At 38.3% G+C, this 47541-nt stretch carries 45 protein-coding genes; 18 read left to right on the top strand and 27 right to left on the bottom strand.

The window, feature by feature from the left end:
* Positions 1-447 precede the first annotated feature (447 nt).
* From Q1R07_RS03930 to ffh, 3 genes are all read right to left on the bottom strand, one after another.
* A complete protein-coding gene (locus Q1R07_RS03930) occupies positions 448-942 on the bottom strand; it encodes a GNAT family N-acetyltransferase (protein WP_300486205.1) in 495 nt (164 codons plus the stop codon).
* A 1-nt stretch (position 943) separates the two neighbouring features.
* The gene (locus Q1R07_RS03925) at positions 944-1831 is read right to left on the bottom strand and encodes a tetrahydrofolate dehydrogenase/cyclohydrolase catalytic domain-containing protein (RefSeq protein WP_300486204.1); all 888 of its coding nucleotides are present in this window, start codon (positions 1829-1831) and stop codon (positions 944-946) included.
* A gap of 62 nt (positions 1832-1893) precedes the next feature.
* A complete protein-coding gene (gene ffh, locus Q1R07_RS03920) occupies positions 1894-3231 on the bottom strand; it encodes a signal recognition particle protein (protein ID WP_300486202.1) in 1338 nt (445 codons plus the stop codon).
* 396 nt (positions 3232-3627) lie between these two features.
* Between ffh and Q1R07_RS03915 the strand changes: the two genes are divergently transcribed.
* The 3 genes from Q1R07_RS03915 to Q1R07_RS03905 all read left to right on the top strand — a co-directional run bounded on the left by Q1R07_RS03915 (position 3628) and on the right by Q1R07_RS03905 (position 6509).
* A complete protein-coding gene (locus Q1R07_RS03915; protein WP_300486200.1) occupies positions 3628-4899 on the top strand; it encodes an NAD(P)/FAD-dependent oxidoreductase in 1272 nt (423 codons plus the stop codon).
* 144 nt (positions 4900-5043) lie between these two features.
* Positions 5044-5997 (top strand): DUF6438 domain-containing protein, encoded by a 954-nt coding sequence (locus Q1R07_RS03910; protein WP_300486198.1) that lies wholly within the window; start codon positions 5044-5046, stop codon positions 5995-5997.
* Positions 5998-6059: 62 nt separating this feature from the next.
* On the top strand, positions 6060-6509 hold the full coding sequence (locus Q1R07_RS03905) for a GNAT family N-acetyltransferase (protein ID WP_300486196.1): 450 nt from the start codon (positions 6060-6062) through the stop codon (positions 6507-6509).
* A 104-nt stretch (positions 6510-6613) separates the two neighbouring features.
* Here Q1R07_RS03905 and Q1R07_RS03900 read toward each other — a convergent pair whose 3' ends face one another.
* On the bottom strand, positions 6614-7486 hold the full coding sequence (locus Q1R07_RS03900; RefSeq protein ID WP_300486194.1) for a Dam family site-specific DNA-(adenine-N6)-methyltransferase: 873 nt from the start codon (positions 7484-7486) through the stop codon (positions 6614-6616).
* Positions 7487-7569: 83 nt separating this feature from the next.
* Between Q1R07_RS03900 and Q1R07_RS16400 the strand changes: the two genes are divergently transcribed.
* On the top strand, positions 7570-7824 hold the full coding sequence (locus Q1R07_RS16400; RefSeq protein WP_366526332.1) for a helix-turn-helix transcriptional regulator: 255 nt from the start codon (positions 7570-7572) through the stop codon (positions 7822-7824).
* The gene (locus Q1R07_RS03895; protein WP_300486192.1) at positions 7808-8704 is read left to right on the top strand and encodes a hypothetical protein; all 897 of its coding nucleotides are present in this window, start codon (positions 7808-7810) and stop codon (positions 8702-8704) included. The genes Q1R07_RS16400 and Q1R07_RS03895 overlap by 17 nt, the downstream gene beginning before the upstream one ends.
* A 93-nt stretch (positions 8705-8797) precedes the next feature.
* Here the strand turns inward: Q1R07_RS03895 and Q1R07_RS03890 are convergent, their stop codons facing one another.
* From Q1R07_RS03890 to argS, 5 genes are all read right to left on the bottom strand, one after another.
* The gene (locus tag Q1R07_RS03890) at positions 8798-9004 is read right to left on the bottom strand and encodes a hypothetical protein (RefSeq protein ID WP_300486190.1); all 207 of its coding nucleotides are present in this window, start codon (positions 9002-9004) and stop codon (positions 8798-8800) included.
* Positions 9005-9127: 123 nt separating this feature from the next.
* The gene (locus Q1R07_RS03885; protein WP_300486207.1) at positions 9128-10813 is read right to left on the bottom strand and encodes an MBOAT family O-acyltransferase; all 1686 of its coding nucleotides are present in this window, start codon (positions 10811-10813) and stop codon (positions 9128-9130) included.
* 14 nt (positions 10814-10827) lie between these two features.
* Positions 10828-12249: a GDSL-type esterase/lipase family protein gene (locus Q1R07_RS03880; RefSeq protein WP_300486188.1), complete on the bottom strand. Its 1422-nt coding sequence runs from the start codon at positions 12247-12249 to the stop codon at positions 10828-10830.
* Positions 12239-13702 (bottom strand): hypothetical protein, encoded by a 1464-nt coding sequence (locus tag Q1R07_RS03875; protein ID WP_300486186.1) that lies wholly within the window; start codon positions 13700-13702, stop codon positions 12239-12241. Before Q1R07_RS03875 ends, Q1R07_RS03880 begins: the two co-directional genes overlap by 11 nt.
* Before the next feature lie 29 nt (positions 13703-13731).
* On the bottom strand, positions 13732-15507 hold the full coding sequence (gene argS, locus Q1R07_RS03870; protein WP_300486184.1) for an arginine--tRNA ligase: 1776 nt from the start codon (positions 15505-15507) through the stop codon (positions 13732-13734).
* Positions 15508-15807: 300 nt separating this feature from the next.
* On the opposite strand from argS, the gene Q1R07_RS03865 reads away from it, so the two are divergent.
* Positions 15808-18198: a TonB-dependent receptor gene (locus Q1R07_RS03865; protein ID WP_300486183.1), complete on the top strand. Its 2391-nt coding sequence runs from the start codon at positions 15808-15810 to the stop codon at positions 18196-18198.
* Between the two features lie 67 nt (positions 18199-18265).
* Here Q1R07_RS03865 and Q1R07_RS03860 read toward each other — a convergent pair whose 3' ends face one another.
* Positions 18266-18940, bottom strand: a complete 675-nt coding sequence (locus Q1R07_RS03860) for a sterol desaturase family protein (RefSeq protein WP_300486182.1) — start codon at positions 18938-18940, stop codon at positions 18266-18268.
* Positions 18941-19024: 84 nt separating this feature from the next.
* Positions 19025-20032, bottom strand: a complete 1008-nt coding sequence (locus tag Q1R07_RS03855) for a beta-ketoacyl-ACP synthase III (RefSeq protein WP_300486181.1) — start codon at positions 20030-20032, stop codon at positions 19025-19027.
* Between the two features lie 222 nt (positions 20033-20254).
* Between Q1R07_RS03855 and Q1R07_RS03850 the strand changes: the two genes are divergently transcribed.
* Complete coding sequence (locus tag Q1R07_RS03850; protein ID WP_300486179.1) at positions 20255-22672, top strand: prolyl oligopeptidase family serine peptidase; 2418 nt, start codon at positions 20255-20257, stop codon at positions 22670-22672.
* 55 nt (positions 22673-22727) lie between these two features.
* Here the strand turns inward: Q1R07_RS03850 and Q1R07_RS03845 are convergent, their stop codons facing one another.
* From Q1R07_RS03845 to Q1R07_RS03815, 7 genes are all read right to left on the bottom strand, one after another.
* Complete coding sequence (locus Q1R07_RS03845) at positions 22728-23210, bottom strand: hypothetical protein (protein ID WP_300486177.1); 483 nt, start codon at positions 23208-23210, stop codon at positions 22728-22730.
* Positions 23194-23415 (bottom strand): hypothetical protein, encoded by a 222-nt coding sequence (locus tag Q1R07_RS03840; RefSeq protein WP_300486175.1) that lies wholly within the window; start codon positions 23413-23415, stop codon positions 23194-23196. The genes Q1R07_RS03845 and Q1R07_RS03840 overlap by 17 nt, the downstream gene beginning before the upstream one ends.
* 154 nt (positions 23416-23569) lie before the next feature.
* Complete coding sequence (locus Q1R07_RS03835) at positions 23570-23971, bottom strand: hypothetical protein (RefSeq protein ID WP_300486173.1); 402 nt, start codon at positions 23969-23971, stop codon at positions 23570-23572.
* Positions 23972-23981: 10 nt separating this feature from the next.
* The gene (locus Q1R07_RS03830) at positions 23982-24926 is read right to left on the bottom strand and encodes an ABC transporter ATP-binding protein (protein ID WP_300486171.1); all 945 of its coding nucleotides are present in this window, start codon (positions 24924-24926) and stop codon (positions 23982-23984) included.
* Positions 24927-24995: 69 nt separating this feature from the next.
* On the bottom strand, positions 24996-26309 hold the full coding sequence (locus tag Q1R07_RS03825; protein WP_300486169.1) for an AarF/UbiB family protein: 1314 nt from the start codon (positions 26307-26309) through the stop codon (positions 24996-24998).
* Between the two features lie 26 nt (positions 26310-26335).
* Positions 26336-27007, bottom strand: coding sequence for a TetR family transcriptional regulator C-terminal domain-containing protein (locus tag Q1R07_RS03820; RefSeq protein WP_300486167.1), 672 nt, complete (start codon positions 27005-27007; stop codon positions 26336-26338).
* Between the two features lie 175 nt (positions 27008-27182).
* A complete protein-coding gene (locus tag Q1R07_RS03815; protein ID WP_300486165.1) occupies positions 27183-28061 on the bottom strand; it encodes an NAD(P)H-binding protein in 879 nt (292 codons plus the stop codon).
* Positions 28062-28141: 80 nt separating this feature from the next.
* Between Q1R07_RS03815 and Q1R07_RS03810 the strand changes: the two genes are divergently transcribed.
* Positions 28142-28519, top strand: coding sequence for a helix-turn-helix domain-containing protein (locus Q1R07_RS03810; protein ID WP_300486163.1), 378 nt, complete (start codon positions 28142-28144; stop codon positions 28517-28519).
* Here Q1R07_RS03810 and Q1R07_RS03805 read toward each other — a convergent pair.
* Positions 28508-28969 (bottom strand): Lrp/AsnC family transcriptional regulator, encoded by a 462-nt coding sequence (locus tag Q1R07_RS03805; protein WP_300486161.1) that lies wholly within the window; start codon positions 28967-28969, stop codon positions 28508-28510. The two genes, Q1R07_RS03810 and Q1R07_RS03805, sit on opposite strands and share 12 nt — an antisense overlap.
* 160 nt (positions 28970-29129) lie before the next feature.
* Between Q1R07_RS03805 and Q1R07_RS03800 the strand changes: the two genes are divergently transcribed.
* Positions 29130-30050: a DMT family transporter gene (locus Q1R07_RS03800; RefSeq protein WP_300486159.1), complete on the top strand. Its 921-nt coding sequence runs from the start codon at positions 29130-29132 to the stop codon at positions 30048-30050.
* Positions 30047-30826 (top strand): alpha/beta hydrolase, encoded by a 780-nt coding sequence (locus tag Q1R07_RS03795; RefSeq protein WP_300486157.1) that lies wholly within the window; start codon positions 30047-30049, stop codon positions 30824-30826. The genes Q1R07_RS03800 and Q1R07_RS03795 overlap by 4 nt, the downstream gene beginning before the upstream one ends.
* Positions 30827-30891: 65 nt before the next feature.
* On the opposite strand, the gene Q1R07_RS03790 is transcribed toward Q1R07_RS03795, so the two are convergent.
* Together Q1R07_RS03790 and Q1R07_RS03785 are read right to left on the bottom strand one after the other, a co-directional pair.
* Positions 30892-31587: an OmpA family protein gene (locus tag Q1R07_RS03790; protein WP_136403155.1), complete on the bottom strand. Its 696-nt coding sequence runs from the start codon at positions 31585-31587 to the stop codon at positions 30892-30894.
* A gap of 21 nt (positions 31588-31608) precedes the next feature.
* Entirely contained in the window at positions 31609-32085 is a 477-nt protein-coding gene (locus Q1R07_RS03785) for a lipocalin family protein (RefSeq protein ID WP_136403154.1), read from the bottom strand.
* Positions 32086-32262: 177 nt separating this feature from the next.
* Here Q1R07_RS03785 and htpG point away from each other — a divergent pair, with 177 nt between their 5' ends.
* Positions 32263-34143: a molecular chaperone HtpG gene (htpG, locus tag Q1R07_RS03780; protein ID WP_300486154.1), complete on the top strand. Its 1881-nt coding sequence runs from the start codon at positions 32263-32265 to the stop codon at positions 34141-34143.
* 68 nt (positions 34144-34211) lie between these two features.
* Here the strand turns inward: htpG and Q1R07_RS03775 are convergent, their stop codons facing one another.
* Complete coding sequence (locus Q1R07_RS03775; protein ID WP_300486153.1) at positions 34212-34997, bottom strand: hypothetical protein; 786 nt, start codon at positions 34995-34997, stop codon at positions 34212-34214.
* 4 nt (positions 34998-35001) lie between these two features.
* Positions 35002-35163, bottom strand: coding sequence for a hypothetical protein (locus Q1R07_RS03770; protein WP_300486152.1), 162 nt, complete (start codon positions 35161-35163; stop codon positions 35002-35004).
* A 299-nt stretch (positions 35164-35462) separates the two neighbouring features.
* On the opposite strand from Q1R07_RS03770, the gene Q1R07_RS03765 reads away from it, so the two are divergent.
* The 7 genes from Q1R07_RS03765 to Q1R07_RS03735 all read left to right on the top strand — a co-directional run bounded on the left by Q1R07_RS03765 (position 35463) and on the right by Q1R07_RS03735 (position 42886).
* A complete protein-coding gene (locus tag Q1R07_RS03765) occupies positions 35463-36251 on the top strand; it encodes a hypothetical protein (protein WP_300486149.1) in 789 nt (262 codons plus the stop codon).
* 173 nt (positions 36252-36424) lie between these two features.
* Positions 36425-37321: a DMT family transporter gene (locus Q1R07_RS03760; RefSeq protein WP_300486146.1), complete on the top strand. Its 897-nt coding sequence runs from the start codon at positions 36425-36427 to the stop codon at positions 37319-37321.
* A 381-nt stretch (positions 37322-37702) separates the two neighbouring features.
* Complete coding sequence (gene aqpZ / locus Q1R07_RS03755; RefSeq protein WP_300486144.1) at positions 37703-38383, top strand: aquaporin Z; 681 nt, start codon at positions 37703-37705, stop codon at positions 38381-38383.
* Positions 38384-38817: 434 nt separating this feature from the next.
* Entirely contained in the window at positions 38818-39099 is a 282-nt protein-coding gene (locus Q1R07_RS03750; RefSeq protein ID WP_300486143.1) for a TIGR03643 family protein, read from the top strand.
* A 58-nt stretch (positions 39100-39157) separates the two neighbouring features.
* On the top strand, positions 39158-40105 hold the full coding sequence (locus Q1R07_RS03745) for an alpha/beta hydrolase (protein ID WP_300486142.1): 948 nt from the start codon (positions 39158-39160) through the stop codon (positions 40103-40105).
* A gap of 45 nt (positions 40106-40150) precedes the next feature.
* The gene (locus Q1R07_RS03740) at positions 40151-41995 is read left to right on the top strand and encodes a peptidase M61 (RefSeq protein ID WP_300486141.1); all 1845 of its coding nucleotides are present in this window, start codon (positions 40151-40153) and stop codon (positions 41993-41995) included.
* Between the two features lie 153 nt (positions 41996-42148).
* Positions 42149-42886, top strand: a complete 738-nt coding sequence (locus Q1R07_RS03735) for a DUF4369 domain-containing protein (RefSeq protein ID WP_300486140.1) — start codon at positions 42149-42151, stop codon at positions 42884-42886.
* A gap of 119 nt (positions 42887-43005) precedes the next feature.
* Here Q1R07_RS03735 and Q1R07_RS03730 read toward each other — a convergent pair whose 3' ends face one another.
* From Q1R07_RS03730 to Q1R07_RS03715, 4 genes are all read right to left on the bottom strand, one after another.
* The gene (locus Q1R07_RS03730; RefSeq protein ID WP_300486139.1) at positions 43006-44748 is read right to left on the bottom strand and encodes a M43 family zinc metalloprotease; all 1743 of its coding nucleotides are present in this window, start codon (positions 44746-44748) and stop codon (positions 43006-43008) included.
* 67 nt (positions 44749-44815) lie between these two features.
* Positions 44816-45469, bottom strand: coding sequence for a hypothetical protein (locus Q1R07_RS03725; RefSeq protein ID WP_300486137.1), 654 nt, complete (start codon positions 45467-45469; stop codon positions 44816-44818).
* A 13-nt stretch (positions 45470-45482) separates the two neighbouring features.
* Complete coding sequence (locus Q1R07_RS03720) at positions 45483-46361, bottom strand: hypothetical protein (RefSeq protein ID WP_300486135.1); 879 nt, start codon at positions 46359-46361, stop codon at positions 45483-45485.
* A 23-nt stretch (positions 46362-46384) separates the two neighbouring features.
* Positions 46385-46768 (bottom strand): hypothetical protein, encoded by a 384-nt coding sequence (locus tag Q1R07_RS03715; protein WP_300486134.1) that lies wholly within the window; start codon positions 46766-46768, stop codon positions 46385-46387.
* Positions 46769-47541: the final 773 nt, after the last annotated feature.

Below are 47541 nucleotides of genomic sequence, written 5' to 3'. Positions count from 1 at the left end.
GCAAAACTAGAACCTTTTTCCGGTTTCGCAAACTTTATTAAACCTTTTTTTAAATCTTTTTCTTAATGCTCTCATTACAAAGACTTAACAATACCGATTTTTTTAGCTTTATTTGGTGTCTTTGCCGTCATTATGCGGTTTTACTGGCCTTTTTGCCTTTTTCATTCCTGAAATACCAGACCTGACAGGTTGCAAAAACCTGTCAGGTCATCACAAATTAGTAAAAACACTACTTATATATAGGTGCGTTTTCTGAAAATAATATCTGATCCGTTGTAAAAAATCGGTTATCTGTAAATAAAAAAGCTACTACTATATATAGGTAGTGCTAAATCCCAACCAAAAATTCTTTTGATCAAGATACTCTATATAATAAAAATACCAGACAGCTTTCGGAAACCTGTCTGGTATAAAAACAAAAAACCGCAGGAAATCCTGCGGCTTGTATTATTTTATTTTCTTCTCCATTATATAATCTTCCATCAGATAACCTTCACCGATAGCAATATCCTCTTCACCAATCACCTCGAACCCCTGTTTTTTGTAAAAATCGATCGCTTTATTAAAACGATTCACATTTAACAACAAGGAGGAATTGTTATTTTGATTAACTGCAGCTTCCACATAGTGCAAAAGAGACTTTCCAACACCCTTACCCTGTGTTTGCGGTAGTACATATATTTTATGCAATTTGGTTTTCCCTTCCTTATAATTAATCTGAAAAGAAGCAAATCCATAATATATTCCCTCTTCTTCCGCCAAAACAAATTGTTGTCCGTTTTGCTGTTGCTGTTCCAATGCCGGAATCGCATATATTTTATCGAGCATATACTCCAATTGCGTTTCCGATAAAATAGCACCGTAAGCATCCGGCCAAATGGTATAGGCCAAAGACTTTACAATTTCCAATTGATTTTGTGAAGTTACCTCGGTAATGATCATTTTATTCTGCTTTTAATCTTTTTTGTTCTCTTGCCAATAATGTGTTTTTCATCAGCATGGCGATTGTCATCGGACCAACACCTCCCGGTACCGGTGTAATAAAAGATGCTTTTTTGCTTACATTATCAAAATCCACATCTCCGGTGATCACATATCCTTTTTCTGATTTTTCATCTGCCACACGGGTAATCCCAACATCAATGATCACTACATCATCCTTAACCATTTCGGCCTTCAGATAATTTGGAACTCCCAATGCTGTGATAATAATATCCGCCTGACTGGTAATCTGGGTAATATTCTTTGTATGACTATGCGTTAAAGTAACTGTTGAATTTCCTGGAAAACCTTTTCTTCCCATCAAAATACTCATCGGACGTCCAACAATATGACTTCTTCCGATTACTACCGTGTGCTTTCCTTTTGTTTCCACATTGTAGCGTTCCAACAATTCCAGGATTCCAAATGGTGTTGCCGGAATAAACGTTGACATATCCAATGCCATTTTTCCGAAATTTTCCGGATGGAAACCATCCACATCTTTACTCGGATCGATCGCCATTAATACTTTTTGCGTGTCAATCTGATCCGGTAACGGCAATTGCACGATAAAACCATCGATAGCATCGTCTTCGTTTAATTCTTTGATTTTTTTCAGTAATTCCGTTTCCGAAGTCGTACTTGGCAATTTTACCAAAGTCGATTCGAAGCCTACTCTTTCGCAAGCCTTTACTTTACTACCTACATAAGTAAGACTCGCACCGTCGTTTCCAACGATTACGGCCGCCAGGTGCGGTACCTTTTCTCCGTTTTCTTTCATTTTCTGCACTTCGGCAGCAATTTCATTTTTGATTTCCTCCGAAATCTTTTTTCCGTCTAGTAGTTGCATTCGTGTGTATTTGTGTGTTGTTTTTATCTAAAAAAGAAGACGCGACTAATCGCGTCTTTATTTTATCTCATTCCTTTCATTCCTCCCATCATTCGCATCAGGTTTTTTCCGCCTGCTCCCTGCATCATCTTCATCATTTTGCTCATCTGGTCGAATTGTTTCAGCAATTGATTTACCTGCTGAATATTGGTTCCGGATCCTTTCGCAACCCTTGCTTTACGTTTCGCATCCAATAGTGCCGGTTTTTTTCGTTCGTCCGGTGTCATCGAATGAATAATCGCTTCAATATGTTTAAACGCATCGTCTTCGATTTCTACGTCTTTCAACGCTTTTCCGGCTCCGGGAATCATTCCGACAAGGTCTTTCATGTTACCCATTTTCTTAACCTGCTGAATTTGCGTCAGGAAGTCGTCAAATCCGAATTCGTTTTTCGCGATTTTCTTTTGTAATTTTCGCGCTTCTTCCTCGTCATATTGCTCCTGAGCTCTTTCCACTAAGGACACTACGTCTCCCATACCTAAAATACGGTCGGCCATACGTGACGGATAGAAAACGTCAATCGCTTCCATTTTTTCTCCGGTTCCGATAAATTTAATCGGTTTGTTTACCACCGATTTAATCGAAATCGCTGCTCCACCACGGGTATCCCCGTCTAATTTTGTCAGAACAACTCCATCAAAATTCAAACGATCGTTAAACGCTTTTGCCGTATTTACCGCATCCTGACCCGTCATGGAATCCACTACAAAAAGGGTTTCCTGTGGCTCGATTGCTTTGTGAACATTGGCAATTTCGGTCATCATTTCTTCGTCAACTGCCAAACGTCCGGCCGTATCGACGATTACCACATTATAACCGTTGGCTTTCGCGTGTTTAATTGCATTTTGTGCAATTTCAACCGGGTTTTTATTTTCCGGTTCAGAATATACTTCCACACCGATTTGATCACCAACTACGTGCAACTGATTGATCGCTGCCGGTCGGTAGATATCACAGGCTACCAATAAAGGTTTTTTGTTTTTCTTTGTTTTCAGGAAATTCGCCAGCTTTCCGGAGAAAGTAGTTTTACCGGATCCCTGTAAACCGGACATCAAAATCACAGATGGATTTCCAGACAAATTCACTCCGGCTACATCCCCACCCATCAACTCGGTTAATTCATCTTTAACGATTTTCACCATTAATTGCCCCGGCTGTAAGGTTGTTAATACATCCTCACCGATGGCTTTTTCTTTTACACGTGTGGTAAAATCTTTGGCAATTTTAAAGTTAACGTCGGCATCCAGTAACGCTCTACGCACTTCCTTTAAGGTATCGGCAACGTTTACTTCCGTAATTTTTCCATGACCTTTTAATATATGAAAGGCTTTATCGAGTTTATCACTTAAATTATCAAACATGATTCTGTGTTTCGTTTAATGAGGTGCAAATTTAAGAATTTGATTTTGAAGTTCCACAGAATCGTTCCACAAAAAAACAGGAATTGCAGCCACAAGTCAATCCTTTTGCGAATTACGCAGCATTATAGGCGATTCTGATCCAAAAACCGATACTTTCAGGTCGGTTCTGTTTTATTTTTTCAAAAAACACAGGATCTGATTTTGGCGACTCAATTTTATTTTATCGCTTTTTTTATTGTATCGATGAAAATAGTGTTTAAAAGTTAATGCTTTGTTATATTTTATATGAAATAGTGTTTTCCAATTGGTTATCCGTTTATAAATGGGTAAATTTATAGTGTTGATTTAACACGAATACTACTGTAAAAACACTCCGTTTTTTAAAACACTACGCGTATGAAAATAGTCATAATAGGAGGTGGTTTTGCTGGTATCAATCTGGCAAAAGCGTTGGGTAACAATCCCGATTTTCAGGTGACACTGGTAGACAAAAACAATTATAATTTTTTCCCTCCGCTCATCTATCAGGTAGCGACCGCTTTTCTGGAACCTTCCAGTATTAGCTATCCGTTCCGGAAGTTATTCTCGGGCAAAAAAAATATTACATTCCGATTGGCAGAACTACTTCGGGTAGATGCTAAAAATAATAAAGTGATACTTTCGAATGGCGAATTAAAATATGATCAACTGGTATTTGCTACCGGTGCCGAAAGCAATTATTTCGGAATGGATAATGTTCGCAAAAATGCCATTCCGATGAAAACGTTAAACGATGCTGTCGAAATGCGAAACCGTTTATTGCAACAAATGGAAAAAGCGGCTATTTGCGAAGATCCGCGCAGAAGACGTCAGTTGCTAACCATAGTCGTTGCCGGCGGCGGACCAACCGGAGTGGAATTATCCGGGATGTTTGCCGAAATGCGCAACGGAATTATGCGAAAAGAATATCCGGAGCTTGCCAATACCTTAAGCGACATTTATCTGGTTGATGGCGGAAAGGCCGTTTTGGCTCCGATGAGTGTCAATTCGCAACAAAACACCTATAAAGCATTAACGAAACTTGGTGTTAAAGTGCGTTTAAATTCACAGGTTAAAGATTATGTAGATGGTACGGTTTATTTTGCCGATGGAAAAACCATTAAAACGGAAACCCTGATCTGGGCAGCCGGAGTCAGTGCCAAACTATTTGACGGAATACCGGAAACCGTTTACGGTCGTGGGAAACGAATGCAGGTGGACGAACACAACAAACTTAAAGATTTCCCGAATATCTATGCCGTAGGCGATACCTGTATACAGGTTACCGATCCGAAATTTCCGAACGGACATCCGCAGTTGGCACAGGTTGCCATACAACAGGCGCGTCATCTGGCGAAAAACTTTAAGGCCATGGTGGGCCAAAAACCGCTAACACCTTTTAGTTATAACGACAAAGGTTCGATGGCCATTATAGGAAAAAACAAAGCCGTTGTTGATCTGGAAAAACCAAAAGTCCATTTTAACGGATTCTTTGCCTGGTTGGTTTGGTTGTTTATTCACCTGATGTCGTTGGTTACCTATCGCAATCGATTACAGACTTTATATAACTGGACGGTTGCTTATTTTTCGAAAGACCAGCCATTGCGAATGATCATTCGACCAGGTAAAAATGATGACACCTCTTCATAAAACAATAAAACGAAACGGCTCCGGCCGTTTTTTTATTGCAATAATTATCATTTCTACTATACTTTTATTTCTACCATAGCGTTATTTTGTAAGACAAATCATAGTTTAAATATATTTTTTATACTCACTTAAATAAAAAAGACCATGAAAACTGCCTTCCCATACGTTACTCTTTTTGTGCTACTATTGTTTTTACAATCCTGTAAAGAGATCCCAGAGAAAGAAACGCTAAAACAGCAACATAATGCTATCGACAGTATTCAGACCAAACAGGATGTTTACAAACTTCTTATGCAAATCGATCCCGATCATTACAAGCATTACACAATAAGTGACACTCTGAAATTTGAGAATAAAATTTGTCAACAAACGAAGGATAGTCTACATCTAAAACCATGGGTAAAAGCCGATTTTGATCAAAACGGGCTAACCGATATTCTGATCACTTTGGATTCCTATACGCCATATATAATTTGTCTTTTAGATCAGGGTAACCGCAAATATCAAACTTCCGTTATTAATCTTAACCTATTTCCCAGTTGTGTACTCGCGGATGTAAAATTTAATGATCATCATATTCCTGTTATACAATATTATTACAAGCCCTTTTATTTTGACCACAAAAACAAAGCAGATCAACTGGCTTATAAAACGTTAATTTACCGGTTTGGTGATTTTATAGAAGAAAACGACAAACCTTCTCATCATACTATAGAAAAAATTGAATTCGATAGTGGACCTTGTTTTGGCAGCTGTCCCATATATAAATTATCTATTCATGCAGACAAGTCGGCAATTTGGACAGCAGAAGAATACAACAAAATAAACAATAAAGAGATTAAAGGCACTTATAAAACAATCCTTACTGATGAAAAATATAAAGAACTTGTTCTACTTTTAAATTATATTGATTTTGAAAAATTAAAAGATACTTATTCTATACCGTGGAGCGATGATAAAACCTATGATTTAAAAATCACCTATGCCAACGGGAAAACTAAAACTATATCGGATTACGGTGGTGTCGGCACATATGGTTTAAAAAAAGTTTATAAATTACTATCCGAATTACGGGAAAATCAAAAATGGGAAAAATAAACCTGTAAAGCACCTACTCACGATTATATTATACGAATTCAAACACTAAAAATTTATCCCTAATGAAAATACTATCCGTTCGGGAAAACCCGGAATATAAAGACACCGCAATACGCTATTTACAACAAAGCTGGCCCGAAGTACCGGCTATCATTTATGAAGATTGTATCCGCAATTGTATCGATGCGCCACAACCGTTGCCGCAATGGTATCTTTTGGAAAAAGACTCCGAAATCATCGGATGCGCTGGTTTGATCACTAATGACTTTATCAGTCGGATGGATCTCTATCCGTGGGTTTGTGCCATGTATATTGCCGAAGCACACCGCGGTCATGCCTATGGCTCCCTGTTATTGGATCGGGCAAAAAAAGACACCCGGGCGGCCGGTTTTAAACACCTGAACCTTTGCACGGATCATATCGGTTATTACGAAAAATACGGTTTCCAATATATCGGAGACGGGTATCATCCATGGGAAGAGACTTCCCGAATTTATCAGATTGAAGTGTAATGTGCTATACATTTACCAACCGAATACTTTATTCACGATTCTTCCAAAGTCAATAAAATACAAATACCGGACAAACTTGTCGGGAATCATAAATCCCGACCGGTTTAATAGGTTAGCAATAGCCTGTCTTTTATGATTCGCTCCTTCTCCAGATTCAATCCTTCCATATGAAATCGTTTTAACATTGAATTTCCCAACGGAAGCGAAATATCTTCCTTAAATAAATCGCTTGTAGCCGATATAGCCTGCAAATAGCTCCCCGATTTTGAGAATCCGTTTAAACTTAATGCCACGCGTACTCCTTTTTGTTTTGCTGATTCAATACAATCGAATAATTCCGTTAGTTTAAAACTATGCGCCCCATACAGTATATTCTGACTATTTGGATAGGGTGGATCACAATAAATCAGATCGCCTTTTCTGGCCTGATCAAAGATTACTCTATAGTCACATTGTCGGAATTCTACATGCTTCAAGCGATTGTACCATTCGTAAACCCGCTTTTGGAATGTTTCCGTTGTAATAGGATTATGCACGCCGCAAGGTGTACTCATCCAACCATCTGCTTTTCGGAATCGAATCACACCACCATAACAAACTCGTATCAGAAAAATAAAATCCGCCGGGTTGTTATATCGATTAAAAGATTCGCGGATTTGATTATACACGGTAACTTTATCTGAAACCTTAATGCGGTCAATTCTCTCCCTATACCAGTCAATTAATTTCTCCGGATCTTCTTTGAGTGCTTCCCAAAGTGCTATTAAAGGCGAATAGATATCCGATCCGACACCCTTTTTAGGACACAAAGTTGCCATTATTGCACCACTACCAAAGAAAGGTTCATAAAAAGTATTATACTTCACCGGGAAATACTGTATGATCTGTCCGGCGATTCGCTGTTTGTTTCCTATCCATTTCAGCAATTGGAACTGAGGAGGCTGCTTTTTTACAGCATTCTTATTTTCAATTGACATAGCTATTTTATTTGCTCAAATATAATCTGTACATATTGGTATCCTGATTTGGGATATGCCCTGACAATAAATACCTTAGTTTAATGAATAAAAGCCTTTATAGCAAAGAATATCGAATTTTACGGGAAATTCTATATAATTCGAGAATTAGTAATAATATGCGACAACATGATCTGGCAACTCGGCTATGTGTTCCTCAATCATTAGTCAGTAAAGTAGAAAACGGTGAAAGAAGAATTGATCTTATCGAATTAAAATCTTTTGTCGAAGTAATGGATATGACATTAATAGAATTTATAACAAAATTTGAACAGAAATTAAATGAAACCAAACGATAGATTTAAAAACCAGCCGCTGGAATTCTGGGCCAACATTAAAATATTAAATCAAAGGCTTGGTTTTACTAAAAAACCGAGTGCGTCCAATCCACAGACCAATTTGGTCGTTCCGACCGTTCAGCAGATTATTGAAGCCTTTAAAAATGATCACTTTAACTATAATAAGTTAATCAACGAAGACGGCTTAACAGAACTCGGCTTAAAAATCATTTCTTATATGAAATACCGAAGGGAACTATTAACGGATTCTATTTTACCACTTTTGATGAATCGGGATCAGGCACAGGAATTATTTTATTCTCTAAAAAAGGAGTTAAATCCCGATTGTCCGTTACCGCTTAACAAACAAAAAAAAGAAAAAAAGGATTATGCCTATTTAAAGGGAATTGTTAATATGCTTATTTCGAAATATAAAGGAGATTATAGTTGTGATTTTGCTCCAAAAGAATTAACAGTCATAACGGAAAACAATTTTCCTGTACGAGTGTTACCACGCAGAGCAAACGGAGTTTTCCCATCGGCAACAAACCCAAGGGCAATATGGGAAATCAAAGAATACTATTATACCACTACTTTTGGCAGCCGTGTTTCCGATAGTGTTTATGCGGCACAACTGGACGGATGGGAACTATGTGAAGCACAATATCAAACCGGAAAATTGGTTAAAAACTATCTGATCATAGATGATTATTATACATGGTGGGCTAAAGGAAAATCATACTTATGCCGACTGGTCGACCTGATGCATATTGGCTTGGTCGATGAAGTGATCTTTGGTCGTGAGGTTATAACCCGTATTCCTGAATTAGTGGAAGAATGGAAAAAAGACATGGAATCGGATCACAAGCAACCCGGAAAAACAAGTATTATGATGAAATAAACTATAAAAAACTTTTTAGATATTCTATGTTTATCTCCTATCAACATAAAAAAAGCCGCTTCAATAAAGCGGCTTTTGTATTGTGTGATATCCTTATGCTTTTTTAGCATCTTTAGAACAACATGCTTTTTTTTCAGTGCTTGCTGTTGCTTTATCAGCTGAACAACATGCTTTTTTAGCTTCCGTTTTTCCTTTTGCTGAGCAGCACTCTTTTTTATCTTTTGGTTTTTGCTCCTGTGCATTAACATTCATCGATACTGTGAAAAGCGCTACCGCTGCAATTGCCATTAATTTTTTCATTGTCTTCTTATTTTTGATTAATTATTAGATTGTTTTTCAAACTTCTGTTTTAGCAGAATCATTCCAAAATTAGCAAAAAAACAAAATGATCCTTATAATATCTTCTTAATATTTCCTTATATTTTAAAATTGGAAATAAATAAACGGTTGTGGTCCTGCCGATGCGGTGGCATAAACCAGCCAATATGCCAATCCCAAAATAATCGCTTTCCCTACAATTGGCAAAGCACGGAAACTTCCCTGCATGGCATTTACAATTCTTTCCGGTAAGAAATGCCAGATAAAACCTATCGTCATTAGTATAAATACATTTTTATATCCCATGGCGATTACTTTCCATTGTTCCGGATCAAAGGTTAGGTTACCGATATTATGAATCAGTTCTAATGCCGTAGTAAAATCTTTAGCCCGGAAAAAGATCCAACAAAAGGTTACAAAATGGAACGTCAGAATTATAGCAAATACATGCCATATTGTTCCGCCAAAACCTTTCTTCTCTTCTTTTTTGGAAGGAAAATATTCGATAACAATTTTGTGAACCGCCAAAGCCACACCGTGTAAAGCGCCCCAAATAATAAATCGAAGACTCGCTCCATGCCATAGTCCGCCCAACAACATGGTTGTTAACAGGTTCACATTGGTAAACATGGTACGCTCTTTATCACGCGATAACAAGAAAGTCAATGAAAACACAACCAGTGAACTCACCGCCAGAATTAACGGAATATTGCTGGTTGGTGCATAATTGATTCCCCAAACAATTAATCCGAAGAAAAACAATGCCGGGAATAAAAATCCTGCAAAAGATCCGCTACGATTTCCTCCGACAGATATATATAAAAAGTCTTTTAACCAGGTTGATAATGAAATATGCCATCTTCTCCAGAACTCCGTAATCGAAGCCGATTGGTAAGGTGTACGGAAGTTGGTTGGCAATTTGAATCCTAATAATAGCGCAACCCCGATAGCCATATCGGAATATCCGGAGAAATCACAATAGATCTGAATGGCATATCCGTAGGACGCCATCAGATTTTCAAATGCGGTATAACTCGATGGTGCATCAAATACCCGATCGACAAAGTTGATTGAAATATAATCGGAGATTACCGTTTTTTTAATCAATCCACCAATGATCAACAACAATGCCCGGTTTACATCGTCTTTCGTGATGTTTAGTTTTTGGTAAATCTGAGGCAAAAAGTCTTTGGCCCGTACGATAGGACCCGCCACTAATTGCGGGAAAAACGACACAAAAAACAGATAATCAACATAACTTTTGGTCGGCTCAATCTCTTTTCGGTATACTTCTATGATATAACTAATCGATTGGAACGTATAAAAGGAAATTCCAACCGGAAGGATGATCTTCTGGAAATCGAAATGTTCCCCGGAAAGGGCATTATAGTTTTCGATTATAAAGTTGGTATATTTAAAATAACCCAGGAAACTCAGGTTTAACACCACACTAAAAGCCAGATAGATTTTTTTTACAGTCGCCCGACTTTCCCGATGCAATACATTTCCTAAATTATAATCGACCACCGACGATGCCAGTAGTAACAGGAAATAGATTCCGCTGGATTTATAATAGAAAAATAACGAGAAACAGATCACATAGACCAATCTCAGGTGGAACGTTTTTCGGGTAAGAATATAGACCGAATAAAAAACGAGAAATAATCCCAGGAATAATCCGGTATTAAACAACAACGGCTCTTTCGGATTGTATAAAAACCAATTCTTTACTGTTTCTTCAGTAATTCCGGTAAAAAGCGACGTTATATTATGGGCAAACCAATCTTGCATATTCAAAAACGTAATCAATTTTTCAAATTTGTTTTATAATTCTCGTAGGCTTGTAAAAGGGCTTCCGTAAACAGTGTTCCTTGTTTTTCATAACCCGCCTTAGAATAATGTACTTTATCGCCAGACATTAATCCCTGACGGTAATTCCTGTTCACACCGTATAATCCTCCAAAAATGGAAAACATATCCCAAACCGCATGTTGCTTACTTTCGGATTGTGTATTAATCTCACGGGTATAGTCGGCTGCAAAAGTATTCAGAGAGCGACGGTATAACAACGACGGTGGTGGTGTCATTACTAATATTTCGGCTTCCGGATTTTTCTGTTTAATCGTTTCCACAAACTGGTTTAGCTGCGCCATATAAGCTGTAACATCCATTTTATCAAACGTTTCATTCGTTCCCAGTGAAACAATCACCAAATCGGGATGCAATGCCGGAACCTGATCAAAAAATAATGGGTATTTATTATAATCCGAAAACTTAGCTCCGTTAACACCAATGCTGTTGTAAACAATACCCGGGTTGTCTTTTTCAAACACCAACCCGTTTAACGCAAACTTTGATGCATTTTTATTGGGTAACAGGTATATTTTTTTAATCGTTTCGGCATTATAATAACTGTAAACACCATCCTGCTGTTCTAGTGATAATGGGATAAACTCCGAACGTTTAATGCTTTTCTTTTGCATTTCATTCGTTGGAATACGCAATGTTTTTCCGGCACGAATGTTATTGTTTTTTAAGCCGTTGGCTTTTTTAAGTTCGGCTACCGAGACATTGTATTTTTCGGCAATGATCGAGATAACCTCTCCCTTTTTAATTTTATGATTGATTTTCTTCGGCACATTCGATTCCAATACTATTGTTTTGGAACTGGTTGCCACATCAAAAAGATTTTGACCTTGTGGCGTCAGGATCTTCAGGGTATTAAATTCGTATGCCGGATCTTTTACGTTGATTTCCACAGCAAAATCTTTGGCATTGGTTGTTAAAGCAATTCCGCTTAATCCAACCGGATTTCCATTTACCGGATTTATATTCCGATAACTGCTCCAGGATTCGTTTGACGAATAACGAACGTAATAACTTCCGTTAGTTTTCGCCAGGTTATATGGAAAGGAAAAACCAAGGCCGGCATTTCCAAATTTATATTGTAGGTTTTTACGAATAACCCCGGTGAATAAATCTGCCTGAATATGCGAGTCGCCCACATGAAGAATGTTGACTTTGCCTTTACCGGTAACTTCCAACGTATACAGTTTTCCGAAAAACTTTTGCAAAGCAGCGGTATTCGCGATTTTGTTATCGCCATAAACAACGGGTTGTTCTTCAATTTCCAACGTATCAACTACCGTTTCAAGGGAGTCGACCTGAGAAAAAGCAGGCCCGCCATAAAAGGCATATAGCAGTATAAAAAGGAATTTATTGCACATGAGTAGTGTCTTTTTTAACGGTCACACTGTCTTTTTTAACTACGGGTTTGGCTACTGCCGGTGCTTTTCTGGCTGCACGTAGTTTTTTGTACTGCTCATAACCCTGACTGATCTGGTTATAGATCAGGTCTGATATTTTTTTAGCACCTCTATGATTAAAGTGTGTATAGTCTTTATTTGCCGATGCCGGTGCTTCTTCCACCCATTTCACCATCGATCCGTCGCCACCCATAAGGGTATACAGGTTGATATATCCGGATTGAGACTGAATGGCATATTTTTTCTGCGCATTGGTTAATGGTACAACAGCCGAATCGGTTTTCATTTCCAAATCGTATTTTGTAGACTTATCTGCTGTAGACACAATTAAAATCGCAACACCTGGAAAACACTCTCTTAGGTGATTTACCACATTGGTCATTTTGCGTTCATACCAACCATAATTATACGAACCGTAGTTTAATACGTTGGTTCCATAGTGCAAAACGATCAGATCGTACCCCAACTTTTCCTGGAATTGACGCATTACATCGGTATTGAATGTTGTGATTGGCAAACCGGAATTTCCTCTGTTGGAAAAATTATCCACGTGTACACCTTTACCATCGTCAAAATTAAAACCGTAAACCGGGATAGAATCCGCTTTGATAAAATCAACTTTTAGGTTTTTAACGGTATTACCCAATGAAATACTGTTTACCAGTCGGGACGGGTTTAGTTTTTTATAAATCGTATCGTTACCGATTTTATAGGCAATTTTAGCTTCTTTATTACCCGATTTCCCGTAGAACAGGGTCGGATTGTACAATTCGCTAAGATGTTGCAGGTTCGATGCTTTGTATTTTACCCATTCCACATGCGCGGTATCATTCGCAAAAAACACATGTCCGTTAATTCCAAACGGTTTTCTTGGGTGTTTTACGTTCAGATACGATTGTGTTTTCCAATTGGTCGAAAACTCGTGTTTTATCGATCCACGGGATGCGGCCGATTCTGAAGTAATATTTACAAAACCGACTCCATTTCCGCCAAAACGGTTTTGAAAATTCGATCGGAAATCCTGTACAATCATATCGCCATCGGTCATCGAATCCCCAAAGTAAGCGATACGCACTTTACCTTCCTGATTCGTTTCCAATTGAAAAAGCTTTTCAAAAAAACCAACCAAATGCTGGAATCCTTTATAATCCTGAAAGGTTTCCGTCGGGAAAACAATACCATCCACTGCCTTAAATTTGATAGGCTCTTTGGAAATAGTATCCTCTTCGTCTTTATTGATCGTATCTTTTTCGATAGCTTCCAAAAGCAAACTGTCGATTACAACATTTTTGGAATTCCCACCTGTTTCCGTAAACAGTTTTTTAGGAAGGAAAGATTTAAAAACAATAAAAGCTACAATCGAAATGGCAATAATGGCAAGTGATTGAAAAAAATATGATTTTGGCTGATTCACCGTCTTATTATTTAATCGTTTATCCTGAATTACATTCGTTCCGGTACCTGAATACCAAGAAGTTTGAATGCCGATTCGATGATTTCTCCTACTTTTTTAGATAATTGTACTCGGAATACTTTTTTCTCGTTGTCTTCTTCTCCAAGAATTAAAACCGATTGATAAAACGAATTGTACTCTCTTACCAGATCATAGATATAATTTGCAATTAACGCCGGACTATGATGCGAAGCCGCATTTTGGATCACTTCCGGATATAACGCGATCTGTTTAACAAGTTCTCTTTCTTTTTCGTGTAATTCAATACTTACTATTTCGTCCAGGCTAAAACTTGCTTTTCTCAAAATGGATTGAATACGGGCATAAGCGTACTGAATAAAAGGACCTGTGTTTCCGGCAAAATCCACAGATTCTTTCGGATTAAACAACATGCTCTTTTTCGGATCCACTTTTAGCATAAAATATTTTAACGCACCCATTCCGATCACTTTATAAAGTGCTGCTTTTTCGGCATCGGTATAACCATCCAGTTTTCCTAATTCTTCTGAGATGGATTGTGCCGTTGTGGTCATTTCTTCCATTAAATCATCCGCATCCACTACTGTTCCTTCACGGGATTTCATTTTTCCGGAAGGCAATTCAACCATTCCATAGGACAAATGGTACAAACTTTCAGCCCAATCAAAGCCTAATTTTTTCAGGATCAGGAATAATACTTTAAAGTGGTAATCCTGTTCGTTTCCTACGGTATATACCATTCCGCCTACATCCGGGAAATCTTTTACACGCTGAATCGCGGTTCCGATATCCTGTGTCATATAAACGGCTGTACCATCCGAACGCAATACCAGTTTTTCATCCAGTCCGTCGGCAGTAAGATCGATCCAAACCGATCCGTCATCTTTTTTATAGAAAACGCCTTTTTCCAAGCCCATTTGTACCACATCTTTTCCAAGCAGGTACGTATTGCTTTCAAAATATTCTTTATCGAAATTAACACCCAGATTTTTGTACGTCACCGCAAATCCGTCGTACACCCATTGGTTCATTTTTTTCCAAAGTGCTACAACTTCAGCATCACCAGCTTCCCATTTGCGTAGCATGTCCTGAGCTTCCAGAATTATCGGAGCCTGTTTTTTGGCTTCTTCTTCTGTTTTGCCTTCAGCCATTAACGCCGCAATCTGTTGTTTATATTCTTTATCAAACGTCACATAAAAATTTCCTACCAGTTTGTCGCCTTTTAATCCGGTACTTTCCGGAGTTTGGTCCTGACCAAATTTTTGCCAGGCCAACATCGACTTACAAATATGGATTCCTCTATCGTTGATGATTTGTGTTTTATATACTTTTTTACCGGATGCTTTTAAGATTTCAGCAACCGAATACCCTAACAGGTTATTACGAACGTGGCCTAAATGCAACGGTTTGTTTGTATTTGGCGATGAATATTCTACCATTATGGCTTTATCGCCTTCTTTAGGCGAGCAAAAACCATACTGTTCATCATTTTTTATCGTGTTGAAAAAATTCAAATAGTAAACATCGTCAATCACGATATTCAGGAATCCTGAAACCACGTTAAAACGCACTACCTCTTCGGTATTATCTACCAGGTATTGTCCTATTTTCGTTCCCAGTTCTACCGGGTTACTTTTCACTAATTTTAAAAGCGGAAAAATTACCATTGTAATATCGCCTTCAAACTCCTTGCGTGTTACCTGAAATTCAACTTTTTCGAGTGTAACATCAAATAAAGCCTGAATCGCTTTTTGTATAGGAGGCGTAAGAATTTGTGATAATGTCATGGTGATTTTATTTTTAAGCGTGCAAAGATACGTTTAATTCAGTAATTTGTAAATTTGAAAATAACAAAAATAACTATTGATTTTCAAGTCTTTATATTTCCCTTCGCTTATTTCCATATTTTTTACGTTTTTTTTGTAACAAAACCTGTTTTTTTCTGTCTATTGATTGTATCCATTTCCGGGTTTTGTGGCAACTCCTATTTAAACCTGTTATAAATAGTACTTTGCTATACAAACAACCAGAATATTACGATACATTTGCCCCCGGAAAATAGTCATCAATTAGAAAAACAATCAAACATGAAACTAAAACTATTCTTAATCTGTATGCTTGCCGCTATCGGTAATCTTTACGCCCAAACCCAGGGATCTGTCACGGGTAAGGTGGTTGATAAGGCTTCAAAAGAACCGATATCGTATGCCACCATTGCCATTAAAGAAAACAATAAAGTGGTTACCGGAGGTATTACAGAAGACAACGGTTCGTTCACTATTGGCGGACTGGCGCCAAAATCGTATGTTTTGGAAATTCAGTATATGGGTTACAAAACCCTGACACGATCGATAACCATTACACCGGAAAATAAAACCGTTGCATTGGGTACTATTGCCTTTGAACCGGAAGCCAAACAACTGGAAGGCGTTACCGTAGTAGCCGAACGTTCTACCATCGAACAGAAAATTGACCGAAAAGTCGTGAACGTGGGCCGTGATCTTACTACTGCCGGCGCTACTGCATCGGATATCATGAACAATATCCCATCGGTAAACGTAGATCAGGACGGAAAAATTTCCCTGCGCGGAAACGAAAACGTACGTGTATTGGTAGATGGAAAACCGACCAATATGGATGCTTCTCAGTTATTAAAGCAAATTCCATCAACTTCAATTAAAAAAATTGAGTTGATCACTAATCCATCGGCAAAATACAATCCGGAAGGAATGTCCGGTATCATCAATATCGTATTGCACAAAAACTCCAACAATGGTTTTAACGGAAACTTTAATACCGGTATCACTTTTGGTGACGTACCTAAGTACAACAATACGCTGGACATGAACTACCGCAGTGGAAAAGTGAACTTTTTCGGAACCTATGGCAATACTTTGGGAGAACGTTTAAACGAAGGTGAAATCAAACAATTTGACGACAACTCCCTACAACTTTTTGACATCAGTAACGATAACAAAACCCATATGTTTAAAGCGGGAATGGATTTTTATATCAACGATAAAAACACCATTTCAGCCTATACCAACCAAAGCTTTACAAGCGGTTTAGGCAATGTACGCACTGACTTAATATTCCCGAATTCGGCCAATAATATCACACAGAAAGACATTTATGACACGGATAATGTCAACAGTACGTATAACCTGGCTTTCAAACACCTATTCGCAAAAGAAGGACATACTTTGGATGTGGAAGCAAACTACAATCACACCAAAAGTAACCAAGATGCTTCTTTTAACCCTATGGGTGGTGGTTTAAGTCCCTATGCCGATTATGTAAAAGACAACCGTAACAGTACGATTATCAACGTGGATTATGTGAACCCGTTAAACGAGAAATCGACTTTGGAAATGGGAGCTGAAGCGCGTTTAATGCGTACGGACAATAATTACCTGACGTCCCGTTTAAACACACCAAATGCGAACTTTAATTATGATGTGGATATTTACTCCTTCTACACCACTTTTGGTCAGAAGTTTAAAAAATTCAGCTACCAGTTAGGCGCACGTTTGGAGAGTTATAAAGTTCAGGCGGATTATTTTCAAAACGGAGAGAATGCACCGTTTAAAAACGACTATATCACCGTTTATCCATCGGCTTACTTTACGTATTCACCAACTGATACAAATCAATTCCAGATTAGTATGAGCCGTAGAGTAGATCGTCCGAGTGTGGAACAAACCAAGCCAATCCGTGAATTCAGTACTCCAAGGGTAACGTCAATTGGTAACCCGGAATTGGTTCCACAATTTACAAACTCGGTAGAATTAAACTATACCCGAATGCTGAAAAACGGTTCGGTAACAGCCGGAGTATATTACCGTGATATTCACGATGAGATTACCCGTACATTCTATCCGGATCCCAATGCCGATCCGAGTACCAAAAAAATCATCATGAGTTATACCAACTTTGACAAAAATTTAGCATACGGTTTTGAAGTTTCGGCCAACTATAAATTCAATTCATGGTGGGATGTTCAGCCAAGTATCGACTTCTCAAACATTCGTCAGAAAGGTGTTGTAGCGATTAAAAATGACGTAACCGGAGATTTCGATTACACCTTAAAACAGATTGATGCGGCAGCTTTTAATGCCCGTTTAAACAACAACTTTAAAGCTTCAAAAAGTCTGCGTTTTTCGCTATTCGGATTCTACAGAGGACCGGTAGATGGTGTTCAGGCAAACAGCAAAGCCATGTATAAAATCGATGCGGGAACCCGTTACAGTTTCTGGGAAAACAAAGCATCTTTAAGCATCCGTTTCAACGATATCTTTAAAACGATGAAATACGGATTCGAAAGCCAGAACCCTTATCCGGGTGAAGGAGAATTCCGTTGGGAAAGTCAATCATTGTTCGTAGGATTTAACTATATGTTCGGTGGTGGAAAAAATAGAGCTTTACAACGTAAACAACGTGAGGACAACACCAAACAAAGTAGTGGTGGTATGTTCTAATAATCCAAAAGTTTTAGATTTTTATTATAATTTGTTTGAGGAACCCCGAAGTATATTCGGGGTTTTTTCATTCTATTTTTTTCTTCTCAAATTGCAGCGCTTTTGTTTTTTCCGGATCCTCGGCATTTTTTGTCAGATCGAACATGGTTCCGAAAAGGCGATCCCAAAACGTATTGCTCACCCCAAAACCCAAATGTTCATCTTTATAATGATGCAAATGATGATTGCGCCATAGCGGTTTCATAAACTTAAAAGGCGGTGCATAGGCATGAATCGCATAATGCATGGAGGCATATAACAAATAGCCAAACATAAACCCCGGAAAAAAAGCCCAGGTATAGTCCCACAGAAAAAGATAATGCAGTAAAAACAATGCCGTTGCCAGAATCAGACTGGGTACCGGCGGCATAAACAAGCGTTCCCGGTCGCGCGGATATTCGTGATGATTGCCGTGTAATACATAGGAAACCCGTTTCATCCGCGGATTGTCGGAAATAAAATGAAACAGGTATCGGTGTGCGATATATTCAAAAAAAGTCCAGAACAGCATTCCCCCGAAAAAAAGGAAAATGACATTCCGGACTTCTATATGATACCGCTGATTTGCTACAAACAACAATCCGGCTAATATCGGGATATACATACCCCAAATTACGGCCGGATGCGTTTTGGTGAGCATCTCCAGGTATTTATTTTTAAAAAGCTGTGCCTGCCCTTTGTTATAAATGGTCTTGTGCTTCATTGTACAATCGTGTTAAGTGAAACATTGTTCGAAACCGCTGTATAATTTACACTATTTTATTGAAAATTAAAAGTTTATCTCCAATTACCATTTAATAATTGCACTTGCCCAGGTAAATCCGCTACCAAAAGCTGCCAATACTACCGTATCGCCGTCTTTGATTTTCCCTTGTTCCCAGGCTTCGGTCAAAGCGATCGGAATCGAGGCAGCGGTTGTATTTCCATATTTCTGGATGTTGTTATGAACCTGATCGTCGGTGAGTTTGAATTTTTGTTGAATAAACTGTGAAATTCTCAGGTTTGCCTGATGCGGAATCAACATATCGATATCGGATACCTGTAGATTGTTGGCCTGTAATCCTTCCATGATCACTTCGCTAAAACGAACCACTGCATTTTTAAACACAAATTGTCCGTTCATATACGGATAGTAACTTTCATCGTTCGGATCGTTATCCGCTAAAATATCCGTTACCCAACGTTGTCCCATTCCCGGTGCTTTTAACACCAATTCGTCGGCGTGCTCGCCTTCAGAATGCAAATGCGTTGACAATACACCTTTGCCCGGCGTTTCGCTTCGGCTTAAAACCGCAGCTCCGGCACCATCACCAAAAATCACCGATACCCCGCGACCTCTGGTGGTCATGTCCAATCCGGTAGAATGTACTTCAGAACCAATGATCAATATATTTTTATACATACCGGTTTTGATAAACTGATCGGCTACCGAAAGTGCATATACAAATCCGGAACATTGATTCCGCACATCCAAAGCACCCACCGTGCGCAATCCAAGATCTCTTTGTACGGCAACACCCGGTCCCGGAAAATAATAATCCGGACTTAAAGTTGCGAAAACTACAAAATCAATATCTTCTTTAGCCACACCGGAACGTTCGATTGCAATTTTAGCGGCTTTAACGCCCATCGTTGTGGTGGTATCTTCTCCTCTAATTACATGGCGTCGCTCCTGAATACCGGTTCGCTCCTGGATCCACTCGTCGTTGGTATCCATAATTTTTGACAAATCATCATTCGTTACCACATTATCGGGAACGTAATAGCCTAATCCTGAAATTCTTGACTGATACATTTTTTTATTTTTTTATTAAAAACAGGGATGCAAATTTACAAATTATAAAAAAACTTGTCACCTTATCCTTTTATTTTTTGCACAATCTCAGACCGTTAGCATCAACAACCTTCTTTTTTCTTAAAACTTACAGCACTTTTGTAACAAGAGTGGTTCATCGTAGACCAATCTTTTAGACGAAATCTTCGTAAGTTATAAATCACTATTAATCGTAACACGAATATGAAAGTAATGTACAAATCGGTTTTATTTGTGCTATTGGGAATCACTCCCCTATTCGCACAGGAAAACACCACCTACCAAAAGCCGCCAGCCAGTATCTTACAGTTGGCCGATTTTGAGAGAGCGCCCTCCGTTATCATGGATACCAAAAAAGAATGGATGCTACTCACCTATCGCAACACCTACAAAAGTCTGGACGACCTCAACCAGGAAGAACTACGTCTGGGCGGTTTGCGTATCAACCCGGTAACCAATATTTCGAGTACGGTTACCTATATGAACAACATTAAAGTGCGCCGTATTAAGGATAAAAACATAATACAGGTACAAGGTTTACCGCAAAATCCAAAAATAAGCAACCTTTCCTGGTCGCCGGATGAGAAAAAAATGACTTTTACTCATACCACTGACAAGGGAGTAGAATTATGGATTCTGGATATTGCAACGGCTAAAGCTACAAAACTAACCGAAGCCAATCTGAATGCCAATCTTGGAAATCCAGTGAATTGGTTCCGCGACGGACAAAGTCTTTTGGTAAAAATGTTACCGAAAAACAGACCGGCTTTAATCGATGCTAAAAAAGACTTACCAAACGGTCCGATTGTATCGACCAGTGAAGGAAAAGTTTCTCAAAACAGAACATATCAGGATTTGTTGAAAAACAGAACCGATGAAGCCAACTTCGAAAACATCACTACTTCGGAATTATACCGTATCGGACTGGATGGCAAGAGCAGTCTTTTTAAAGCAGCCGATATGTATGCCGGAGAAACGTTTTCACCGGACGGAAATTACCTATTGGTAACAGTCCTTCAAAAACCGTTTTCGTATATCGTACCCCTAAACCGTTTCCCGCAAAAAACAACCGTTTATGATGCAACTGGAAAAGAAGTTAAAGTGGTAAATGAAGTTCCGTTAACGGAGATCATGCCAAAAGGTTTTATGGCTGTACGTAAAGGAAAAAGAAGTATGAACTGGAGAAACGATGCTCCGGCGACACTTTTCTTTGCCGAAGCATTGGATGAAGGAAATCCGGAAAACAAGGTCGATTTCCGCGATCAGTTGTATTTATGGTCGGCACCTTTTACATCCAATCCAACACCATTAGTAAAAACACAACAGCGTTTTAGCGATATCATTTGGGGTAACGACAAAATCGCCATTGTATCCGACAGCTGGTATGATACGCGTAATACCAAAACCTACCTGATCAACCCATCGAATCCATCGGAAACACCAAAAGTAATCTGGGATCGAAACGAACAGGATATTTATTCCGATCCGGGGAATTTTGAAACCGTTAAAAACAATTACGGCAAACGCGTTTTGGCACTGGAAAACGACAATGCCTTTTTAATCGGTGCCGGTTACACCAAAAACGGACAGTTTCCTTTTATCGACGAGTTTAACATCAAAACCTTAAAGACAAAACGTTTGTACCAATCGGCTTATACCGATAAAATGGAGAGCATTTTTTCTATAGAAGACTTTAAAAAAGGGGATGTTTTGGTACAAATCCAATCCAAAAGTGAATTCCCGAACTATTACTTCCGCAACATCAAAAAGAAAAACCAGTTAACACAGGTAACCGATTTTGCCAATCCGTTTGAAAGTATTAAAAACGTCTATAAAGAAGTGATCAAATACAAACGTAAAGACGGAGTGGAATTATCCGGTACGCTATACTTACCGGCAGGTTATGACCGTACGGCTAAAAAAGACAAACTACCGTTACTGATTTGGGCGTATCCAACCGAATACAAAGACAAAAACAGCGCCGGACAAAGTTCGTCCAACCCGAATGAGTTTACCTTCCCATACTACGGATCGTTTATTTATTGGGTAACCCGAGGATATGCCGTTTTGGATGATGCCGCTTTCCCGATTGTTGGAGAAGGAAAAACCGAACCGAACGATACTTTTATTCCGCAATTGGTAGCCAATGCCGAAGCAGCAATTGATGCCGTGGACAAATTGGGATATATCAACCGTAAAAAAGTTGCTGTTGGCGGACATTCCTATGGTGCCTTTATGACGGCGAACTTATTAACGCATTCCAACTTGTTTGCTTGTGGTATCGCCCGTAGTGGTGCCTACAACCGAACACTAACTCCTTTTGGGTTCCAAAGCGAGCAACGTAACTATTGGGAAGTACCAAACATTTATAACGAGATGTCTCCGTTTATGAATGCCGAAAAAATGAAAACACCTCTTTTATTGGTTCACGGTGAAGCCGATAACAACCCGGGAACATTTACGTTACAAACGGAACGTTATTTCCAGGCATTAAAAGGTTTGGGAGCACCGGCAAGAATGGTAATTCTACCGAAAGAATCTCATGGTTATGTAGCCAAAGAAAATATTTTCCATTTGTTATGGGAACAGGATCAATTCCTAGAAAAATATCTTAAAAATTAATCCTAAAAATCCCTCCTTGTTACAGGAGGGATTTTTTTATTGTACCGAAGTATTGTTATTTTTCGCTCTGGATTTTAGTTTGTGTTTTTACAACATTAATAGTAACGACATTATTTCCATATTCTGCAATTACTGCAAAAATGACGATTAAAAGGGCAAATGCAAAAGAACTGATTACTCCAATTGCAATAGTATTCCAAAAGGAAGGTACAAGCGGCTTTATAATGTCTTTCAATATTTCCGTTTGCCGACTTGCAACCTGTCCGTCATAATTTTTTAGTTCTTCTTGAAGTAGATTATCAATAAACCCTTGGAGCGTACACTCTGCTTTCGCTCTATAACTTTGAATGGTACAATCGGAAGACGAAAAATCATTAAATGCTATTAAATCCGTATCGGTAAGACAATTTCCTATCTGTTCCTGTTTTTCAATATATTCAACTTTACCCTTCTTATAGAATGAGTAAGCAATATGCCCAATAAGATCCGTATCTCCTTCTACCAGTTTGGAATAAATGTAATTATAATTTCGCTGCATATTCCTTTAGAGATTTCCCATATGCTTCATTAATTTCCGCTCTACTGATCTCTCTAATCCTGACAATTCCATTTATAATGGTTTTGACAGTAATCACTCCTCTATAATTTCCGGCATTTTCCAAACAAACATCATTATTAGCAATAAGCATACGATTGACTTTCCGTATTGTTCCCGGTGATATTTTAAATTTTAACTCTTGCATAACTCCTTCATTTTAAAATTCTGTCTTTACCAAAAATACGAAAAAAATATTTTTATAACAATATTTTAAAAACAAGATCATTTTTTAACATCACTTAAAAAACGACGTCCGCTACTTTTTATCATAAAAAAAAGCCTAACAAATTAGGCTTTCTTTATTTTAATTTCGACCGAATCGCTTGTATTTTATTTTGTCGTTCCATCGAAAAAGTAGCGGTAGCTTTATTCACATAGTCATAGATGACAACAGCTTTCCGATAGAGATTTTCCTGATAGTCTTTTCCCTGGCCAATTTGCGTTAGATAATCGGCAAAAAGTTCCAGATTGTCCGCCGAAAATCCCGGGTTTTCCAATAAGAAGGAAATGATATTTTCCGGTGCTACCTGTAATAATGTATCCCGTCCAAAACCCATTTCTTCCGTCAGTGCGTTATCGACCGGATCCGAATCCAACGTAAGTCCGCCACCGGATCCTCCGCCCTTCATTCGTTCCATCAATCGTTTTAAAGCAAATCCGAGTTCGCTAATTTGCCGCATTAAGCTATCTTCTCTTGGCATCGTATATTATTTAGCTGATCATTAAGGTTACTTCCTCATTGTTTTCCAGTGCTGTATCGTGTTCAAAAAAGATCACTTTCCGGTCAAAAATACCTTTAATCAGATAGTGACTTCCTTTATAATACGATTGCTTGGCCAGTACTTTCATTTTTCCGCTTTCCACAACCCGCAATTGATGCGGATACAACAATACCACCTCATCTTCACCTTCGACTTCTACGATATCCGACAACTTCAGTTCGTTAACCTCACCAAAAAGCGAAGCGGTATATTTATTTACCGGATTATTATAAATGATCGTCGAAGGCCCGCGGTCTACAATTTCACCGTCGAATAACACAAAAGTTTCATCGGCAAAAGACAAGGCATCCGTACTATCGTGTGTTGCCACAATACAGGTAATTTTTTTGGCTTTCAGATAGGCAAACAAATTGCGTCGTAGGGCATTTTTTCTAAAATTATCAATATGACTAAACGGCTCATCCAGCAACATCACTTCCGGTTCCAACGCCAATACCCGTGCCAGCGCGATACGTTGCTGCTGACCGCCACTCAGGTATTTTGCCTTTACATTGGCAAATTCTGTCATTTCCACAATTTCCAACAACTCCTGAATGCGCTGTTTCTTTTCCTCCGGGTAGAAATTCGATAAAAACTTCCCGACATTTTCGGCCACCGTTACATACGGCATCAGATCAAAATCCTGAGCCAGGTATTTGATAAACGGCATACCGGCTACCAGATTGTATTTCGGTCCGAGTACCGGAGTATCGCCCCAGAAAATCTGACCTTCATCCAGATCGTATAACCCGTAAATCAGTTTTAAAAGGGTACTTTTTCCACATCCGCTTTCACCAATAACCGCAATATGCTGTCCCTTTTCTATGGTAAAATCGATATTCTTAATTATCGTTTTTTCGTTATAACCGAACGAAATATTTTTTACGTGTAGCATTCTTATTTTTTAGAGGCACAAAATTACAAAGTTTCCTTATCCAACAACAGGAAGACAGCGGTAATCCTTTTAGGAGATTTGATATTTTTCAAAATTTCGGGTATCAATCCGTGCTTTAAGGTCGTGCAACAGGTTGTACAGTCCAAAAAAAGTACGGTTGATATACAAGAAGTGTTTTGATCCGCGGTTACCATTCATTTTCCGTAATTGGGTATCTTTCGAAAAAGCTTCCCCCATTTTGGCGATATTTTCAAAAAATTCCGCATTGGAAAAATCGAAATAATCTCCGTGAAAAGGTTGCGTGAACAGACTTAGCAACTGGTGAAACAATTCTGAGAAATAAGCAATTTCTTCAGGTGTATCATCCGGGCGGAGGATTTCAAGTTCAAATAATTTTTCGCGGAATAGCACCGGATGGTTGATCACCTCAGGTCGGGCCAGTTCAAAATATGGGATATAAAAATCTTCCGGTACTTGCTTGATACAACCGAAGTCGATAGCAATCAGATTCGCTTCGGCATCCACCAGAAAATTCCCGGGATGCGGATCGGCATGTACCTGTTTTAAAGTATGCATCTGAAACATATAGAAATCCCACAAGGCCTGTCCGATGCGATCTCCTTGTTGTGGATCACTATTACTGACAGCGAACTCCGACAAATGTTGTCCTTCCATCCAATCCATCGTAATGATTTTTTCGGATGACCATTCCGGATAATAGCCCGGAAATTTCAGATTTTCTATAGCCGAACAGGCTTTGGCAATCGCCATTCCCTGTTTTAATTCCAGTTTATAGTCGGTTTCTTCCAGCAGTTTTTGTTCTACTTCCTTAAAATATTTATCCGAATCCTTTCCCTGTAGGTTAAACATTTTAATGGCAAACGGCTTTACAATGGCCAGATCCGAACTAATACTGTCGGCTACACCGGGATACTGAATTTTTACGGCCAGTTTTTTTCCGTTTTTTGTTGCTTTATGCACCTGACCGATGCTTGCCGCATTGACCGAATCGGGTGTAAAGGTATCGTATAAGGTTTCCGGGTATTCGCCCTGATATTTTTTAAACGTTTTGCGAACCAACGGTGCCGATAATGGCGGAACGGAAAATTGTGCCAGTGAAAATTTTTCAACATACGCTTTCGGCATGATGTTTTTTTCCATACTGAGCATCTGCGCTACTTTTAACGCACTACCTTTCAGATTTTTCAATCCATCGTAGATATCCTCCGCATTATTTTCGTTGAGTTTGTCTTTGGAAAGTGTCGGATTTACCATTTTTTCACCATAATAGGCCAGGTAATTTCCGCCCACTTTTAAACCTGTTTTCACGAGCGCTCCTGCCCGTTCCATTTTGTTTGTCGGGATTTTATTGAGTGTTTTCATAAGGTCAAACGATTTTGAGGGAGGATCTAGTTAAATCTTTCTTTCCAGACAAACTTGCCGAGGTCGAAAAGGCTTTCCAACGGGGTTGTATCCAACACATCGAATGCTGCTTTTACCGCTTTTTCGATCATGATATCCGTTTTTTCGAAACCAACCGATGTATCGTCTATCCAAAACTTCAGAATAAACAGGAATTGTACCCAGGCGGCTTCCGTCAATATCGGTTTGGCCACCTTATCGATTTTTTCATGTTTATCGGCAAACTGCGCCTGTATTTCTTCTTTAAGGAACTTTTTAAATCGATTGCGGAGTTTGCGCAGTTGTTTCAGATTATGTAAACCCTTTTCGTTTTCCTTTAGTACAAAGTAGACATAACTTCTGTTTAAAGTCAGAATTTCAAAAAAAGTAAAATACAATGCCAGTAATTTATTCCGATTGGAATAGGTTGCAAAGGCCTCGTCATTTTTAAGGCTTATCACTGCATTTTCGAACAACTTGATCCAAATGGTTTCCCGGATTCCGTCCAGTGACGGAAAGAAACTGTAAAATGCAGTTTCATCAATTTTGTTTTCCTTGCAAAAGTGAAACACACTCACCGGTTCCTGATGTTTTTCCAGAACCTGGTTCATATAATTGGTAATAATCGTATCTTCTGTAACGGATTCTTTTTTTCCGTTGGTTCTTTTCGTCACCGCCATAATCAAATTATATTTAAGGTTTTGTAAAGTTACAAAGCGATTGATGCGGTAATCCAAAAAATAAACAAAATATTTGTTAAATATCTTTCATAAAAATTGAACAACAGAATCCTAAAAACAAGACCTGACCGGTTATGAAAACGGGTCAGGTCTGTTCATTCCGATTTCGTTATTCTTAAAAACCGGCAGCAAAAATCGTCGCAAAATCTTCCAGTTTCGTTTGCCCGTCTACCGGCGAACCATTGCGTTCGAAATCGGCCGGAATCGTTCCATTTCGGAAACCGGAACCCATTTCGGTATACAATTGCGCCACTTCTTCCGGAAGTCCGGCCTGTTGCATTCCCTGTAAAGCCTGTTCGTCTGTAAATTCAACCCAAGGCAATTCCGGATTTCCGATCGCCGTTCCTAATATCCGAGCTGCTTCATTTGGCGTACGGACATCACTCACAATATAGCGGACATTTTTACCGGTACTGCTTTTTTGCAATTCTTCAGCCGCAGCGGTTGCGATATCGCCCGGATATACAAACGGCACACGAATAGCACCCGGATAATTCGCACCCATAATTCCCATTCCTTTGATCAACGGCACATCGTTATAAAAATTGGTGAAGAATAAACCGGCACGTAGAAAGGTTACGGAAACCGATTCCAATTCGTTATATATTTTCTCGATGTTATGCAATCCGGTGATCGGCCCGTTTCCGGTTGGCAAATCCCCACCGATACTGCTCAACATAACCACGCGTTTTACACCCGATGCAATGATCGCGGAAGCAAACGCTTTTCCGGCTTCGGTAGTATTTGCGATAATATTGGCACCGCCCATATTGGGTGGTGTCATGACAAAAACGGCATCTGCTTCGGTAAACGCTTCTTTTAAGAAATTGGCATCACTTACCGATCCGATCGCTGCATTTGCTCCTAATTTTTCGATCGCTTCTTTTCGATCCGCTGCACTACTGATTACCGTTACATCATGTCCGGCTGCTACTAATTTTGTAGTTAATGGTTTTCCGATGTTCCCTAAAGAACCTGAGACTGTTATTTTCATGTGAATTGTTTTTTAATTTGACAAGACAAAGGTATATTTGCACTTACTTTTACACAAGTACTTACCCTAAAGTATGTATTATGACAGCGATTAAAGAAACATCGACAATACAGGAAAACAAGCGTTATGCTTTGGAACAATGCCCGGTGAGTTATGTGATGGAACGCATTGGCGGTTACTGGAAACCAATTATTCTGTACCATCTTTCCAAAGGCGACAAACGCTATAGTGAACTAAAAAGAGCGATACCGGCCATTACCGAAAAAATGCTCATCCAGCATTTAAAACAACTGGAAACCGACAATCTGGTAATCCGCGAAGCCAAACCGGTTGTTCCACCTTTTGTTACTTACCGACTGAGTAATGCCGGAATTGGTTTATTACCGGTTATTGAAGCGATGGCGCAATGGGCTTTTCAGGATATGGAAGGTGGTTTTGGAAAGTCATCAGATCGGTAATACGGTCGATTGTTTAATATAGTTCATCACAAACGAACTTTTAATTTTACTGATATTGGGGATTACCGATAATTTCGTTGCGATAAAATCATTAAACGCCTCCGGGTCTTTAACCACTACTTTCAGAATATAATCAAAAATCCCTCCGGTTACATAGGCTTCCACAACCTCATCAAGCTGCGCCACTTGTTTTGAAAACTCTTCTACATAATCCAACCGCTGACTGTTTAAGGAAACGGTTACAATTACAATAAAGTTGAGTCCTACTTTTTTATGATCAATGATGGCAGCATAGTTTTTAATATAGCCTTCGTTTTCCAGTTTTTTGATTCGGTCATAAACCGAAGTACGCGACATATTTAGTCGTTCGGTAAGATCCGTTATATCAAATCGCGCATTCTTTTGCAATATTCGCAACAGTTCAATTTCCTGCTTACTCAATTCGTCCATTGGATTTTTTCCGTACAAATTACAAAAAAACAATTTATATCGAACAAAAAACAACAAATAAAACAATTTTAAGGACTATTTACGCATTTAAAATAAAAAATAGAAACATATTCTTCATATATATAGATTTGTACGGACAAAACACCAAATAATTATTTTTATGATTAAGCATGTTCTAATTGTTGCACTTGGCGCCATCAGCTATGGTATGCTGGCTTCGTTTGCCAAGATTGCTTATAGTCAAGGTTACACAGCCGGCGAAATTACACTGGCACAAGCCTTTTTAGGTGCGCTCCTGCTATGGGGTATTGTTTTGTTCCGACGGCTTACAAATAGATCCACTCCTATTATACAAAACTGGAGATTATTAGTTGCCGGAACTTCAATCGGGCTTTCCGCGTATATCTATTACCTGTCCGTTTCCTATATTCCGGCTTCACTGGCTATTGTTCTGCTCATGCAAATCACCTGGATCAGTAGTATTACAGAATGGTTCTTTTTTAAAAAGCGGCCTTCCCGCTCCACCACAATAGCTACAATTTTTATCATTATAGGAACTATCCTCGCTGGAAATCTCTTAACAATCGGACGACTCAATATTTCACTAACTGGTATTGTATTAGGTTTATTATCGGCTGTTATTTATAGTTTATCCGTAATCTTCACCAGTCAACTCGGAAAAGAAACGCCTGTATTCGAAAAAAGCGCGTTAATGATGACCGGATCTGCCACGATTATATTTATGATCAATTTAAAATCCATACTCATGAGTACTCATTTAAACTATGGTTTACTTCAATGGGGACTATTCCTCGCTATTTTTGGCACTGTTATCCCACCGGTATGTTTTAGTATCGGAATGCCCAAAATCGGAGCCAGTTTAAGTTCCATACTTCTAACCCTTGAATTACCCGTAGCGGTCTTCTGTGCCCATATTATACTGGGAGAAAATATTACTTTTGTACAAATACAAGGTATTATTGTAATGTTGGGCGCTATTACATACCTCAACCTGGCTAATTTTAAAAAAAGTAAAACAATAAAAGCGAACAATAACCCTTTTAGCTTATCAAATTCATGACACCAAATACCACTTCTGCTCAGATTGACATAAATGGACAAAACCTTTATATCCATTATCGAAATAACCATCCCAACCGCCCTACCCTTGTATTTTTACACGACTCTCTGGGCTGCATACAACTTTGGCGGGATTTTCCAGAAAAACTAGCTGAAACCACGCAATGCAACGTATTGGTTTACGATCGGCTTGGATATGGCAAATCGGCTCCAATGCCAACACACGAAAGACCGGTTGATTATCTGACAGAAGAAGCCACTGTCTTAAACGAATTACTCGCTCATTTAGAAATTGATCAAGCTATTTTATTCGGACATAGCGATGGTGGTTCGATTGCACTGATTACCGCCAGTAACTATCCGGAACGCATCAAAGCCGTGATTTGTGAAGCGGCTCATATTTTTGTAGAAGAAGTCACCTTAAAAGGAATCCGCGAAGCGATGGAAGCCTATACCACTACTGACTTAGCGGTTCGTTTGCAGAAATACCACGGCGATAAGGTGGACACGCTGTTTAAAGCCTGGACATTAACCTGGACTCGTGACGATTTTAGAAATTGGAACATCGAAAAATTAGTATCCGCAATACGTTGTCCGCTCTTGTTTATTCAGGGAGAAGCCGATGAATACGGCACACTGGATCAGGTTACCAAAACCATCAGTCTGGTTTCGGGACGATCGGAACAGTATCTTATTCCGAATATTGGTCATACTCCGCATAAGGAAGCTCCGGAACTGACATTAAATGCCGCAAAGCAATTTATTGAAACACTTTGATCCTAGCATAAACTAAAAAAGACTGTCGTTTCGACAGTCTTTTTATCTTTTATATCATTTGGAAATTAATTTCCGCCTTGTTTTTTAGCATCCTGAACCATTTTCTCATTTGCTGTGATAGCAAACTCAACACGACGGTTTTTGCTTCGTCCTTCCGGAGTATCGTTTGTTGCAATCGGATCGGCAATACCCATTCCGGATACTTTAAAACGATTGGAAGACAAACCTTTTCCAGCCAGGTAACTTTTTACAGAAGCCGCTCTTTGCTCAGACAACGACTGGTTGTACTCTACTTTACCGGTATTATCGGTATAACCGTAAATTACGATATCCGTATCGGCATAGCTTTGAAAAACCGGAACCAATTTATCAAGGTTTGCTTTGGCAGAAGCTGTCAGGGTAGATTTGTTAGTATCAAAACGAACAGCATTTTCGCCCAATACCAATTTAATACCTTCTCCAACTCTCTCTACTTCAGCACCGGGTACAGCCTGTTCGATTTCACGAGCCTGTTTGTCCATTTTGTTTCCGATAACACCACCGGCAACACCACCAACAACACCACCAAGAACCGCACCTAATGCACCATTTCCACCTTTACCGATATTGTTTCCAAGTACACCACCTAAAACCGCACCGGCTACAGCACCAATACCGGCACCTTTTTGGGTATTATTTGCGTTTTTAACCGAATCGCAACTTGTAAAAACGGATCCGATCATGAATACCGCTGCTATTGTATAAATTGTTATCTTTTTCATATTCCTGATTTTATTTTTTAATTAGTTCAATTTTTCAAACTGGTATACTACATCTGTCAGTTTACCTCCTACGTTGATTTTATCGATCAACTGGAATGATGTTTCCGACTGATTTGCTAATTTCAACACATAACCTTCTTTTACTTTTTTGGCTTTTTCGCCCGCATCCAGAAGTTTTAAAACAAACTCACCTTCTTTATTTACAAACCAGGTAAAAGCAGAAGCGAAAGCCGGACAATTGGCTTTTTCCAAGGCCATATTCCCTTTGTTGTTGTTTGAAATAAATTTCCAGCTGCTTCCTTCAAAGCACTTTGAGTCGGCGATCTGAAACGAATTCACCTTAATGTATTCTGAACCCGGGTAACTAACAGAGCTTAAAACCCAGTTACCTTTAATTGCAACCTGTGAAGTTCGGTCTAACTTCGTGTTGGTTACCGATGTTGACTTACATGAAAACAGCATCATGGTAAGTACACTTAAGAAAATTAATTTTTTCATATAGAGCGCTTTAAAATAACTAACACAAATATACTACCTACAGCATTAATTTGTTAAATTTTGAGTAAGAATTTTTCCACTATAAGCTGCATTTCGGTCATTTTGTCACATTTTTTCGGTTTGGTACTTAATTTGCATAAATCAGAAAAAGTTTAACAAAAAAAATACAGCTTATATATGACTACAGGAAAAATCAATGTATCGGTAGAAAACATCTTTCCTCTAATCAAGAAGTTTTTATACAGTGATCACGAAATTTTCCTTCGTGAACTTGTATCAAACGCGACGGATGCCACGCTAAAGTTAAAACATTTAACCAGTATTGGTGAGGCAAAAGTGGATTATGGAAATCCGGTTATCGAAGTAAAGATCGACAAAGACAATAAAAAAATACATATTATCGACCAGGGATTGGGTATGACGGCCGAAGAGGTTGAAAAATACATCAATCAGGTTGCTTTTTCCGGAGCGGAAGAGTTTTTGGAAAAATACAAAGACTCCGCTAAAGACTCGGGCATCATCGGGCATTTCGGACTTGGTTTTTACTCGGCCTTTATGGTTGCCGAAAAAGTGGAAATCATCACCAAATCCCACAAAGACGAACCGGCTGCACACTGGACTTGCGACGGAAGCCCGGAATTTACATTAGTAGCGTCTGATAAAACCGACCGAGGAACGGAAATCATTCTTCATATTGCCGAAGATTCACTGGAATTCCTGGAAGAAGGAAAAATCCGTGAGTTATTGATCAAATACAATAAATTTATGCCGGTGCCGATCAAATTCGGAACGCGCACCGAAAAAATAACCACCGGCGAAGGTGATGATGCAACGGAAGAAACGATCACCGTAGACAATATCATCAACAACCCGAACCCGGCCTGGACCAAACAACCGAGCGATCTTAGCGATGTTGATTACAAAAACTTCTACCGCGAGTTGTATCCGATGCAATTCGAAGAACCGTTATTCAACATCCACTTAAACGTTGACTATCCGTTTAATCTGACCGGTATTTTGTATTTCCCAAAAATGTCGGCCGATTTACAAATCCAAAAAGACAAAATCCAGTTGTATCAAAACCAGGTTTTTGTTACGGATAACGTAGAAGGAATCGTTCCGGAATTTTTAACGATGCTAAAAGGAGTTATCGACTCTCCGGATATCCCGTTAAACGTATCGCGTTCGTACTTACAGGCGGATGGAAACGTAAAGAAAATTTCAAATTATATTACCCGTAAGGTAGCCGACAAGTTAAAATCGTTGTTTACTGAGAACCGTGAGGATTTCGAACAGAAATGGAACGACATTAAAATCGTTTTGGAATACGGAATGTTATCCGAACCGAAATTCTATGAAAAAGCGGGTGCTTTCGTTTTATATCCTTCCGTAGATGGAAAATACTATACGCTGGAAGAATTAAAAGAAGCCATAAAAGACAAACAAACAGACAAAGACGACAAACTGGTTGTTCTGTATGCTTCAAATAAAGATGTACAACACAGTTATATCGAATCGGCAAAAGAAAAAGGTTATGAAGTACTATTATTGGATAGCCCGATCGTGTCGCACCTGATTCAGAAACTGGAAGCCGACAATGAAAAACTAACGTTCACCCGTGTGGATTCGGATCATATTGACAATCTGATTAAAAAAGATGACAACCCGATTTCGAAACTATCGGAAGACGAGCAAAACAACCTGAAAACGGTGTTGGAAGAAATCGTACCGAAGACGTCGTACACGGTTCAGTTGGAAGCGATGGACAGTAAAGCGGCTCCATTTATGATCACGCAACCGGAGTTTATGCGCCGAATGAAAGAAATGAGTCAGTCCGGTGGCGGTGGTATGTTTGGTATGGGGAATTTCCCGGAAATGTACAACCTGATCATCAATACCAATTCCGATCTGGCCACTACCATTCTAAACACAACCGACAAACCGGTACAGGAAGGTCTTGTAAAACAGGCTTTGGATTTGGCGAAGCTATCTCAAAATCTTTTAAAAGGAGAAGAGCTAACCGCTTTTGTAAAACGTAATTTCGAGTTAATCAAATAACTCCAATTATTATATTCGATTATTTAGGAAAAGCAGCAGGACCACCTGTTGCTTTTTTTATATCTGAACTATTCCGACAACTGTATCGCATTGTCCTTTTCTTCCTCCGATAATTCCGCTTCATCAACTTCTTCAAAATTAATATACTTAAAATTGATATTGATAATATCTGAATTTGGAATCATCAGATAACGACTGGAAATCACATAATAATCTTCGTCCCCGGCTTTATCATTTTCCAGATACCTCCGAATCGGATACTTTAAATGTACCGCTTCCAAATCGCCTTTACCATCTACATAATAATTAAAATATTCGCCGGTGTACAATACCGTACGACCATTTACCTTACAAAGTACATTGATAATTTTATTGGTAATTTCTTCGTATTCATCCGGAACATCTGGAAAATCCAGGCATTCCCCGGAAAAGATATAATGCCATTTATTTGAAAAACGAAAATAACGGAACTTTCGGTCTAGTTTAAAAAAGCGCACCATTTTTCGCAGTAGATAACCCGCGACAAAAGAGGTTTTAAAAAGAATAAGATTATAAAAAAATATGGCGTATTTATAATCGTTTAATTGGGCAAAACTCGCATCTGCTTTTTGGGAAGTCCCCAAAACCAGGTTACCCAATTGTACAAAATCCACAGAATATCGGGTGGCATTCTGTATGATCGCAACAAAAATGATGTGTAGTGTGAGTGCCGGAATGATCGACCAGGTTAATTCGTTAACCAGATTTCTATTGGAATCTGCAACACTTAATTTAGAAGAATTATAAGCGATTCGGGCCAAAAATCCCGGAGCAAGGATGATAAACAATAATACTGTTGTAAAAGCAATATTCATCCGGTTATCCCAATTCCCTTACTCTAAAATAGCGCCCTCCGATTTTTACTAACTGGCTTTCTCCGCTAACGGCACTTATTTTGTGCGCAATACGAACCAGTCCGCTTCCAATTTCGGGATTGGAAGTAACCGAAGCTTTTCCACTTTTATTTATAAACTTTAGCATTACAATAAAGTATTAGTTCCTACAAATATACAAATTATTTCCACTTGAAAAATCGGTAAATGGATAACAATCAAAAATATAAGTCAATTCCTGCCATTGTTACAGCAAAAAACAGTTTTTTATAATAGTAATTCCGCGTTCAACGCCACACTATTAAGATCACAAAACAAACACCAACAAAACAACAAAACACGCAAAATGTCTAAATAATATTTTATTAATACAATAATAATACTCAATACGTAATAATTTTAATACATTTTAATACATTTGGCGTACAAAACCTTAAATCTATTTCTATGAAGAAAATTACTTTTTATGCTATAACCTTGTTTGTAGCATTGGTAGGCAGCTCTGTTTTCGCACAAACTGCACAACAAAATTTAGACTACGCAATCCAGTCAGCCGAAAACATCCAACAGGATACACCAGCTGCTAAAACGGCAGCGGTACAATTGGCTAAACAAATCGTATTATTAAACGCACCAAATGCACAACAATTTTACGATGCCATGTTTGTTCAGGTAAACTCCATCCAAAACAATTCTGATGATGTGGATTATTTTGCCAGCCTAGCGCGTACAGCGTCTCAAAATGCCTTTTCTACGGCTAGCATTAACGCTATCACTGCCGAATTGGTAAACTTAAACGACATCCTTATCGGATTAACGTTCCAAATCAACGATGCTTTGGCTGCAAATGATAACGCTACCGCTTTAAACCTGATTCCAAATGTAAAAAGCGTATTGGATCAGCAATACACTACAACTACTAGCCTTATCAACGAAATCAATTCAATTGCTACTGCTATCAAAACCTACAACGTTTGTATGAAACTGGTAGATCACCTGGGAAATCCAGTTACCTACAACGACTTACACGGTTATTATGCGTATAACGACGCGAATGTATATTTCTACCCTGAAAATTACGAAGACTGTTATAGCAATTTAGCTCCGGGTACTTACACATTCCGTGCATATAACGGTTATTTCAGCGGTGCTTCTGCAACTACTGTAACTTTATCGGATAGCCTTGTAAATGCTAACGGTGTTATCGAAGTAACTTTAGTATACTGGTCGGAATAATCACGGATCAACAATGCTATTTTAAAAAGGATTGACCATAGTGTCAATCCTTTTTTTATCCATTTCACTCAAAATCAGCACCTATTTTATCAAAACATTATTTTTTTTCCGATTGATTATTCTAACTAAACGGGATAGCTTATCTTTGCAGGCTGTTTTAAAATCAAATAATAATGTCAGGAAACAAAGTTTTAAAAGGAGTTTTTTTAGTAGGTTTAGGTGCTACCAGTTATGGAATGCTGGCAACATTTGTTAAACTTGCCTATCAGGAAAACTACACCACTGCCGAGGTTACGTCGTCCCAGTTTATTTTGGGTATCATCGGAATCCTAATCATCAATGCTTTTCAGAAATCCAAAAATAAAGGTACTGTCGTAAAAGCCACTAAAAAGAATATCGCTCAGTTAATGCTGGCCGGAACATCATTGGGAATGACCAGTGTTTTCTATTATCTAGCCGTAAAATACATTCCCGTATCCATTGGTATCGTTTTATTGATGCAAACGGTATGGATGGGTGTTTTACTGGAAATGTTTATCGACAAAAAACTACCGTCATTACAAAAAGTAATATCGGTGATCATCGTTTTAGGAGGTACCGCACTGGCAACTAACATCTTTAAAAACGAAATTCAACTGGACTGGCGCGGATTAATGTGGGGAATGCTTGCAGCCGCTTCCTTCACAACAACCATGTTTACCGCCAACAGTGTTGCTACCGGAATATCGCCGGCACAACGAAGCTTATACATGCTATTGGGTGGTGCTGTGATTGTATTCGGGTTTGGAATTTTCACACAAACGACTCCGTATAACTTTGAAATCTTCTTAAAATGGGGAATTGTACTATCCTTATTTGGAACCATCATTCCACCGATGTTGATGAATGCCGGATTTCCGCATACCGGAATCGGATTAGGTAGTATCGTTTCGTCATTGGAATTACCCGTTTCGGTTATGATGGCCTTTGTGATTCTTAATGAAACCGTAGTCCTAACACAATGGATGGGAATTTTACTAATCATTCTCGCCATTATCATTATGAACATTTCGTTCAAAAAAAAGAATTAATATAGAATTTTCTGGTAAAAATGATTATATTCGTAATACGGATATAATCATTTAACTACCTGAAAATGAGTCTAACCTGGCAATCCCTCTTACCCCTTTCGCTTTGCAGCACATCGGTTGCCGGTTTCTACAGAAGTAGTGCATTATATACGCAAAGCCCCTCTTTTACGGTCCCGGATTTTCACCCGAATAAAGCTTTTATTTCAATTCCGGTTCTACAATCCCTAATTTCCTTTTCCGCCTTTTTAGCGATTTGCCTGTGGCAACAGTATGCTTTACTGTTCGACCGCACAACATTGCTATGCTCCAAATATTTTGATCAAGCCTTACATTTTCCCTGAAATACATTTATTACAATTGTTTAACTAATCCCTTTATTTTATGAAAAAACTTATCGCAGAATTCATTGGAACATTTTGGTTGGTTTTAGGAGGTTGTGGTAGCGCAGTGCTGGCCTGTAACTTTCCCGACGCAGGAATTGGTTTTGTTGGAGTCGCTTTGGCTTTCGGACTTACCGTACTGACAATTGCTTATTCGCTTGGGCATATTTCCGGCGCACATCTCAACCCGGCGGTTTCTATCGGATTATGGGTAGGCGGTCGTTTTGATGCCAAAGAGCTTATCCCCTATATCGTGGCTCAGGTTTTGGGCGGTATTGCCGCAGCAGCCATATTATATGTAATCGCAACGGGTAACGGTAGTGATATTGGCGGGTTTGCTTCCAATGGTTATGGCGAACTTTCGCCGGGCAAATACAGTATGAATGCCGCTTTTCTCACCGAAGTCGTAATGACTTTTATCTTCCTGATTGTGATTCTGGGCGCTACAGACGATAGAGCACCAAAAGGATTTGCCGGATTGGCCATCGGATTGGCGTTAACCCTGATTCATTTGATCAGTATTCCGGTTACCAACACCTCTGTAAATCCAGCCCGAAGTATAAGTCAGGCGGTTTTTGTAGGTGGCGAAGCGTTAAGCCAGTTATGGTTGTTTATCGTGGCACCAATTATTGGCGCACTGATTGCCGGTATTGTCTATAAATCAATTTTTAGTAAAGAATAGTGAATCAAAAAATACATTTTAGAAAAACGGCCTTATCGATAAGGCCGTTTTTTTTATCCGCCTTTTTTCACTTTTCTTCTGGCTACACAAAAAACTACATTTCGTCCTACATCTATCACAACCGTTTCCGAACAATCTCAATAAGGCTACTATTTCCGTATTACCATCCGAATTACCTCCTTTTTAATTCCAATAACAAATAAAAAGTTCGCTATACATCGATCAAAAATTGTAAAAAAATTGACGGATACGCTAGATAAATACCGCTGAGACACTATTTTTTTGCTCATTTTTCAAAAGGAAAAAACATTTTGGTCTGATTTTTGAAAAATCAAAAAAAATAACAGCACCCATATTGCTCAATTCATTTTTTTAGTAATATTGAGTGTGTAAATAAACCATTAAAAACATTTATTTGATTAATTTTTCATCTGATGAAAAAAAGCAAAGTTTTAGAATTCGACAAGGAAACAATTGATAGAATTGTCACTATGGCTCAGGAGGAAAAAAGACCTTTTGAAGTAATAAAAGAAGAATTTGGAATTTCCGAAAGCGAAGTTACCGAAATGGTTCGCAAAAAGTTATCAAAAGACAATTTTGAACTTTGGAAAAAAAAGGTTACTGCCAATAAACCAAAACCAAAGCCACAACGTTATAACGATCTGGAAGATGATGATCTGGACAGTAAATACTACTTTAAAAATAAATTCGATTAAATCTACTGAGGCCTGTTAAAACGGGCCTTTTTTATATACTTAGACACTCTTAACAACCATGATCAAAAAAATAGTACTATCGCTTTTCCTTTGTATTTCCATACCTGCGATCGCACAGGAAACACCGTTTAAAATAACCGAAATACAGGTCAATCCTTTATTAAAAGGCGATCTGTATACACCGATTCCGGAAGTCAAAAAACCAACATTGATCATCCTAATTGCCGGTTCCGGACCAACCAATCGGAACGGAAATCAGATTGGTATGCAAAACAATTCACTAAAATACCTGGCCGAAGATCTGGCTAAGGAACATCGGGCTGTTTTTACCTACGACAAACGAGTGATTGCACAAATCATTGCCGGAACAGTTAACGAAAAAGACATGCGTTTTGAGGATATGATTACCGATGCCGCAACCGTTTTTGATCATTTTAAAAAAACCGGAAACTACAGTAAAATCGTATTTGCAGGCCATAGCGAAGGTTCTCAAATCGGTATGATTGCAGCACAACAAACCAAAGCCGACGGATTTATATCGATCGCCGGACCGGGAAGACCGATTGACGAAATTTTAATCGATCAGATCACCAAACAGGCGCCTGGCGTAAAAGAAGAACTAATAACCACTTTAGAAAAAATAAAAAAAGGTGAAGTGGTGACTGTAAAAAGTCCACTGCTGAGTTCTATGTTTCGGGAAAGCGTTCAACCCTATATGACGTCATGGATACAATACAAGCCGCAACAGGAAATTCAGAAATTAAAAATTCCGGTACTACTTCTTAACGGAACCAAAGACTTACAAGTAGCCGAATCGGAAGCAGAACAATTAAAAAAGGCAAAACCGGACGCTTCACTGACAATAATTCCAAACATGAATCATGTCTTGAAAACCATAACCGGAGACGATGCTGAAAACCGGGCTTCCTATAGTAAACCGGAAACCCGCAATACACCGGAACTGGCTCAGGCGATAAATCTTTTCTTAAAAAAGCATAAATTGTAACAAAAAAACAATTCCGAATACCTATATACAACTAAAAATATTACAATGAAAAGACTTATCTGTACATTGGCAATGGCTGCGATGGTAATGAGCTGTAAAACAGCACAACAACCACAGACAGTTGCAGTAAACGATGTAAAAGTTGCTATTGATCTGAAAAATGTAAAAGACGATAAAGTAATGGTTACCATTATGGCTCCATCGTTTACTACTGAAACCGCAACCTTTCATATCCCGAAAATTATTCCGGGAACCTATTCCGAGGACGATTACGGTAAATTCATCGATGATTTTAAAGCGTATGATGCCAAAGGAAATCTCCTTCCGGTAAATAAATCCGATGCTAATTCCTGGCAGATTTCCAATGCCAAAGCCTTAAGCAAAGTAACCTATTGGGTAAACGATACCTATGATGTAGAAAGTACGCACGATATTTTTTCGCCGGCCGGAACCAATATCGCCGCAAATGAAAACTTTATGCTGAATACACACGGATTTGTGGGGTATTTCCAAGGGAAAGGTGAAATTCCATATACCGTAACCGTATCCCATCCGGCAACACTTTGGGGCGCGACTTCTTTAACCGATACCGATCCGAGTAACGAATCGGATACTTTTACTACTTCCCGTTATGCCGAATTGGTAGATAATCCGATTATGTATTCCAAACCCGATTATACCACTTTTACGGTAGACGGAATGGAAATCCTGATCAGCGTATACTCGCCAAACGGAACCTACACTGCCAAAGACATCACTCCGGAAATGGAAACGATGATGCGTGCTCAGAAAAAATTCTTAGGCCCGTTTAACACCACTAAAAAATACAGTGTGTTATTATACCTTTCGGATATGAAAAAACCGGATGCCAAAGGATTCGGTGCTTTAGAACACACGACTTCCACAACAGTGGTTATGCCGGAAATGATGCCAAAAGCGCAGTTGGTTGAACAATTAAAAGACGTGGTTTCCCATGAGTTTTTCCATATTGTAACGCCGTTGAGCATCCACTCGAACGAAATTCAGTATTTCGATTACAATACTCCTAAAATGTCCGAGCACTTATGGATGTATGAAGGTGTAACAGAATATTTTGCCAACCTGTTCCAGGTAAATCAGGGCTTGATTTCGGAAGATGATTTTTACGGTAGAATGTCCGAAAAAATAGCAACCTCAAAACGTTTCGACGACAAAATGCCGTTTACAAAAATGAGTAAAAACATTTTAGATAAGGAGTATAAAGATTCGTATTACAACGTATACCAAAAAGGAGCTTTGATTGCCATGTGTATCGACATTCAGATGCGTGAAAGCAGCAACGGTCAACGTGGTATTTTAAGCCTGATGCAAGCTTTATCCAAAGAATACGGAAATAGCCGACCGTTTAACGACAATGAATTATTTGCTAAAATTACGGCCTTAACCTACCCGGAAGTGGGCGAATTCCTGACAAAATATGTAGCGGGTGACACGCCAATTCCATACGATGTCTATTTTGCGAAAGTTGGTGTAAAAGAAGGAGCTGTTAAAAAACCAGCCAATCCGTTCTTAAAAGGCGAAATGCCATATATCACGGTAAATCCGTCAACGAAAGAGATTGTTGTACTTCCGGAGATCGAACTAAATGCTTTTATGAAAAAAATCGGTTTGAAAAATGGCGATACCATCCTTTCTATCAACGGAACGGCGTATAACCTTGATAACATCTACGAAATGATCATGTCGAGCATGGATTGGAAAGAAAACGACCCGATCACCATGCAGATCAAGCGCAATAACAAGGAACTAACCTTAAAAGGAAAAGTAACCTTAAGCATGGAAGATGTGGAAGGATTACACTTTACCGATACTTCTAAAGCCAAGCTAAAAGAAGCCTGGTTAAAAGGATAATCCAAAACATAACTGGCTTTCAGCCTCAATAAAAAACCTGTTCTAACCAACAGGTTTTTTTATACTCCGAAGTGAAAAACACTATTTGTATCACATCCCTAGTAACTCACTATTTTTTTCTTTACTTTGCACTCTTTAAAAATCGCTTTTATAATGAAAAAAACACTGATAACCTTATGTGCTGTCGCTTTACTCGCTATAGCCTGTAAAAAAGAAAACGAAGTAGCCGGTAATAGCCTTCACCTTACAGGATCGGTAGACGGACTCAAACAAGGTAAACTATATTTAAAGAAAATAGTTGACACTTCTTTTGTTACGATCGACAGTTTTACGATTAAAGGGAACTCCAATTTTGAAAGCACTATAAAAATTGATCATCCGGAAATGTACTACCTGTTTTTAGACCGTGGTACTTCCAAGTCGCTTGACAACAGTCTGATGTTTTTTGCAGAACCCGGAAATATGACTATCCAAACCACCTTAAAAGAATTTTACGCAAAAACGAAGGTTACAGGCTCTAAAAACAACGAGTTGTATGAAGATTACAAAAAAATAAAATCGCGTTATACAGACGAGGAAAATCAGGCGTTAAGTATGATGCTATTTGCTCAGAAGATGCGTGACACCAAAATGCTGGACAGCCTTAAAGATCGCAATGAAAAATTAGTGATTCGTCGCTATCTGAGTGCGGTTAATTTTGCTGTAAACAATGCGAAATACGACGTAGCTCCTTATATTGCGTTAACCGATATCTACGATGCCAATATCAAATACCTGGATACGATTCAGAAATCGTTAACTCCGGAAGTATCGCATTCCTATTACGGAAAATTACTACAGGAGTTTGTTACAAAACGCAAACAACAGGAAGCTTCGGCACCGACGAAATAAAAACAATAAAGCGGCTTAGAAATAAGCCGCTTTTATATTTATAGCATTTTTTGTTACACCAATTGCAGAGCCAATCGGATCGTTTTTTCCAAGCATTTTTTACATAAGCTATTTATTTCTTATTGAGATCCCAGGAATTTTATTTTCTCAGCTCTACCGTCATCGCTGTTATAGTGCAACAGATACAAACTATTTCCATCAAGAAAGCGAAGTTGTATTGGGAAATGATTTTGGCCTTTTTCTACTGAAACATATTTCTCACACACCTGATTTGCGTAAATATCAAATATCCGAATCGTAGCTTTTTCCGATTTATCAGAAGTCACTTCTACATTATAATATTCAATTTGAGCATTGGGATATAACATCCTGATAGAAAATTCATTGCTTGTTATACTTCTTTTTCTTCTAGCATTATTATGCAATCTTTGGTCATCCATAACAATGTTTACTTTATCTGGATCAACACTAGCATCAGACACCATAACGGTACTAAATAATTGGTTTTTTGTATTTATTCTACGCATCATTTGTTCCGTTTGTTCTTTTGTAAACAACCACCTGCAAGGCCCATAATCCATAATGTTTTCAATTTGTCGTCGTTCACCATTACAGGAATGAGGAGCATTTTCACATGGATTCTTCAACAACTGTTCTTGCGGAGTACCCGAATTCACAACATACCAATGTTCGCCTTCGGTTGGTGGCGTATCTGAAATACCATCTCCTGTGGAACATCCACCAGAAAATGGATGCAATAGGCCAAAATAATGCCCTAATTCATGAGCCATAGTACTTCCGGAAGTTCCTACCAGATCAGGATCCAAATTGAACATTTCGTCATACGAAAAAATACAGAAATGATCATCTTTAATCAATTCTCCTTCGCTGTAAGTAAACCCACGGATGGTATTTTTTTGTGGATTTCCGGAAGTTGTTGATAGTATTGTATGTGCAAATAGGAGTTGAACTGTTTTGTCGTCATTATCATTTAGCGCCGTTTCCTCCTCTAAATCCTCGACTTCGGTATCGGATTGAAAATTATAACTTTCTCTGCTTCCTTTTTTTAAAATTACAGCAACATCCTTAAATAGAATTCTTGGGTTACCAATTTCTGCTTTAATCTCAGGTTTTTTTAGACGGCCCGTTTTTCCCGTATAATATTTATTTACCTCTGTTATAGCATTTTCCAACTGTTGCTTATAAAAGGTAGCTTTTTTAAATTCCTTAGGCGATTCTAAAATGGTAACTTTTAAGTTTTTTATAATTTTATATTCCTGAACTTTTTCATCCTCAACAAAATTAACGATGCTACCATTGATTAAACCGGGAACTTTAAAATCGTATAAAGTAGCCTCTTTAATCGTAATCTTAACCAGCACAGGCTGTCTACCTGATTGTATTTTAGTGATAACGTCCTGACATTCCGCAGGAATATTATCATAAAAAAAGGACATTACTTTCCATCCAAGCCATCTAAAAAATCTTGTAGCAACCCATCTACATTCCGAATCAAACCAGCCACTTCTGGAATTAGCCCCCAGTAACTTTACATTATTAGAACTTGTTTCTCCTAAGACACGGTAGCTTCCATCAAGATTTCGAACAAATCCATATGGAACTGTAGTTACTTTTTCTACATAATTATCAATATTAGTAACATCACTATAAGCGCCATATACTAACTTATCATGAGATGAAGCCTCTGTTGAATATAATTTTTGAATACCGTTATCCTCATAATGATCATAAGCATAAACTTCAATTTTAATTAATCCTCCCGGTTTGTCAATCGTTCCTTTAATACCACCGGAAAGATCGGCGTTTAAAGTCACTAAACGACCATAATCAAGGGTAAGCATATCCTGCTGAGAAACATCAAGATTGGTCTTTGGATTTAACGAGTAAAATACTTTTTCTCCTGTTACTTTAATTTTTTTTTCCTTTATACACTCTTGGGCGATCCGAAAAGCCTTTAATTTCAGTGAAAGGCGGTTCTAAAACATAATTGGATACATGGTAAAATTCTATTTTTTTTAATTCACTTTCTAATATTACAACTTCTGGACTTGAATCTTCAAAACCATAGATAATAATTTTCCCAAGTCCATCTTTTCGAATCATTCGAGCCATTTCTTCAGCTGTATTTTGCTGTATAGGTGCTCCCATTAATGTAATCGTACTTACCTTGTCATTACTAACGTAGCGGGAAAGCCCCAAATCTCCGTTATAGTTTGGAACCGGTATTCTATTCGGTATCTTCCGGTTTGCATCAGGCCCATTACTAACCAATTGATACTGATGATTAATATTATATGCATCTTTAAAACCCGTCACTACATCATTATCTACAATTCTTCCCTCACCATAAAAATCGATTAAAGAAACATAGGAATCCGACGATGGAATTAGACTTACGGTAGCATAAGTATACCCCTGATCAGAATAAGGATAGGAAAGATCCTTATTTATCTTATAATTCGGATCTTTGCTCCACAGCCATTTTTCCCGGGTAGTACCTTGCGAAAAAAACAGGGTTGTTTTTAAGAGTAGAACCAAAATAAATAACAAATATTTTTTCATATAGCTTATTTTATTATTTGGAACACTCTTCCTTCAGTTTTTTTATTTCCTCATTTAACGAAATGGTGTAAATGGTAAGTTCTTCTATTTTTTGCAACAAAATCATATTCATTTGATGCGCTGTGTAGCCATTTTCTTTTATGCTTTCAGCCGAAGGTATATCCGGTAAATGTTTATTTTTATCAATATATAATTTTACTTCTTCTAAAGGCATCAAATGATAATCGGAATGAAAAACATCATCACGCCACGTTTTAACATTAGCAAATGCAAAATCTTCCGAGCAAATACCTGTTTCCACCCAAAGATTATAGTGCTCTAAATATTTGGAATTAAATTTAGAGGTAGCTCCCTCGGCTACCAATTCTGCTTTTGGCCCAATATAAGCAGCTCCACCAACTGTTAAAGCCGCATTTTCAACATGTTTATTTGTATTTACAGACACTTGTGTTAGTACTACAGTATCACAATCTAAGACTATTTTATGACCGTTAAAAAACAAGCCGTCATTACCATCTCCCAACGTTATTTTATTGCCTGTCTTAGATTCTAGAAACATCCCATTTTCGTCGCCGTTACTTATTAATCTCGTTTCATTTTCACCAACATGAACCCGAAAATTATCCCCTGTATTGTCCAATTTACTTAAGTTTTGAACCTGAAAATCACCTTTGAGATGGAGTGCAGTAGTCGGCTTTGTGGTTCCGATCCCAACTCTTCCATCCTTCTGAATTCGCATTATTTCAGTTCCATATGAACTGGGATACTCAGTAATATCCGCCCCGTTTGAAGCTATAAACCGAAAACCTTTTGAATAAGAATACTTAGAACCATTTAATGGTGATTTAGGGTCAATTGAAAAATTTAAAAAATTATCTTTTCCGTAAAACATAGCAGATCGTGCATCCCCGGAAGTTAAAAAAGAAATGGAAAAACATCCTCATTTGAATTTAATGCCCTAACATCATTTGCAGAAAGGGAGAGCATCGCATTGCCATTAGCAGTTGGTATTTGAAGCGATGTTCCATTAAGTGGAATTATTTTTAACTGCATAAATAAATCGGAGAAGTTATTTCCGCCATTGTTCCACCATCTAAAACCCTCTCCGTCTGGAAGTCTACCAGCATCATCAATGGTCCATGACCATCCGTTTTTGTTTGTCCAACTGTCTACCGGACTACCATAATTTGCATTATAAACAGGAGCTTCGGCTCTTCTATCTTGTGCATTAATATTCAAAAATAACAACAAGGTAAGTGTCATTATTAAAAACTGTAATTCCATTTGTTGTTTTTTCATTTCGCTTCTAATTATCACATTAAAAAATCGGTTTAAGAATAATTTACTAAATACCATTCAATCCAATTCACAAAGCCTTTTTTGACTACTATCAATTGCGCCAAGGAAATGATAAAATGGTCTTTTTCGCACTTCTTAGTGCTTTTAAAAACGTAAAACGTCTAGGAGAATATCTATTCGCATGGATTCTACGCAAAGCGTGAACATTACGTAAAAACCGTGTTGGTTTGGAATGGAACAACTCTGGATACTGTGTTCCAATAATTATATAGCAATGGTTTTAAGAGGGAAACAAAATACCTTTTATAAAAAGTTTTTGTATCAGGTCATCACAAATGGTAATCGTTAGCTTTTTTTATGCCTTTGAGAGGGTCTAAACAGCCAAAACTTACAGGATACTGTAATTAAAATAATGCTTTTAATCAAACACGCACAACATAGCTTTCTTTAAATCTGTTTTCGATTTAAACGGGTGCTTTATCAAAATTACTACAAAATATAAAAATATAAAAGGTAATATGTAGACTATAATAAGTCTTTTGGTATCGTTCTTTTTTATTATTTAAATAAGAATACAAAAGTTACGGCTAACGCAGTAATGCACGACGAAGGTATTCTAAAAAACAAAAGGGATCACCTATTACGGTAATCCCTTAAACCTTTATAAATAAAAAAACCACTCTCTTCAAGTGGCTTAAAGTAGATGATTGAGCCGATGGAGGGACTCGAACCCACGACCTGCTGATTACAAATCAGCTGCTCTAGCCAGCTGA

Origin of the sequence: Flavobacterium sp., from assembly GCF_030146175.1 — a bacterium.
In the GTDB taxonomy this organism is placed as follows: Bacteria; Bacteroidota; Bacteroidia; order Flavobacteriales; family Flavobacteriaceae; genus Flavobacterium.
The sequence above is the reverse complement of the archived record's forward strand: the minus strand, read 5'-3'. Positions and strand labels throughout refer to the sequence as shown.

Excerpts from the sequence above, each read along its gene's own strand:
- Q1R07_RS03790 (WP_136403155.1), bottom strand. The coding sequence starts at position 31,587 with ATGAAAAAGATAACAATTTATACAATAGCAGCGGTATTCATGATCGGA.
- Q1R07_RS03880 (WP_300486188.1), bottom strand. The coding sequence starts at position 12,249 with ATGTGCAATAAATTCCTTTTTATACTGCTATATGCCTTTTATGGCGGG.
- Q1R07_RS03715 (WP_300486134.1), bottom strand. The coding sequence starts at position 46,768 with ATGAAAAAACAACAAATGGAATTACAGTTTTTAATAATGACACTTACC.
- Q1R07_RS03785 (WP_136403154.1), bottom strand. The coding sequence starts at position 32,085 with ATGAAAAAATTAATTTTCTTAAGTGTACTTACCATGATGCTGTTTTCA.
- Q1R07_RS03925 (WP_300486204.1), bottom strand. The coding sequence starts at position 1,831 with ATGCAACTACTAGACGGAAAAAAGATTTCGGAGGAAATCAAAAATGAA.
- Q1R07_RS03850 (WP_300486179.1), top strand. The coding sequence starts at position 20,255 with ATGAAAGTAATGTACAAATCGGTTTTATTTGTGCTATTGGGAATCACT.
- Q1R07_RS03820 (WP_300486167.1), bottom strand. The coding sequence starts at position 27,007 with ATGGCGGTGACGAAAAGAACCAACGGAAAAAAAGAATCCGTTACAGAA.
- Q1R07_RS03895 (WP_300486192.1), top strand. The coding sequence starts at position 7,808 with ATGAAACCAAACGATAGATTTAAAAACCAGCCGCTGGAATTCTGGGCC.
- Q1R07_RS03770 (WP_300486152.1), bottom strand. The coding sequence starts at position 35,163 with ATGCTAAAGTTTATAAATAAAAGTGGAAAAGCTTCGGTTACTTCCAAT.
- Q1R07_RS03810 (WP_300486163.1), top strand. The coding sequence starts at position 28,142 with ATGACAGCGATTAAAGAAACATCGACAATACAGGAAAACAAGCGTTAT.
- Q1R07_RS03830 (WP_300486171.1), bottom strand. The coding sequence starts at position 24,926 with ATGCTACACGTAAAAAATATTTCGTTCGGTTATAACGAAAAAACGATA.
- Q1R07_RS03805 (WP_300486161.1), bottom strand. The coding sequence starts at position 28,969 with ATGGACGAATTGAGTAAGCAGGAAATTGAACTGTTGCGAATATTGCAA.
- Q1R07_RS03815 (WP_300486165.1), bottom strand. The coding sequence starts at position 28,061 with ATGAAAATAACAGTCTCAGGTTCTTTAGGGAACATCGGAAAACCATTA.
- Q1R07_RS03930 (WP_300486205.1), bottom strand. The coding sequence starts at position 942 with ATGATCATTACCGAGGTAACTTCACAAAATCAATTGGAAATTGTAAAG.
- Q1R07_RS03860 (WP_300486182.1), bottom strand. The coding sequence starts at position 18,940 with ATGAAGCACAAGACCATTTATAACAAAGGGCAGGCACAGCTTTTTAAA.
- htpG (WP_300486154.1), top strand. The coding sequence starts at position 32,263 with ATGACTACAGGAAAAATCAATGTATCGGTAGAAAACATCTTTCCTCTA.
- Q1R07_RS03765 (WP_300486149.1), top strand. The coding sequence starts at position 35,463 with ATGAAGAAAATTACTTTTTATGCTATAACCTTGTTTGTAGCATTGGTA.
- Q1R07_RS03855 (WP_300486181.1), bottom strand. The coding sequence starts at position 20,032 with ATGTATCAGTCAAGAATTTCAGGATTAGGCTATTACGTTCCCGATAAT.
- Q1R07_RS03730 (WP_300486139.1), bottom strand. The coding sequence starts at position 44,748 with ATGCTTACCCTTGATTATGGTCGTTTAGTGACTTTAAACGCCGATCTT.
- Q1R07_RS03825 (WP_300486169.1), bottom strand. The coding sequence starts at position 26,309 with ATGAAAACACTCAATAAAATCCCGACAAACAAAATGGAACGGGCAGGA.
- Q1R07_RS03890 (WP_300486190.1), bottom strand. The coding sequence starts at position 9,004 with ATGAAAAAATTAATGGCAATTGCAGCGGTAGCGCTTTTCACAGTATCG.
- Q1R07_RS03735 (WP_300486140.1), top strand. The coding sequence starts at position 42,149 with ATGAAAAAAACACTGATAACCTTATGTGCTGTCGCTTTACTCGCTATA.
- Q1R07_RS03760 (WP_300486146.1), top strand. The coding sequence starts at position 36,425 with ATGTCAGGAAACAAAGTTTTAAAAGGAGTTTTTTTAGTAGGTTTAGGT.
- Q1R07_RS03740 (WP_300486141.1), top strand. The coding sequence starts at position 40,151 with ATGAAAAGACTTATCTGTACATTGGCAATGGCTGCGATGGTAATGAGC.
- Q1R07_RS03745 (WP_300486142.1), top strand. The coding sequence starts at position 39,158 with ATGATCAAAAAAATAGTACTATCGCTTTTCCTTTGTATTTCCATACCT.
- Q1R07_RS03720 (WP_300486135.1), bottom strand. The coding sequence starts at position 46,361 with ATGTTTTACGGAAAAGATAATTTTTTAAATTTTTCAATTGACCCTAAA.
- Q1R07_RS03910 (WP_300486198.1), top strand. The coding sequence starts at position 5,044 with ATGAAAACTGCCTTCCCATACGTTACTCTTTTTGTGCTACTATTGTTT.
- Q1R07_RS03750 (WP_300486143.1), top strand. The coding sequence starts at position 38,818 with ATGAAAAAAAGCAAAGTTTTAGAATTCGACAAGGAAACAATTGATAGA.
- Q1R07_RS03845 (WP_300486177.1), bottom strand. The coding sequence starts at position 23,210 with ATGCAGCGAAATTATAATTACATTTATTCCAAACTGGTAGAAGGAGAT.
- Q1R07_RS03905 (WP_300486196.1), top strand. The coding sequence starts at position 6,060 with ATGAAAATACTATCCGTTCGGGAAAACCCGGAATATAAAGACACCGCA.
- Q1R07_RS16400 (WP_366526332.1), top strand. The coding sequence starts at position 7,570 with ATGAATAAAAGCCTTTATAGCAAAGAATATCGAATTTTACGGGAAATT.
- argS (WP_300486184.1), bottom strand. The coding sequence starts at position 15,507 with ATGACATTATCACAAATTCTTACGCCTCCTATACAAAAAGCGATTCAG.
- Q1R07_RS03915 (WP_300486200.1), top strand. The coding sequence starts at position 3,628 with ATGAAAATAGTCATAATAGGAGGTGGTTTTGCTGGTATCAATCTGGCA.
- Q1R07_RS03795 (WP_300486157.1), top strand. The coding sequence starts at position 30,047 with ATGACACCAAATACCACTTCTGCTCAGATTGACATAAATGGACAAAAC.
- Q1R07_RS03900 (WP_300486194.1), bottom strand. The coding sequence starts at position 7,486 with ATGTCAATTGAAAATAAGAATGCTGTAAAAAAGCAGCCTCCTCAGTTC.
- Q1R07_RS03840 (WP_300486175.1), bottom strand. The coding sequence starts at position 23,415 with ATGCAAGAGTTAAAATTTAAAATATCACCGGGAACAATACGGAAAGTC.
- Q1R07_RS03775 (WP_300486153.1), bottom strand. The coding sequence starts at position 34,997 with ATGAATATTGCTTTTACAACAGTATTATTGTTTATCATCCTTGCTCCG.
- Q1R07_RS03865 (WP_300486183.1), top strand. The coding sequence starts at position 15,808 with ATGAAACTAAAACTATTCTTAATCTGTATGCTTGCCGCTATCGGTAAT.
- Q1R07_RS03725 (WP_300486137.1), bottom strand. The coding sequence starts at position 45,469 with ATGAAAAAATATTTGTTATTTATTTTGGTTCTACTCTTAAAAACAACC.
- aqpZ (WP_300486144.1), top strand. The coding sequence starts at position 37,703 with ATGAAAAAACTTATCGCAGAATTCATTGGAACATTTTGGTTGGTTTTA.
- Q1R07_RS03885 (WP_300486207.1), bottom strand. The coding sequence starts at position 10,813 with ATGCAAGATTGGTTTGCCCATAATATAACGTCGCTTTTTACCGGAATT.
- Q1R07_RS03800 (WP_300486159.1), top strand. The coding sequence starts at position 29,130 with ATGATTAAGCATGTTCTAATTGTTGCACTTGGCGCCATCAGCTATGGT.
- ffh (WP_300486202.1), bottom strand. The coding sequence starts at position 3,231 with ATGTTTGATAATTTAAGTGATAAACTCGATAAAGCCTTTCATATATTA.
- Q1R07_RS03835 (WP_300486173.1), bottom strand. The coding sequence starts at position 23,971 with ATGCCAAGAGAAGATAGCTTAATGCGGCAAATTAGCGAACTCGGATTT.